Here is a 57,671-nt window from a genome sequence, read left to right as displayed (position 1 = left end):
CAAATCCGCGGACATCCAGCGTGTCACGCACAATCTCGATATGTCGTGCAGAAGTATCAATTACGGAGACGTCATTTTCTTCGGCCGCGAGCCGCTCAGCTATGCCGTAGCCGACCTGCCCTGCTCCGCACACAATAACGCGCATATCAATCCGCCTGCCCTAAACTAACTAAAACTGTTATACGCCTAGCGATTTCAGTTTGCGATGCAAAGCCGAGCGTTCCATGCCGACAAATTCGGCAGTACGCGAGATATTGCCACCAAAGCGGTTGATCTGTGCAATCAGATATTCTTTCTCGAAACGCTCACGTGCTTCGCGCAAAGGCAACGCCATGATGTGCTGATCGGATTCCGTTGGTGCACGCGGCAGCGTGTCACCAATTTCGGCCGGCAAAAGATCTGCTGTTACTGGCGCTTCTGGATCGTCGCCACGCGCCAGAATCATCACGCGTTCCACATTATTGCGCAGCTGGCGAATATTGCCCGGCCAACTGTGCGACTGCAAAACCGCCATCGCATCGGAACCGATTTTGCGCGGTTTGATACCGGCCTGTTCGGCAATCTGCGTCATGAAATATTCGACCAGCGCCGGTATATCTTCGCGGCGCGCTGCAAGGGCTGGCACGTGCACCGGCACCACCGAAAGACGATGGAACAGGTCTTCGCGGAAAGTGCCTTCGGCAATCATGCCTTCGAGGTTCTGTGCGGTCGAAGAAATGATGCGGACATCCACCTTCACACGCTTTGTTCCACCCACACGCTCAAATTGCTGATCAACCAGAACACGCAAAATCTTGTTCTGCGTCTCGCGCGGCATATCGGCAACTTCATCGAGATAGAGAATGCCGCCATGCGCTTCTTCAAGCGCACCGACTTTACGCTCTCCGCCATCCATTTCTGTGCCAAACAGCTCGATTTCCATACGCTCTGGCGTAATGGTCGCAGCATTGACTGTCACAAACGGTCCATTGGCGCGGGTTGATTGCGCATGAATGGCGCGTGCGGCCAATTCCTTGCCAGCGCCCGAAGGACCAGTGATCATGATGCGACTATTGGTTGGTGCCACGCGCTCAATTGTCTGACGGAGCTGATTGATAGCCAACGAAGCACCGATCAAATCCATACTGTTGCCACTGCGCTTACGCAGGTTGGAAACTTCACGCTTGAGCTTGGATGTCTCCAAAGCGCGTTCCGCAACCAGAATAAGACGGTCGGCCTTGAATGGTTTCTCGATAAAATCATACGCACCGCGACGGATCGCGGACACCGCTGTTTCAATATTACCGTGACCGGAAATCATAACAACGGGCAGCTCCGGATGTTGCTTCTTGATCTCGTCAAGCAATGCAAGCCCATCAAGACGGCTGCCTTGTAACCAGATATCGAGGAACACCAGACGCGGCACACGATCGTCGATGGCTGCAAGCGCGCTGTCAGCGTCAAAAGCGGTACGTGTTTCATAGCCTTCGTCGCTCAGAATACCTGCAACGAGTTCCCGAATGTCCGCTTCGTCGTCAACTACAAGAATATCGGCTGCCATATCAATTCACCTGTCCAATTATCTTGTTTCCGTGACTTCCCTCTTCCGTACCGGTTGCACCGGTGGAAACCTCAGGAAAGATCATACGTATCATTGCGCCACGTCCTCCGTGGAAATCTGCTGGCGCATCATGCAATTCCAAATGTCCGCCATGCTCCTCAACAATCTTGCGAACGATGGCGAGACCGAGCCCCGTGCCCTTTTCACGTGTGGTCATGTAGGGCTCGAGGAGTTTCTGACGGTCATCACCCGGCAAGCCTTTACCGTTGTCGATAACATCCACCACCAGCTGCCCGTCGAGTTTTTGCGAACGAACGAGAATATAACCATCCCCGCGCTCTTCCTTGGAAACCGCATCAATCGCCTCACTGGCGTTCTTGATGACATTACCAAAGGCCTGCCCAAGCAACCGGCTATCGAATGAACCGATAAGCTTTTCAGAACCATATTCATGGTTGAAATGAATGTCCTGTCGGCTGACTTCGATAAGGAAAGATGCTTCCCGAAGCGCCTCGCGCAAGTCCATTGCGCGCATTTCCGGCTTCGGCATCCGTGCGAAAGCTGAAAACTCGTCAACCATGCGACCGATATCACCGACCTGCCGGATGATCGTTTCCGTGCATTGATCAAAGACTTCGCGGTCTTCCGTAATTACCTTGCCGTAGCGACGACGAATACGTTCTGCAGAAAGTTGAATCGGGGTCAGTGGGTTCTTGATTTCATGTGCGATACGGCGCGCAACATCGGCCCATGCCGAAGAACGCTGCGCCTGCACAAGATCGGTAATATCATCGACAGTCACGACATAGGAATAATCGTCAGATTCTGCATCTTCCACCGTAACCTGCACATTGAAGTTACGTGCCGCACCTCCGCGCGTCATGCTGACCTGTTCGCGATGCACCGTGCGTTCTGTCGTACGTGCAACCTCAAAGGCCTGCCCGATTTCCGGCGCGATACTGCTAAGGCTTTTGCCGATTGCATCCTGTGAACTCACCCCGAACATATGTTCAGCGGAGCGATTGAGGATCGAAATGGAACCATCAGATTCAATACCGATAACACCTGCGGTTACGCCTGAAAGCACCGCTTCCGAGAACCGGCGGCGCTCATCGATCTGATCTTTTGCAGAAAGAAGCTCGTTACGCTGGCTCTTCAGCTCCGCAACCATGTTGTTGAACGTACCCGAAAGCGCGCCGACGTCTCCGTCCGACGAACGGACTGGCACCGAAATATCGAGGTTGCCCGCCGCCACATCATCAGCCGCTCCAATCAACAGGCGGATTGGGCGCACAAGGCGGTCAGCGACAGCAATACCAGTCCATATAGCCGATAGCAAAACAATCAGCGTCAAACCGAAGTAGAGCAGCGCGAAAGCTATCTGGGTCGGAATACGGTTGGCATCCATCTCCTGATAACGAGCTGTATTGGCTTCCATCAGGCGCATGGCTTCCAGAATCTGCTGATCGACGGCACGGACCGTGTAGAGATAGAGATCCGGTATTTCGCGCATCTTGATGACCGCACCGACGAAATTACTGTTGCCGGGTGGAATAATCACAGGCTTACCATCAACAGCAGTCTTCAACGCATCCTCGGTGGGCGGCGGAAGGCGTGTCTCGACACCAGTTTCGCTTTTTACAACGACATCGCCGCCTTCACGCACCAGAAATGCGCCCAGCAAGCCACGACCACCCGCTTGGAGAGTCATGTAGCGAATGAACCCGCCCCGATCGAGGCTGTAAAGCGTGCGCTGGGCATCCAGCTCCTGCAACATCGAGAACGACGTGCTTTGCAGATTGAGTGCCGTTTCGCGAATATACGCAGTGGTCAGACTTTGCGATGAACTTACGATGTCGCGCGTGTTGGTATCAAACCAGCGATCAAGACCGAGATTGAGCGTTACCGAGGCAACAATTGCCACCACGATAGCGGGAACAGCTGCGATCAATGAAAACAGCGCGACGATGCGGACATGCAGCCGGGAAGCTGCCTTCCCCGATCTACGAGCCGAGACGATGCGGAAAATCTCGCGGCAAATCAGCAGAATCAAGAAAACAATCAACGCAACATTGACGATAACCAACGCAATCGTCACATTGCGGTCAGGCGTGATTGGCGTGATACCAATAAGAATGGCAAAAGAAATCGACGCCGTGATCAGCGCTGAAACAACGGTGATAATACCAGGCAACGCAAGAAGCCTGCGCCCCTCACCCGCGCGTGATGATCGCTCTTCACCGTCTATATCCGTCGTCAGATTCGCTGTGTTCATGTTAACCATGTTACCCAATAGCGTTGCATCTATGCAACGCATTGTGGCGAAAATGCAACGATTGTTTACAGCTAAAATAAGAGTGTCGAAAGGGTGAGCGGATTTCGGGCCGTTTCGGCGTGTAATGATGGTTTAGCTTTGTTTAGCGCCGCGATAGATGTTGACGCCAAGTTCCCTGATCTTCTTCCGCAACGTGTTGCGGTTCAACCCAAGAATCTCCGCCGCCTTGATTTGATTGCCACGCGTAGCGGTGAGACAAGCGAGGATGAGCGGATATTCCAATTCTGCCAGAACGCGATGATAGAGACCTGGTGGTGGCAGATCAGAGCCAAAGGATGCGAAATAGCGCTGCATATTGTGCTCCACCACCTGTGAAATGGTGATGTTTTCGATATCGCCAGATGTGGCAACCGGAACATCGGGCTTTGAAAGCTCCGCCTTCAGTTCGGCTTCGATTATCTCTGGAGAAATTTCTTCCTGCGGGTAAAGCGCTGCCAACCGGCGCACAAGGTTTTCCAGCTCGCGCACGTTGCCCGGCCATGGATAGCGACGCATCATGTCGAAACCCGCAGCGGTAATGCGTTTCTCCGGCAGCCCCTCTTCAGCGGCTCGCTTGAAGAAATGGCGCACCAGATCTGGCACGTCCTCACTGCGCTCACGCAATGGCGGCAAGCGCAGCGGCACAACATTCAGACGGTAATAAAGGTCTTCGCGGAACAGACCCTGTGCGATGAGCTGGCGCAAATCCTTGTTGGTCGCGGCCACGATACGCACATCGGTCTTGATCGGCGTGCGGCCACCGACCGTCATATATTCGCCCTGCTGCAACACGCGCAGCAAACGCGTCTGCGCCTCCATTGGCATATCGCCGATTTCATCGAGAAAAAGTGTTCCGCCATTGGCCTGTTCAAAACGTCCGCTTGAACGGTTCTGCGCGCCGGTAAAGGCACCTTTTTCATGGCCAAACAATTCAGATTCAATCAGATCACGCGGAATAGCCGCCATATTGATGGCAACAAACGGTCCTTTGCGACGGCGGCCATATTCATGCAGTGCGCGCGCAACCAATTCCTTGCCTGTGCCCGACTCACCTGTGACCATCATGGTCAGGTCGGTCTGCATCATACGAGCCAAGACGCGATAGATTTCCTGCATTGCAGGTGAACGCCCCACCAGCGGCATGTTTTCGGCTTGCTCATCAGGCATAGCGGCTGCAGGCTTATGCTTTGGCTCAGAAAGCGCACGACCAACAATATTGATGAGCTCAGTTAGATCGAAGGGCTTGGGCAGATATTCATAGGCACCGGCCTCAGAGGCACGGATTGCGGTCATGAAAGTATTCTGCGCGCTCATCACCACGATTGGCAGATCAGGGCGCATCTTCTTGATGCGCGGGAGCAGATCAAACGCGTTCTCGTCCGGCATATTGACGTCGGTAATGACCAGATCACCATCACCAGCAGCCACCCAGCGCCAGAGTGATGTTGCATTGGACGTCACCCGAACATCATAACCTGCACGGGACAGCGCCTGATTAAGCACTGTGCGAATTGCAGCATCGTCATCCGCGACGAGAATCGTACCTGTCGGACGTCCGGCAATCATGCGTTATCTCCTGTCTTTGCAGACATCTTCGGGCTTTTTGAACCCACATTATCGGCAGAACTCTTCCACGCAGGCATCAGTATGCGGAATGTCGTGCGGGATGGATGGCTGTCGCACTCAATCACACCGCCATGATCACCGATGATCTTGGCAACAAGCGCCAGCCCCAGGCCTGAACCATTGGTCTTTGTGGTCACAAAGGGATCAAACAGATGCGGCAGCATATCGTCAGGCACACCCGGGCCGTTATCGTGCACGCAGAATTCGAGTGGCAAAGCTACGCGGTCGCTCGCACCCGGAACTTGTAGCCGAATGCCCGGACGATAAGCCGTTGATAGCGTGATCTCCGCCCCTTCGCGGCTTCCGAGAGCCTCAGCTGCATTCTTCACCAGATTGAGAAACACCTGGACCAACTGATCCCGATTGGCAAAGACCGGTGGCAATGACGGATCATATTCCTCAACAAAGCGAATGTGCCGCGCAAATCCGTTGCGTGCGATTGCCTTCACATGATCAAGCACCGAGTAAATATTCACTGCAGTGCGCTCGATAGGTCGTTCATCGGAAAACACTTCCATACGATCTACGAGCTTCACGATGCGATCAGTTTCATCGGTAATGAGCCGCGCAAGCGCGCGATCCTCATCTGTGACTACCTGTTCAAGCAATTGTGCTGCACCGCGGATACCTGAAAGCGGGTTTTTGATCTCATGCGCCAGCATGGAAGCAAGCCCTGTGACCGAACGCGCAGCACCACGATGCGTCATCTGGCGATCGATCTTCTCCGCCATGGTCTTTTCCTTGAACAGGATCACCACAGCGCCCGGCGTCTCGATCACCGGAGCCACATAAAGATCAACAATGCGCTCGGCACCCAGCTTGGGAGACGAGATATCGACGCGGTACTCGTTAACCGGTACCTGGCTGGTGCGAACCTGATCGACCAAAGCCAATAGCGGGCTTCCGAAAGGAAGAAAGGACTCCAGCCGGTTACGTGCCAGAATGGAGGAGCCTGAGCGAAAAAACTGCTCCGCATCCATATTAGCGTAAACGATGTGATTGTCAGTGCTGACCATGATAACAGGTTGGTTGATCGCATCCAGAATTATGCCCGGGATGCCACCGGCTTCGGCTCTTCCGACCATCATGCGACCTTTCTGATTGCGTCTGCATGATTTGCATCACGCAGAAAAACGCGGGCGAGCGCTGCGATAACCGCTTCAGGGTCGGTGAGCGTCATGATTTCAGCCTTAGCTTTTTTGGATTTTTCTGGCGACGAGAATGCCTTGTCCACGTGGCGATCCAGATACCAGCCGAGATGCTTTCTCGCATGACGGATACCAGTTTTGCTGCCATAATGGTCGAGCATATCTTCGTAATGTCTTATAACATAAGAAAGAATTTGTTCTGGAGAACGCGGAGCGAAATCGCTGCCTGCAATAGCGCCCGCAAGCCACGGTTGACCATAGGAAGCGCGCCCAACCATCACGGCGTCCGCGCCCGAACGGCGCAACAATTCTCTTGCATCGTCACGCGATAACACATCACCGTTGGCAACCAGTGGAATCTTCACCACATCGCGTACAGCATGAATGGCATCCCAATCAGCACTACCTTCGTAAAACTGGCATCTGGTGCGGCCATGCACCGTCACCATCGCAATGCCCGCATCTTCGGCGCGCTTTGCCAATTCCGGCGCATTGATACTGTTTTCATCCCAGCCAAGACGCATTTTGAGTGTAACCGGAACTTTGACGGCATTAACTGTGGCTTCAACCAATGTCATCGCGTGGTCGAGATCGCGCATCAGCGCTGAACCGGAATAGCCGCCCGTCACCTTCTTGGCGGGGCAGCCCATATTGATATCGATGATATCCGCACCCTCGCCTTCGGCAATCTTGGCGGCTTCACCCATCCAGTGCGCTTCACGTCCTGCGAGTTGCACAACATGCGTACCCAGCCCTTCACCGGAAAGGCGCAGCATGCTTTCTTTATGCCGATTGCAGAGCTCTGCACTCGCAACCATCTCCGAAACGACCATGCCAGCCCCAGCCTCGGCAGCGCGTTTTCGGAATGGGAGGTCGGAAACACCCGACATGGGCGCGAGAAAAACGCGGTTTTGAAGGGCCACGCCACGTATGTTTAGAGGTTGTTCGAGGAGAGTCACCAAGAAATGCCCATTTGATGTGCATGATGCAATTAGCACACACTTTAATCATTCAATGCGTTGAACGCAAGGAAAAGCACATGCCTGCGATGATAAATCGATTGCCGTCTGGCAATTATTTGCGCAAGGCATTATTCGGCTTGCAGACGATTGTTTGAATAGATGAATCTTTTGGCAAAGGCGACCGACATTTCACGGGCAGCAGCAGTCATCGTAGCCGCAGGGCGTGGCGAACGGGCGGGACAGAGCACCGAAGGGCCGAAACAATATCGGCGCATCGGTCGCGAAGCTGTGCTTGCGCGTACGCTGCGTGTTTTCGCTCGATGCACTGAGATTGACCAGATTGTCGTGGTCATTCATGCGGACGATGCAACGCTTTATGAGAACGCCATAGCAGATCATTATTCAAATGTGCGCGTTGTAACCGGTGGCCCCACGCGTCAGGAATCGACACGGCTCGGGCTACTGGCGCTTACCGCAGATGCGCCGCAATATGTGCTCATTCATGATGGCGTGCGCCCCTTCATTGAGCAGGACCTTCTCGCGCGGATTTTTGACAATCTGACGCCAGAAGAAGGTGTACTGCCCGCGCTTGCCGTATCAGATACATTGAAGCAATCGGCCAGCGATGGAACGGTCAAGACAACTGTTCCGCGTGCCGGTCTTTTCTCTGCGCAGACGCCGCAGGCCTTTCCCTTTGCGCCGATCCTCGACGCGCACGAAAAAGCATTCATCAGCGGGCGCTCAGACTTTACTGACGATGCATCCATTGCAGAATCTTTTGGGCTTTCAGTCCGCATCATTGAAGGTTCCGCAGACAATACGAAATTAACGTGGGCCAAAGATATCGAAATGGCCGACAAACGCTTGAGGCATGGCATGACTTCATTTCCAGATATCCGCACCGGCAATGGCTATGACGTTCACAGCTTTGAACCCGGCGACCATGTCACGCTCTGCGGCGTTGCCATTCCACACAACAAGAAGCTGAACGGCCATTCCGACGCAGATGTCGCTCTGCACGCCTTGACCGACGCATTGCTTGCAACCCGTGGCGCGGGCGATATCGGTACGCATTTCCCGCCCTCCGATCCGCAATGGAAAGGTGCCGCATCCCATATTTTCGTTGAACATGCAGTGAAAATCGTCCGCGAAGCTGGTGGGCGCATTGCCAATGCCGATGTGACGATCATTGCTGAAGAGCCAAAGATTGGACCGCACCGTCCCGCTATGACGGAAGCCATGGCAAATATGCTCGGAATTTCGCACGACCGTGTGTCCGTCAAAGCGACTACCAACGAGAAAATGGGCTTTGTTGGCCGTGGCGAAGGTATTGCTGCTATTGTAACAGCAACAGTGATCTATCCCGGGGAGGTTCCGGAATGACATTCATTGCGGAAGCTCAGGCCATTGACGTTCTCAATGCATGCCGCAAGTACGGCACCATGATTGCAACGGCAGAATCCTGCACAGGTGGACTTATCGCAGGCGCGCTGACAGACATTGCCGGTTCGTCTGATGTGGTGGATCGGGGTTTCGTCACCTATTCCAACGAAGCCAAGAACGAAATGATCGGCGTTCCGCTTGTGTTGATCCATCGGATCGGCGCTGTCTCAAAGGAAGTGGCCATTGCCATGGCAGAGGGCGCGCTCGCTCATTCTCGCGCAGGCATCAGTATCGCTGTGACAGGTATTGCAGGTCCCGGCGGCGGGTCAGCTGAAAAGCCCGTTGGCCTTGTGCATATCGCGAGCGCTCGTAAAGGCTTTGCAACACTGCACAAAGAATGCCGCTTTGGTGAAAAATCACGCGAAGATATTCGCCACGAAACCGTGATTGCTGCACTGGCGCTGGTTCTTGAAGCGCTTAAATCGTCAGAACTGGCTTAGACTTAGGCAAGCCCGTAAATCGCGTCAGCACGCTTCTCGAATGCTTCTGAGAATTTGCGGAAAGCCAGATCGAACATCGACCCCATCAGGAGTCCAAGCGTCCTGCTCTTAAATTCATAGTCGATGAAAAATTCGACATCGCATTCATAGCCATCACCAACCGGCTTGAACGTCCAGCGATTATCAAGATAGCGGAACGGACCATCGACATATTTCACGTCGATGACGTTCTCTTCAGGCTTCAAAAACACCTGACTGGTAAAAGTCTCGCGGATCAGCTTATAGCCCACCGTCATATCAGCAATGAGAAACGTCTTACCGTCTTTCTCCTTGCGTGATCGGATCGACAAAGCTTCACACATGGGCAAAAACTGCGGATATTTTTCAACATCCGAAACCAGGGCAAACATCTGGTCTGCCCTGTGGTGAACGCGTCTGACATTCGTAAATTGCGGCATGCGATGTTAAGCCTGTGCTGCGACCTGCGCTTCACGTGCAGCCTTTAGCTTCGCAAAATCATCGCCAGCATGGTGCGATGAACGTGTCAGCGGGCTGGACGCAACAAGCAGGAAGCCCTTGGTACGACCAATCGTCTCGAAGGACTTGAATTCGTCCGGCGTCACAAAACGGATAACCGGATGGTGCTTACGGGTTGGCTGGAGATACTGGCCAATCGTCATGAAATCCACGTCGGCGGAGCGAAGATCGTCCATCAACTGCAGAATTTCATTCCGCTCTTCGCCAAGGCCAACCATGATGCCGGATTTGGTGAAGATCGTCGGGTCGAGTTCCTTCACACGCTGCAACAAGCGGATCGAATGGAAATAGCGCGCACCGGGACGAACCTTGAGATACTTCGAAGGCACCGTTTCCAGATTGTGATTAAACACGTCCGGGCGTGCCTTGACCACGACCTCAAGCGCGCCTTCCTTACGCAGGAAGTCTGGCGTCAGAATTTCGATCGTCGTCTTTGGCGCGGCTTCACGGATCGCAAGAATGACATCGGCAAAATGCTGCGCACCTCCATCGGCCAGATCGTCACGATCGACTGACGTGATTACAACATGCGTCAGCCCCATCTGTTTGACGGCGCGACCCACATTTTCAGGCTCATTCGGGTCGAGAGCCTTCGGAATACCAGTGGAAACGTTACAGAACGCACAAGCGCGGGTGCAGATCTCACCCATGATCATAAAGGTTGCGTGCTTCTTTTCCCAGCACTCACCAATGTTCGGGCAACCAGCTTCTTCGCAAACAGTGACAAGCTTGTTGGAGCGGACGATCTCACGCGTTTCATTATAGCCACGCGAAACGGGGGCCTTGACTCGGATCCAGTCGGGCTTCTTCAAAACTTCATTGTCTGGACGGTGAGCCTTTTCAGGGTGCCGTTGACGTCTCTGGTTCACTGTATCGAGAACTGTAACCATGCTGTTTCCTGCCTATCTGGAACAAAACGCCTGCAGGCCTTGTGCTCCAACAATGGGTAGACCCCTGAATATGGCATGCCCTAACAATTTGAAGCACTGCTACGCAATGCCCATAACTGCGGCTTACCGTCTCGCTGCAATCCCAATCGCTCTGAAAACCAAAGCCCATATGAGACCGAATATAAGGCCGCCGAAGCCAAGTGCCAAGGTCAGTGTCCAGACACCGTACCAGCCGACAATCGCCATTCCGTTGATCGATATAGTGTTTCCGCCGATCAAGCTAAAGCTTCCGGCAAGAAAACCCAGTGCAAGACCGCCTGCGGTACACCATTTTATCATGGGCCAGGCGGCACGCCGCCAAGGCCCTCCATTATCGATCAGTGGAATGTGCTTACTCCTATGTAAGAGCCTTCTAAATTACATATTCAGCGCGCGGCCATAAGCATCCAGCACACTTTCCTTCATTGTCTCGGAAATGGTTGGATGCGGGAAGACCGAATGCATCAGCTCTTCTTCAGTGGTTTCAAGGTTCATCGCGACAACGAAACCCTGAATAAGCTCTGTTACTTCTGCGCCGACGAGATGTGCGCCCAGCAGCTGTCCGGTTTTCTTGTCGAAAATGGTCTTAACCAGACCCTGATCTTCACCAAGTGCGATTGCCTTGCCGTTGGCGACAAATGGGAAACGACCAACGCGAATGTCACGTCCCAGCTCTTTCGCTTTGGCTTCAGTGAGGCCAACGGAGGCGACCTGCGGGTTACAATAGGTGCAGCCGGGGACCATGTTGCGGTCGAGCGGATGAACATTCGGCAAACCGGCAATCTTTTCGACGCAGATAACGGCTTCATGCTCAGCCTTGTGAGCCAGCATTGGTGGACCAGCAACGTCACCGATAGCATAGATGCCATCAACGTTCGTCTTGCAATAAGCATCAATGGCAATGCAACCGCGATCTGTCTTGATGCCGAGTGCTTCAAGGCCGATATTCTCGATGTTGCCCTGAACGCCAACAGCCGAGATCATGCGATCAACGGTCAGCGTCTGAACCTTGCCGTCTTTGGTTTCGATATGAGCGGTCACATTGTTTGTGCCCTTCTCAACCTTCGAAACTTTGGCGTCCGTAATGATCTTGAGGCCACGCTTTTCGAGCTGCTTGCGCGCGAAAGTCGAGATCTCCGCGTCTTCAACCGGCATAATATTCGACATCAGCTCAACGACAGTAACGTCAACGCCCATGTCATTGTAGAACGAAGCGAACTCGATACCGATTGCGCCAGAACCCATGACCAGCATGGTTTTTGGCAGTTCTTGTGGAACCATGGCTTCAAAATAAGTCCAGATCAGCTTGCCATCTGGCTCGATACCTGGAAGCGCACGCGGACGCGCACCAGTCGCAACGATGATGTGCTTCGCTTTGTAAGTGCCCTCGCCCAGCGTGTTCTTTGGCTGTGGCGCCTGTGGTAGCATCGGTGCCTTGGAGGTCTTGGAAACAACGATTTCACCCGGCTTGGAAAGCTTTGCTTCACCCCAGATCACGTCGATCTTGTTCTTCTTCATGAGGAAGCCAACGCCGCCATTCATGCGCTCGGCGATACCGCGCGAGCGGGAAACAACAGCCTTGATGTCTGCAGTGATCGAACCTTCAAGCTTGAGGCCATAATTCTTTGCATGATCAGCGAGGTGCTTCACTTCTGCTGAACGCAGCAGCGCCTTGGTAGGGATACAACCCCAGTTGGAGCAGATACCAGCAAGATGTTCGCGCTCTACAACAGCCGTCTTGAGCCCAAGCTGTGCTGCACGAATAGCGGCGACATAGCCTCCAGGACCCGATCCGATAACAATAACATCGTAACTGTTGGACACGCTCATTCTCCTCGAGTGGTCTTTATGCCGGCTCACCGGCATATCTTTCACTGTTCAAAAAGCCGATATCATCGGCCCAATAATTCACAAACCGAGCACTGCACGAACAACAGGCTCCAGCCCTTGTCCGATTACCCGGGTATTTTCTCTATCCAGATGCACACCATCAAGCGAAGTCGTCTTCGCGACAGTCGAAGCATCAAAAAACGCGCATTTCATTTCATCGGCAAGTCCGGCAAGCAACGGACCTAACTTGGCGGTTTCAACAATACCGCCCGCAAACATCGAAGCAAAAGCCGGATCAGCGCTCTCGCTGATATGTGGTGGCGCTACGATAAGGATTTCAGGAACGGTCGAACCTTCACCATACGGGTGCGAACGAATGATCTGTATCAATCTGCGCATGCCAGAATGGCTTGAAAAAGCGTCACCCACGACCTGTGGCTTCATATCATTGCTACCAAGCAAGATAATAACCAGATCAAGTGGGGAGTGTGTGCCGAGCAATGTTGGCAGAATACGAGCGCCATTGCGGTCTTCTGCTGCCGTATAGTCATCGAAGGCAGTCGTGCGGCCGTTCAGCCCTTCGGCAATGACGTTGGCCTGCGAACCGAGCGCGTTCTGTAAAACTGAAGGCCAGCGATCTTCCAATGGAAGACGCGCGCCATTGGGAGCCTGATAGCCCCACGTCAATGAGTCACCAAAGCATAAAATAGACTTCATGCGTTACGGCTCCGTGGAATATGGATTTGATCAATAAATTGGAAAATAAAACAAAAAAAAGCAAATCCAAGCCACGCAAGCAACTTGCGCATCAATGCATGTTTCTTGACAGCAGAGACGCCGCCAAGGCTTTTCCCGATAGTAGAGGCAACGAAAAGCCTTGGCGTTAATGTCATATTACACCAGCATACCCATTGGGTTTTCGATGTGACGCTTGAAGGCCTGTGCCAGTTCAGCAGCAAGAGCACCATCGACTGCACGATGATCGGTCGAAAGAGTTACGGACATAACTGTCGCAACCTTGATTTCACCGTTCTTGACCACTGCCCGCTGTTCGCCCGCACCGATTGCGAAAATCGTCGCATGCGGTGGGTTGATGATCGCGGCAAAGTCCTTGACGCCAAACATGCCAAGGTTGGACACAGAGGTCGAACCACCCTGATATTCGTCAGGCTTGAGCTTGCGGTCACGCGCACGCTTGGCAAGGTCCTTCATCTCATTGGAAATGGCGGACAATGTCTTCGATTCCGACTGACGCACGATTGGCGTAATCAGACCGCCCGGGATCGACACAGCAACGCCGACATCCGCACGCTTGTGCTTGATCATGCCGCCTTCCGTCCAGGAGACGTTGGCCTCAGGAATATCACGCAGCGCAAGAGCCACAGCCTTGATCACCAGATCGTTGACAGAAAGCTTGTAGGCCGGAACCTCACCTTTCTCTGTCTTGATCAGCGGTGCAGCTGAATTGATCTGCGAACGCAGAGCCAGAAGTGCATCCAGTTCGCAATCGATCGTCAGATAGAAATGCGGAACAGTCTGCTTCGATTCCACCAGACGGCGGGCAATCGTCTTGCGCATGCCGTCGTGAGGAACGATTTCGTATGTGCCTTCTTCAAAGAGCTTGAGGATGGCATCATCCGACTGAGGCTTCGAAGCCGATGCAGTGGCCTGCGGTGCAGCAGATGCAGCCTTCGCGCCACCAGACTTAATAGCAGCTTCAACGTCACGCTGAACGACGCGACCATATGGACCAGAGCCTTTTACAGCCGCAACGTCGACGCCTGCATCCTTAGCGATGCGGCGAGCAAGTGGTGATGCAAAGACGCGTTCACCCTTGTTCTCAGCGCCTTTGCTTGCAGCAGAAGCGGCCGCAGGAGCTTCAGCCTTCGCAGGAGCCGGGGCGGCTGCAGGTGCAGCTTCTTTCTTAGGCTCGTCCTTCGGTGCTTCAGCCTGTGGTGCAGGAGCAGCATCACCGCCCCCTGCTGCATTTTTGGCAGCTTCAGCAACATCCTCGCCGTCTTCGGCGAGAATTGCGATCAACGCGTTGACCTTGACGCCCTCGGTTCCGGCAGGAACCACCAGCTTGGCAACAACGCCTTCGTCGACAGCTTCGACTTCCATCGTCGCCTTATCGGTTTCGATCTCGGCAATCACATCGCCGGACGTTACCTTGTCGCCTTCCTTGACCAGCCACTTGGAAAGATTGCCTTCTTCCATCGTTGGCGAAAGCGCTGGCATGGTGATTTTAATCGGCATGTCCAGTACCTCCTCAGGCGGTGTAGGTCACGGCTTTCACCGCTTCTACCACTTCTGCAACAGTTGGCAGAGCCAACTTTTCAAGATTTGCCGCATATGGCATCGGCACATCCTTGCCAGCGATCGTCAGGATCGGCGCATCGAGGTAATCGAAAGCCTGCTGCATGACGCGGGTGGCAATCTCAGTACCAACGGACGACTGTGGATAGCCTTCTTCCACAGTCACGAGGCGGCCAGTTTTCTTGACCGATTCGACAACTGTCGGAATGTCCATTGGACGGATGGTGCGCAGATCGATGATTTCCACATCGATACCGAGACCGGCCAGCTCTTCTGCAGCCTTGATCGCATAGGTCATGCCGATACCGAACGAAACGATGGTCGCGTCCTTGCCCTGCTTATGAATGCGGGCCTTGCCAATTGGCAAAACGAAATCATCAAGCTTCGGCACATCAAAATGATGACCGTAAAGGATTTCGTTTTCGAGGAAGACTACCGGATTTGGATCACGGATAGCAGCCTTGAGCAGGCCCTTCGCGTCAGCTGCCGTATAAGGCATGACGACCTTGAGGCCCGGAATCTGGCTGTACCATGCAGCATAGCACTGAGAGTGCTGAGCTGCGACGCGGGCAGCTGCACCCGAAGGGCCGCGGAACACCATTGGTGCGCCCATCTGACCACCGGACATATAAAGCGTCTTGGCTGCCGAATTAATGATCTGGTCAATCGCCTGCATGGCGAAGTTGAACGTCATGAATTCAACGACCGGCTTCAGGCCAGCCATTGCGGCACCAACGCCAACACCGGCAAAACCGTGTTCGGTGATCGGGGTATCAACGACGCGGCGCGGGCCGAATTCGTCGAGAAGACCCTGCGTGATCTTGTAAGCACCCTGATATTCGGCAACTTCTTCACCCATGATGAAGACATTTTCGTCACGGCGCATTTCTTCGGCCATGGCATCGCGCAGTGCTTCACGCACAGTTGTCGAAACCATTTCTGTACCGGCTGGAATATCCGGATCAGCAGCAACTTCAACCTTTGGAGTAGCTGGAACGCTATCGGCTTTCTTTTCTTCAGCCTTTGGCGCTTCTTTTGCTTCTTCCTTCGGTGCTTCAGCCTTGGCCGCCGGAGCAGAGCCAATATCAGAGGCGCTTTCACCATCGCCGAGCAGAACTGCGATCGGCGTATTGACCTTCACGCCTTCCGTACCTTCTTCGATGAGAATTTTACCGATTGTGCCTTCATCAACGGCTTCAACTTCCATCGTCGCCTTATCGGTTTCGATTTCCGCGATCACGTCACCAGACGTAACCTTGTCGCCTTCTTTTTTAAGCCACTTGGAAAGTTTGCCCTCTTCCATCGTAGGAGAAAGGGCAGGCATGAGAATTTCTACGGGCATGACAACACCTTTCTCGAATTAGAGCAGAATATCCGTGTAGAGCTCGGAAGCATCCGGCTCTGGATCGTTTTGAGCGAAATCGGCGGAATCAGCGACGATGTCGCGAACTTCCTTGTCGATTTCCTTCAGCTCTTCTTCAGTGGCCCAGCCCTTTTCGATCAGGCGCTGTTTTACCTGTTCGATAGGATCGTGTTCGGAACGCATCTTCTGCACTTCGTCCTTCGAGCGATATTTCGCAGGATCGGACATCGAGTGACCGCGATAACGATAGGTTTCCATTTCAAGGATCAATGGACCCTTGCCGGAACGTGCCCAATCAACAGCGAACTCGGCAGCAGCGGCAACGGCGCGAACGTCCATGCCGTCAACCTTGATGCCCGGAACGTTGAACGAAACACCGCGCTTGGAGAAGTCTGTTTCAGCAGAAGAACGCGAAACTGACGTACCCATCGCATAACGGTTGTTTTCAATCACATAGATCACAGGGAGCTTCCACAGCGAAGCCATGTTGAAGCTTTCATAGACCTGACCCTGATTGGCAGCGCCGTCACCGAAATAGGTCACGGAAACATTGTCATTGCCGCGATACTTGTTCGCGAAGGCAAGACCAGTTCCAAGCGGAACCTGAGCGCCAACGATACCATGGCCGCCGTAAAAGCCTTTCTCTTTCGAGAACATGTGCATGGAGCCGCCCTTGCCCTTGGAGTAACCTCCACGGCGTCCGGTCAACTCGGCCATGACACCACGTGCTTCCATGCCGGTAGCAAGCATGTGACCATGGTCACGGTAGGAAGTGATAATTTGATCGCCTTCCTTCAGCGCTGTCTGCATGCCAACAACAACGGCTTCCTGACCGATGTAAAGATGGCAGAAACCGCCGATGAAGCCCATACCGTAAAGCTGACCGGCCTTTTCTTCGAAACGGCGGATCAACAACATCTCACGATAAGCGGCCAGTTCCTGCTTCTTGTCGAAGTTTGCAGGCGCAGGTGCCTTGGGGGTTGTAACAGAAGACGCCTGCATTTTGCCGGCAGGCGCCCTTTTAGCCCTCGGTGCCATATCTCGCTCCCTTAAGCATCCCCCCGAAAATCGGGATCGATTTTCGGAAGACATGATGCGTCGATTCAAATTACCAGAGCGACCCTTACGCACCCGTAGGGCAAACGGCGCTCTAAGATTGTTGTTCTATTGTGACGTTATACGGGCAATTTACAAGATACAATATGCACCCAGAGCATAGCTGCTATGCCGCCAAGCCTTTAAAAACATATCACAAAAAGACAATTAACTGGATTTGAGTTAATTCGACTTGTCTTCCTTTGAAATGATTATCGTCATTTCGTCGGGATGGGAGAGATTAAGCGCCCTGCGCGCTTGCTCGTCAAGCATATCCTTTTCGATCGACCCATCGCGCAAAAGCGTGACGCGCTTCTCAAGTGCGGCCCTGTCGGCAGTCACTTTCTCAAGCTGCTGGCTAAGCAGGCTTTTCTGTTCTTCAAGCTGAATACGGGAATAAAGACCAAACTCGCCATGATAGGCGTGAAAACCGAAATAGCTAAGAAACGCAGCCGTCAAAATAGGGAGCACAAAGCGCCCGCGGATAGATTTACGTTTCTGCTTGGTCCACATTTCGGCTTCCTTCCCGGATACTCAAAACGGCTTTGATTCTCGTCAAAAAGCCGTCAATCCGATTTCCACCATGAAGCATTATTTTGCTTAACAGAGATTTACCGCAGCCCTATGACGCAAGCTTATCGAGCATATTTCTTTGAAAAGAGGCTTTATTTCAGCGATTGGGCACACAGAATCACAAATGGCAGATAGTGACCTGTTTCCGACATTTGCATCCCTCAGTGACAGGCATCAAAAAAATGTCGGAATCAAAAGACCACTTGCAACTTTATGAATCCAGTGGATTTTTCGAATTTGACGTTTGAAACAGCAACGATGTCATCCGAATTCAAACGTCAAATTCAATCCACTATAGCCGCCATTTGATCATTAATAATTGTGGAAATCACACATCGAGAATGGTCGAGAAGCCACCCATGATCATGCGTTTGCCGTCAAAAGGCATCGTATCGCCCATTTCCTTCATGCGCGGGTCGCTCATCATCTTCTCGTTCGCGGCATCTCTTGTGGCTTTGTCTGGATATTCAAACCACGAGAAGACCACATCCTCATCGGCTGTCGCCTGCACTGCACGGCGAAAATCGGTGACTTTGCCATCGGGTACATCGTCACCCCAGGCTTCGACCATCCGCGTCACGCCAAATTCCTTAAACAGCGCCGACGCTTTGGCGGCATGTTTCTGATATGTGTCCTTGTTCGCCTTAGGAACAGCGACAACAAATCCTTCGATATAAGCCATTTCTCTCTCCCATTTTTTCCGCCCGTTTCATTGACTGCGTTTGCCCTCGGTTCACTTTCCTCTGAAATAGGTCACTAAACTTAACTGGCAACAGCATTTACATTGATATCAATGTAAATTGATTTGTCAAATAAGGCATGACTACCTGCTCAGCGTAAAAAGAAGAGGCTCTGAGCCTCAACGTGTAGGTTGGATGAAGGGCTCGCGTAAAAGGAAATGGTCGAAAAAAGAATCGTTGGGCAGTCACCGCTGCGCTGTTACCGAATGCCATAAGGTAGGAGCGAGATCATAACCACTTCCCTCCCAGCTTTCTGAAGAAACTGCATTCCACGATGCATTGCTGTTCCAAAAGCTGACGATCTCATCGGCGCTCATATAGTTATAGTATCGCCCAAGTGCGTCATAACCTTCTCCTGGGCCATCCTTAAAACTCGCCCATAACCAACCGCCGGGCTTTAGTGCACGGTGCATACGCCGCACAATATCGGGTAGGTCTGCACGATTTGCATGGAGAAGCGAAGCAGATGCATAGATGGCGTCATAACGCTCGACCGCCTCAAGTTCATGGAACAGCATCTGTTTAACGGGGCGCTTCAAAAGCAATGCAGCTTCTGCAGCGAGTTCTCCTGAACCATCGGTCGGATCGACGTCAAAGCCTTGTTCGAGCATAGCTTTAGCATCCTGGCCGCTCCCTGTGCCAAGCTCAAGAACAAGACCTGTAGGCCGCACGAGTATGAGAAAACTCTCCAGTCTTGGATTAACGCTGGAACGGGCTGCATAGGCGGCTGCATTATTCGCATAAAAACCCAGCGTATCGCTCGACATAACTCTGCTCCCCAATTGCGCCCAGCGCGCTCCTTTAAAAACCAACCAAATATGTCGACACAAAGTCGCAAAGAAAAAGGCGGGCCAAAGCCCGCCTTTTCAACTTATAAAATACTAAAGCTTAGATGAACTTCAGCGCGCTGCGGCCTGCATAGCGAGCCTGCTTGCCAAGTTCTTCTTCGATACGGATGAGCTGGTTGTACTTCGCCGTACGGTCAGAACGAGCCAGCGAACCAGTCTTGATCTGACCGCAGTTGGTTGCAACGGCGAGATCGGCAATGGTCGAATCTTCCGTTTCGCCCGAACGATGGGACATGACAGCGGTGTAACCGGCCTTGTGAGCGGTTTCGACAGCATCCAGCGTTTCGCTGAGCGAACCGATCTGGTTGACCTTGACGAGGATTGAGTTGGCAACACCCATCTTGATACCATCGCGCAGACGAGCCGAGTTGGTGACGAAAAGATCGTCGCCAACGAGCTGACACTTATCGCCGATCAGATCGGTCAGGTATTTCCAGCCTTCCCAATCGTCTTCTGCCATACCGTCTTCAATCGAAACGATTGGGTAATCAGCAGCAAGCTTGGCAAGATACTTGGCCTGAGCCTTTGGATCACGGGTCTTGCGCTCACCTTCGTAGACGTAGTTACCGTCCTTGAAGAATTCAGTCGCAGCGCAATCGAGACCAATTGCAATGTCTTCACCTGGCTTGAATCCAGCCTGTTCAATCGATTCCAGTACGAAATCGAGAGCAGCCTGTGCGCTCTTGAGGTTTGGAGCAAAGCCGCCTTCGTCACCAACATTGGTGTTGTGACCGGCATCCTTCAGGCGCTTTTTGAGCGTGTGGAACACTTCCGAACCATAACGGACAGCTTCGCGGATCGACGAAGCGCCAACTGGCAGGATCATGAATTCCTGGAAGTCGATTGGATTGTCAGCATGCGCGCCACCATTGATGATGTTCATCATTGGAACTGGCAGAACATGGGCGTTGACGCCGCCAACATAGCGGTAGAGTGGAAGGCCGGTTGCCTGTGCGGCAGCCTTGGCGACAGCAAGCGAAACGCCGAGAATTGCATTAGCGCCGAGATTGCCCTTGTTTGGCGTACCATCGAGATCAATCAGTGTCTGATCGATCAGCAGCTGGCTTTCAGCATCGATACCGGCGATTGCGTCGAAGATTTTGCCATTGACCGCTTCAACAGCCTTTTCAACGCCCTTACCGAGATAACGGCTGCCGCCGTCGCGCAGTTCGACAGCTTCGTGTGCGCCAGTCGATGCGCCCGATGGCACAGCAGCGCGGCCAAAAGAGCCGTCTTCAAGCACTACGTCAACTTCGACGGTCGGGTTTCCGCGGCTATCGAGAATCTCGCGGCCAACGATGTCGATGATTGCAGTCATAGGAGCAGGTCCTTCCCAGTAGATTGCCTCGCTCTTTGTCGAGACACATTGAAGAAATCCGATTTCACATCTTCATTATAGAAATAAGAGGCAGAGGAAAATCCCCCGCCTGTGAATTCCTGATGAAATTTTAAATCGATTTAGCAATCCGGTCGAAGGCCATCAGCTTTTCGAGAAGTGCGGCCATTTTATCGATTGGCACCATGTTTGGCCCGTCAGACGGTGCATTGTCCGGGTCCTGATGCGTTTCAATGAAAACACCGGCAACACCAACAGCCACGGCTGCACTTGCAAGTGTCTGGACAAATTCACGTTGACCGCCTGAAGATCCACCCTGCCCGCCGGGTTGCTGCACCGAATGGGTCGCGTCAAAAATCACAGGCGAACCAAAGCCAGCCATGATCGGCAGCGAGCGCATGTCGGAAACAAGTGTGTTGTAACCGAAAGATGCACCACGTTCTGTTGCCAGAACATTCGGATTGCCATTCTCGGTGATCTTGGCAAGCACGTTCTTCATGTCCCAAGGCGCCAGAAACTGGCCCTTCTTAACATTGACCGCACGGCCCGTCTTTGCAGCCGCAACCAGAAGGTCAGTCTGACGGCAAAGAAATGCTGGGATCTGCAGAACATCGACGACCCCAGCGACGGTCGCACACTGTTCTTCGGTATGAATGTCAGTCAGGACGGGGAAGCCGAATTCCTTCTTAAGGTCAGCAAAAACTTCGAGTGCCTTTTCAAGGCCAATACCGCGCTGCGCGCTGAGCGAAGTGCGGTTCGCCTTGTCAAAGCTCGACTTATAAACAAGCCCCATACCAAGCTTATTGGTGATCTCAACCAGTCGGCCAGCCATGTCGAACGCGTGTTCACGGCTTTCCATCTGGCAAGGCCCAGCGATCAGAGCCAGCGGCGCACTATTGGAGAACGTAACATTGCCGATTTTCACGGCAGAATTAGCGGTCGTCATGATTGTGAACCTTCAAATACAAACAATGTCCCCTGACCTGCGGCAGGATAGACGAGAACACGACCATCGCTCTTTGTAAAAGCGATTCCGTTACGAGTGAGGAGTTGCTCAACCGCATAAAGCGAAGCAACCGAGAAAACCAGTCCTGATAGACGTAAGCCACGGCCATGCAGTTCCGGCGACCAACCAAAACAGCGATTAAACTGTGTCGGCGTCATGGCCTCTATATTGGAATTTTTAGCCGTGATTGCCAGGGAACTATCTTCACGTCTCCGAGCAGCGGCATGAAATACGCCCTGCAAGAGATCGGAGAAGTCTTGCGGCTGTTCTTCACACAGCAATATCTCGCGTAAGCCTGTTACGCCATTTTCATGCGTGATCAGGTGCGAACGGTCAGTCTTGGGATATGCCAAACGCTGACAGGTGAAGAAGAATGCATCCGGCGCGCGCAAATCCGCTGCAAAAGCCAGCCGGAAGCTGCCCTTCTCACGTTTCCCTTCCGATGAGATGAAGCTGCGTGAAAACTCGACCATGCGACCGCCGGAAATGCCGCGGCGCTTGAATTCCGCATGATCACCACGCGAATCATCGGTCTTGAAAGCTATCCCGGAAAAGCCGTCATCGCCGTTGCGAAAGCGGTAAGACAAATCACGCTGGATAAAGCTGTTGTTGCGCTGCGCAGCGGCTTCATAAAGCGGTGCGCGGTCCACAGCCAACATTTCGACATAGGTATCGTCTGCAAAGAAACTGCAGACATTGGCAGTACCGAATGGATGTTGCGCAGCCGGCGCCACTGTAAATCCTAAGAGAGAAAGCCTCTTGCGCGCCTCCTTAAGCTGAGCCACCGGCAAAACGAGATGGTCAACTGAACGAGCATTGCGCGCAAGAAGGTTATTCATGCATCAAACCAGTCTACCCTGATCCATCGCAGCAGCGATGAAGGAAGCGAACAGCGGATGCGGCTCGAACGGACGAGATTTCAGTTCCGGATGGTACTGAACGCCGATGAACCATGGATGATCGGCATATTCGACCGTCTCTGGCAGAACGCCATCAGGTGACATGCCAGAGAACACCAAACCGCATTCTTCCAGACGATCCTTATAGTCAACATTCACCTCATAGCGGTGACGATGACGTTCGGAAATATCGGTTGAACCGTAAATCTCAGCAATACGCGTTCCAGCCTTAAGCGTGGATTCGTATGCTCCCAGACGCATGGTGCCACCCAGATCACCTGACTTCGTGCGCTTTTCGAGCATATTGCCCTTGAGCCACTCAGTCATCAGACCGACAACAGGTTCCTTGGTCGGACCGAACTCGGTCGATGAAGCATTTTCGATACCGGCAAGGTTACGCGCGGCTTCGAGACATGCCATCTGCATACCGAAACAGATACCGAAATAAGGCACCTTGCGTTCACGAGCGAACTTTGCGGCAAGAATCTTGCCTTCCGCACCGCGTTCACCAAAGCCACCGGGCACCAGAATGCCGTGTACCTTTTCCAGATGCGGAGCCGGGTCTTCGCTTTCAAAGACTTCAGCTTCGATCCAGTCGAGATTGACCTTGACCTTGTTGGCAATGCCACCATGCTGAAGCGCTTCGATCAGCGACTTATAAGCATCCTTGAGCTCAGTATATTTGCCTACAACGGCAATGGTCACTTCGCCTTCAGGATTATGGATGAGATGGGAAATTTCTTCCCAGCGCTCCATACGAGGCTTCGGAGCAGGCTCGATACCGAAAGCTGCGAGAACTTCGTTATCGAGACCTTCTTTATGATACGCAATCGGCACATCATAAATGGACGAAACATCAAGCGCCTGAATGACTGCGCTTTCACGCACATTACAGAACAGCGACAGCTTGCGACGTTCGGAAGCTGGAATCTCACGATCCGCACGCACCAGAAGAATATCCGGCGCAATACCAATCGAACGCAGTTCCTTGACCGAATGCTGCGTTGGCTTGGTCTTGAGTTCGCCCGCAGCAGGAATGTACGGCATCAGTGTGAGATGGATATAGACCGCGCTGTTGCGTGGCAGTTCATTACCGAGCTGACGAATGGCTTCAAGGAACGGCATGGCTTCGATATCGCCAACCGTACCGCCGATTTCGCACAGGACGAAGTCATAATCGTCATTGCCTTCAAGGATGAAGTTTTTGATTTCATCAGTGACGTGTGGAATGACCTGAACTGTCGCGCCGAGATAATCGCCACGGCGTTCTTTTTCGATGATATTACGGTAAATGCGACCGGTGGTGATATTGTCCCGCTGATTTGCAGGACGACCGGTGAACCGCTCGTAATGGCCCAGATCAAGGTCTGTTTCAGCACCATCGTCAGTGACGAACACCTCACCATGCTGGTAAGGCGACATCGTGCCAGGGTCGACATTGAGATAAGGGTCGAGTTTACGGATACGCACGCGGTAACCACGTGCCTGAAGGAGTGCAGCTAGAGCTGCTGCGGCAATGCCTTTTCCAAGGGAAGAAACCACGCCGCCTGTGATGAATACATATCGCGCCATGGGCTTATGTCGTTAGACCCTTCTGATTGATTCCGCCACTAAAAAAATGTGCGGTTGGCGTTTTTTCCAGCATCTTCACATCTGATTACGCGCATAAAGCGAAAGGTCAGACGTAAATAACGAAATACGTGTGCGTGAAATTTGACACTTCAGTTTTATACGCGCACAAAAAAAGCCGGGAAGAATCCCGGCCTTTCGGGTATTTTTAAGCAAGATCAGAGAACGACGACTTTTGCGCCCATGCCGACGCGATCATAGAGATCAAGAATGTCGTCATTGGTCATACGGAAGCAACCGTTCGAAGCCGGGCTACCGATTGTCCATGGCTGAGTGGTGCCGTGAATACGGATATACGTATCCTTGTTGCCCTGGAACAGATACATGGCACGTGAACCAAGCGGATTGCCCGGACCACCATCCATGCCGTTCTTGTAACGGCCATACTGCGCAGGATTGCGTTCGATCATTTCCTTGGTAGGAATCCAGCGCGGCCATTCGCGCTTCGCGCTGACGGTCGCGGTTCCCTTGAATTCAAGACCGACTTTGCCAACAGCAATGCCGTAACGGCGAGCAGTGGTCGAGCTTTCAACGAGATAAAGGAAATACTTCGACGGATCGATTACGATCGTACCTGCTTCGTAGCCAGTGAAGGTAACGGACTGCGCCTGATAACGCGGGTCGATGTTGTAGCGGTTAAGGCCGACCTTCTTCGCAGCACCTGCGTTCGAAGCGCTCTTCTTTTTCTTCTTGGCAGGCTTTTCCTTGGTGTCGCTAGCCACAGCGACCTGCTGAACACCTGTTGCCGCAGCGGTAAGCTCGGCTTCAGCACCGGCCACACCTGCAGCAAAACTTGGGCCCGTAAGTCCAATGCAAAGGCTTGCAATGCCAGCCATCAAAATAAAACGTGAAGACATGATCTTTTCCCGAAAACCCAAGCAATGCGGAAAACACCTGTCGCAGTATCGCGTTCAGGCTTTCGCTCTCCATACTGTAAACAGTCGCACTACTCAATTATCCACAATGGCTATCCCGCACGATTCGAGTGGGGCTATTGCCAGCGTGCAACACTTTGCGAACTCAAGTTTAACAAAAAGAAAACCGGCCCTTTCGAGTCGGTTTTCAAATTTCTGAGATTATAAAGCTCGTTACTGGGAGCTTGGAACCTGTGGAGCCTGCGGCTGCGTGCTGTCAGGCTGCGTTGGTGCAGTCGTTGGAGCCGAGCCAGAAGCAGGCGTTTCCGTCTCATTGGTACGCGAAGACTCGCCACCAAGCTGATTGAGAATGCCGCCGCCAGTACCAGTTCCACCGGCTGGAGGATTCTGTGTGCTGCCAGCAGCCGGAATACGGTTCAGAATGTCCGTAGGCTTTTCGCCGTAACGGGCCATGATACCGAGAACAAGCGAAGTGGCAAAAAAGCCAATCGCGAGAATAGCTGTCGTACGGGTCAGCGCATTAGCTGCGCCGCGTGCCGTCATAAAGCCCGAACCACCGCCGATACCAAGGCCACCGCCTTCGGAACGCTGGATGAGCACAACGCCAACAAGCGCCAGAACGATCAACAAATGAATGACGATGACTATGGTCTGCATAGGTTACGGTCTTTATATCTCTGGACTAATGCGTAACCGGGAAAAACCACAAGATTTCCGCCCCGGATAGCGATGATACAAATAGATAGAGCGGCTCTTTACACGCTATTGTGTGATAATCCAAGCCCTCTGCCCCAGATAGATTGGCCCCAGATAAACTGAGGACGCAGATACTTCTCACAGATTGCGATAGGTTTCGCATATGGCGAGGAAGTCCGTTGCTTTCAAGCTGGCTCCGCCCACCAATGCGCCATCAACATCGGGCACGCTCAGCAATTCAATGGCGTTGGCCGGTTTAACCGAACCGCCATACAGAAGACGCAAGTGCGCACCACTGGCACCGAAGCGCTCGGTCAGCTTCTCACGTATAAAAGCGTGAGCGGCGCGAACGTCTTGCACAGTTGGCGTCAAGCCTGTGCCAATTGCCCAAACTGGTTCATAGGCAACAATAGTCTTTTCGGCTTTCACACCTTCTGGAAGTGAAGCGGCAAGCTGATCGCCGATCACGTCAAGCGTGCGGTCTGCCTTGCGCTCGTCAGCCGTTTCGCCAACACAGACAATCGCTATAAGACCAGCTGCCCATGCAGCTTCGGTTTTGCTGCGAACAAGATCATTGGCTTCGCGGTGATCTGTGCGGCGCTCGGAGTGGCCAAGAATGACATGGCTTGCACCAGCTTCTTTAAGCATCTGCGCTGAAACATCGCCGGTATGCGCGCCCGACACCTTTGGATGACAATCCTGTCCACCCAATGCAACGGTTTCACCTTCAAGCGTTTCAGCCGCTCGTGAGAGCAATGTAGCAGGAACGCAGATGACAGCGTCAAGCTTACGACCCAGATCGGAACTCAGGCCCGCAGCAATCGCGCGCAGTTCCGTTAGGGATTCTCCCGTGCCATTCATTTTCCAGTTGCCAGCAACCAGCGGACGGATTCCCGGAGTCATATCATTCTCCTCGCCTTGAACGGCGCCAACCTGCTAAAACAGGTATGCGGCGCCAAATTTTGCCACTGACTAAGCGTATTCGTCACGCAATGCAACGTTCTTGGTGGTCTATACTCAATGAGAACTTGCATCGGGGCCTAGCTTAAGGTTATCCCCTCACACGGCTTATCTTTATCGATGGCCGGGCTATGTTTTGTTCTTAAAGGGTTTCCAATGCTCGACAGTATGCGTGATGCCGCCAGATCCTGGGTTGCTAAGCTTCTTCTCGGCCTCCTCGTTCTGAGTTTTGCAGTCTGGGGCATCGCAGATGCATTCCGGGGCGACACGTCTGGCAGTGCAGCGCTCAGCGCTGGCAAGTCGGAAGTGAGCGCAACAGATTATCGCTTTGCCTATGAGCAACAGCTGATGCGTTTGTCGCAGCAGTTCCGTCAGCGACTGACCCGTGAACAGGCTCAACAGCTCGGCGTTGAAAATCAGGTTCTGGCACAGCTCGCAGCTGGCGTCGTCCTGGATGAACAGGCTCGCAACATGCAGCTTGGTCTTTCCAAAGATGGTATCGCGCGTCTAACTGGTGAAGATCCATCATTTCAGGATGCAAGTGGCAATTTTAGCCGTGCCCAGTTTGATGCGGTTTTGCGTCAGTCCAACATTCGTGCGCAGGACTATCTCGACAATCGTGCAAAAGTTGCTCGTCGCCAGCAGGTTGTTGAAGCCGCTACCGATGGCTTGAAAATGCCGAATACTATGTTGAAAGCGCTTGCTCTTTATCAGGGTGAAAGCCGCAGCGCCGATTACATCACCATTCCTGCCGAAAAAGCCGATGCAGTTCCTGCCCCATCTGATGAAGCTCTCAAGGCTTACTTTGATGAGCACAAGGATGAATACAAGGCTCCAGAATATCGCAAGATCACCTATGTGAAGCTTGAGCCTTCGGACATTGCCGATGCAGCTGCAGTCACGCAGGACGAAATCAACGAGTATTATGAAAAGAATAAGAGCCGCTTCAGCACCACTGAAACGCGCACCATCGAACAGTTGAACTTTGCAGACGAAGCTGCAGCTCAAGCCGCGCAGCAGAAAATTACAGCTGGTACGAGCTTTGTTGATATCGGCAAAGAACAAGGCAAGAGCGAAGCCGATCTGGTTCTCGGAACCTTTGAAAAGTCTGCTCTTCCTGATGCGACTATCGCTGAGGCAGCATTTGCACTCAACGAAGGCGGTGTAAGCGACGTGGTCAAGGGTGCATTCGGCCCGGTTATCCTCCGTGTCACCAAGGTGAATGCAGCGAACGTCAAGTCGCTATCGGACGTTGAAGGCGAAATTCGCGATACCGTTGCAACCAACATTGCAATCAGCAGCATCAACGGCATTCACGATTCCTACGAACAGCAGCGTTCAGACGGCGCAAGCATGGTCGAAGTTGCCAAGGGTTTGAGCCTCAAGACTGTCACTATCGAATCCGTTGATGCCGAAGGCAACGATCCTGCCGGCAACGCTGTTGAACTACCAAACTCCGAAGCGCTTCTCGCTGCTGCATTCCAAGCTGAACAAGGCTTTGACAACGACGCTCTGACAATGGGCAATACCGGCTACCTTTGGTATCAAATCGATGGCACCACCCCTGCTCGCGACCGCACGCTTGACGAAGTCAAGGACAAGGTCGTAGCAGCATGGAAGGGTGACGAGGCTGTGAAGCGCCTGAACCAGCGCATGGAAAATCTGAAGAAGCGCCTCGACGGCGGTGAAACGCTTGACGCGATTGCCGCAGAAGCGGGTGTTGAAAAGCAGACCAAGCGCGGCATCACTCGGAACACCAACGATGCTGATTTCAGCTCTGCTGCGACCGCACAGGTCTTCCGTGGGCCAAACGATCACACAGGTACGGCTGCAGCTGCATCTGACGATGCACAGATTCTGTTCAAGGTTATCGAAGTCACAGAACCAACTGCTGCGGGTCCGGAAGCAATTCCTGAACAGCAGCAGACCTATCTGTCGACCACGCTTACCGATGACGTTCTCGAACAGCTGGTTGGCGAATTGCAGAAGCAATATCCGGTGCGGATCAACCAGACCGTCATCAACAACGCATTGGCCTTCTGATCAGCGGCGGACATGAAATAATGGCTGACTTAAAACCCTATATCGCCAAGGCTGCCTCCGGTAATCCATTGTCGTTTGAGGATTCCAAAGCAGCCTTTGACATCATGATGTCCGGACAGGCCACCCCATCGCAGATCGGTGGTTTCCTGATGGCTCTCCGCGTTCGTGGTGAAACAGTGCCGGAGATTGCCGGGGCTGTTGCGTCCATGCGTTCGCGCATGTTGCCGGTATCCGCACCAATTAACGCTGTTGATATCGTTGGCACCGGCGGCGATCAGTCCGGCTCCTACAATGTATCGAGCTGCTCGGCTTTCGTCGTCGCAGGTGCAGGCATTCCCGTTGCCAAACACGGCAATCGCGCCCTCTCCTCCCGTTCGGGTGCCGCCGATGCGCTCGCAGCCCTTGGGGTCAACATAGAAGCCGATGCAGATACGATTGGCCGCAGCATCAATGAAGCTGGTCTTGGCTTCATGTTCGCACCGACTCACCATTCCGCTATGCGGCATGTAGGTCCATCGCGTGTTGAACTCGGCACCCGCACGATTTTCAACCTGCTTGGACCGCTATCAAACCCGGCAAGCGTCAAGCGTCAGCTGGTCGGCGTATTTTCGGCAGAATGGGTCGAGCCTTTGGCGCAGGTCCTCAAAGAACTTGGTTCTGAAACCGCATGGGTTGTCTATGGCGATGGTCTAGATGAGATGACTACGGCAGGCACCACGAAAATCGCAGCGCTTGAACACGGTACGATTCGCACATTCGAGATTGAGCCTGAAGATGTGGGCTTGCGCCGTGTCGATATGTTGGAACTCAAGGGCGGCGAAGCCGAAGTAAACGCCAGAGCTCTGCTTGGCGTTCTCGAAGGAGATCAAAACGCCTATCGCGATATCGTGTTGCTGAATTCTGCGGCAGCACTCGTCATTTCAGGTAAGGCAAAAGACTTGAAGGACGGCATTGCTCTTGCCGCGCAATCTATCGACAGCGGTTCAGCACTTGCAGTCCTGCAAAAAGTTATCGCCGTCTCCAACGACAAACCGCTCTGACGGAGAGGATCAAACCATGTCCACCGACATTCTGCGGAAAATCGAAGCTTATAAGCGCGAAGAGATCGCTGTCGCCAAGGCTCGCCTTCCACTTGAAGAAGTAAAAGCGCAGGCTAAGGATCAGCCTGCGACACGCGGCTTCTTGAAGGCACTTGAAGCAAAGCGCGCTGCAAACAAGTTTGCGCTTATCGCCGAGATTAAAAAGGCAAGCCCGTCGAAGGGCCTTATTCGCCCGGATTTCAATCCACCGGCACTGGCCAAGGCCTATGAAGAAGGCGGTGCTGCCTGTCTTTCCGTGCTGACCGATAAGCCATCCTTTCAGGGGGCACCAGAGTTTCTGACGGCTGCACGCGATGCCTGCTCTCTGCCAGCTCTGCGCAAGGATTTCCTTTTCGATACCTATCAGGTCTATGAAGCGCGCAGCTGGGGTGCAGACTGTATTCTGATCATTCTCGCAAGCGTCGATGACAATCTCGCCAAGGCGCTTGAAGAAACCGCATTTGAACTCGGCATGGATGCATTGATTGAAGTGCACGACGAAGAGGAAACAGAACGCGCGCTCAAGCTCTCTTCGCGCCTCGTCGGCGTCAACAATCGCAACCTGCGCACATTTGAAGTCGACCTCGCGGTTTCCGAACGTCTCGCAAAGATGGTTCCTTCCGATCGCCTGCTGGTCGGCGAAAGCGGCATCTTCACCCATGATGATTGCCTGCGTCTCGAAAAATCGAATATCGGCACCTTCCTCATCGGCGAAAGCCTGATGCGCAAAGATGATGTTGCGACCGCAACCCGCGAACTTCTGACCGGCAAGGCCTGAGATATGGCGACCAAGCTCACCCATATCGACCAGACAGGCGCTGCCCATATGGTCGATGTTGGGGACAAGTTTGAGACTGAACGTCAGGCCACGGCAGAAGGCGCAGTCAGGATGAAGCCGGAAACGCTGGCGCTTATTCTGGAAGGCAATGCAGCCAAGGGTGACGTTATCGGCGCCGCACGGTTCGCTGGTATTATGGCCGCAAAGAAAACGGCAGATCTTATTCCGCTTTGCCACCCTCTGATGTTGACAAAAGTATCGGTTGATATCGAGCCTGATCTGACACTTCCTGGTCTGCGTATTCGTGCTACTGCAAAGCTTAAAGGCCGCACTGGTGTAGAGATGGAAGCCTTGACTGCCGTTTCCGTCACCTGCCTGACCATTTACGACATGGCCAAAGCAGTTGATCGCCATATGGAGATCACCGACATCCGTGTTTCGGCAAAAAGCGGCGGCAAGTCAGGCGACTGGAAAGCCTGAACATTCAGACGAGAGGAAACCCTATGTCCCTTCTCCCGGTCGATGAAGCACTTGCCCGCATCCTAAGCGCGGCTGAGCCGCATGGTTTTGAGCAGATACCACTTGCTTCAGCCGGAGGCCGTGTTGTTACCGAGCAGGTCACTGCGAAACTGCTCCAGCCGCCATTTGATTGTTCCGCCATGGATGGCTATGCGCTCATCGCGCCTCAGAATGTTGAATATCCGATTGAACTTACAGTGATCGGCGAATCGGCCGCTGGAAAAAGATTTGAAGGCAAGCTTGCCGCCGGTGAAGCTGTGCGTATTTTCACCGGCGCACCTATGCCAGTTGGCGCTGACTGCATCGTCATTCAAGAAGACACCGAGCGTTCTGGTGACAAACTGACGATCCAACAAGGGCTTGATAAAGGCCGCCACATTCGGCGTGCGGGCCTCGACTTTGCACCCGGCGACACTGTTCTTCCAGTTGGATGCGAACTTGACGCCCCGGCGCTATCTCTTGCTGCAGCGAGCGGCAATGCAACGATTTCTGTTTTCAAGCAGCCGCGAATTGCCATTCTCGCCACAGGCGACGAGCTCGTCCCACCCGGAACAATTCCCGGACCTGATCAAATTGTGGCCTCCAATAGCGTGGGAATAGCCGAGATCGTGCGTCGCGCAGGTGGCAAGCCTGAAGACATGGGCATCATCGTTGACGACCCCGCCAAAATCGAATCAGCGATAAGCCAAGTGCTCGACGATGGCATCGATATCCTTGTCACTATCGGTGGCGCATCAGTAGGTGATCGTGATTACGTGCATGGCGCGTTGAAAAACAGCGGTGTTGATCTCGATTTCTGGAAAATTGCCATGCGACCCGGCAAACCGCTGATGTATGGCCGCAAGACAGTTTCAGGCAAAACAGTGCACGTCATCGGCCTGCCGGGAAACCCTGTTTCTAGCCTCGTTTGCGGCCTCGTATTTCTACGTCCATTGGTAGCCAAGCTATCCGGCACGGATTTGACCGCAGATATTCGTCCCGCAAAGCTTGGTCAGGCGATGAATTCTAATGATCACCGGCGCGATTTTGTTCGGGCAACAGTCGAACAGGACACTGATGGAACATTGATCGCAACACCTTTTCCTCTCCAGGATTCGTCGATGCTTTCTGCCTTAGTCCGCTCCAATGCGCTGCTAATCAGAGATGAAAATGCACCAGCTGCAGCGACCGGTGAATCGTGCTTGATATTGATGCTGTAACGAACCTATCCAATTCCGCCAGTCCGTTAATCATTTTAAAACCATTGCAGAACAAGACTGGAACATATAGTGTTCGTTCTGGTTTTGTTTTTATTTGATTCTGGTCTGGAGGGTGTAGCGCATGTTGACCCGTAAACAGCACGAGCTTCTGCTGTTCATTCATGAACGTCTAAAAGAGACGGGCATTCCTCCGTCTTTCGACGAGATGAAAGAGGCTCTCGATTTAGCCTCGAAATCGGGCATTCATCGGCTCATCACAGCGCTGGAAGAACGCGGTTTCATTCGCAGACTCCCAAATCGGGCGCGTGCACTGGAAGTGCTCCGTCTGCCAGATTCCATTGCTCCCGGACTGAATTCGCAAAAGAAATTTGCGCCAAGTGTGATCGAAGGCAGTCTGGGCAAGATGCCACCTGCCCCCGTGCCTGCGCGCCCTGCTCCGACAACAGCCAATGACGACGTATCGACCATGGTTTCCATCCCTGTGATGGGTCGTATCGCTGCTGGCGTACCAATCTCGGCGATCCAGAATCAGACCCATTCGCTCAGCCTTCCGCCAGAAATGATTGGTGCAGGTGAACACTACGCGCTTGAGGTCAAGGGCGACTCGATGATCGAAGCCGGAATTTTCGATGGTGATACTGTCATCATCAAGCGCGGCGACACAGCCAATCCAGGCGAAATCATCGTTGCACTGGTGGATGACGAAGAAGCGACGCTGAAACGTTTCCGCCGCAAAGGTGCATCCATTGCGCTCGAAGCTGCAAACCCTGCCTATGAGACGCGGATATTCGGTCCTGACCGTGTTCGTGTGCAGGGCAAGCTGATCGGTCTGATCCGACGCTACTAGAGCGCCGTGCGCCCTCTTGGGCGCACGAAGAACGCTCTCAACTATTGAATCTACCCATCCTGAAATGTGTAAAGCATTTTTCGGACAAGATGCGCACTAGAGCATATCTCCCAAAAGTTGGAACCGGTTTTGGTATAAAGATATGCGTAAAAACAAACAGTTAGACGCATTTCTAACGATTCATCTTAAACAGGAAATGCGCTAGGATAAAAACTTAGAGCGTTTTTGTTAAATCAAAGAAACGCTCCGGAGTTATTGCGGAAGATCAGAGCCGATTGCATTTTCTGTTCCAGCTTTCTTCCGATACTCACGATCAGGCAAGCCGCGCGCCGCTCGTGAATAAAGTCGATAGAGATGCCAAGGTCTTGTAGGTGCATCGACTGAAAAACTCAGTTTGTCCGCATAGTCGCTGATATTCCGAGGTACAGCAGGCGCGAAACGATAAGCCTCACCCTCACTGACTGGTTCTTGCCCCAAAAACTTTGCCTGAGCCACTTTGTCTGCGTTTAATTTTTGTCCAAATCTTATTTCAAGAGTTCCTTTGAGGGCTAATTCTTGCCTGCCGATCACGAGCGCGTTGGACCGCTCACAGCTTAGTTTTTTTCCGGCAATAGCAAGAATAACAATATCCCCCACATTACAGGCGACCTCGCGCATGTCTTCCTGGGTGGTATAGGCTAGCATTCGACCGTCCCGAAGGGGAATGGTACAGAGGCCGTCCTCACAAAGGAAAGCGTTCTCATCAACGGGAACGGGCTGTTTTTTCATTATGTGCGGAGAAACAAACGTTTCAACCAGATAGGCTGTCTGCCAGTTCTGTGCTGTGAATTGCGGTGGCCTGCTGCGATTAACAGCAAAATTCCCATCCGACAGTCGCACCGCCACAAACTTCGCATCTTCACTGACAAGAACATCAGGCATCGGCGTCCGAATGAATGCGATCAGTCCCAACACAACGAATGGAAGCGCCAGTAACCGCAGCCGAGTTGTGAAAACAACAGCAATCAAAAGCGCAACTGTCCAGAGAATGAGCGTGATGACTGGCATGACACCGGGATTGCCATCGGGCGATAGGCTGGCGACGAATTCTGCAATATGTCGCACAAGTAGAACGCCAAACCCCATGACCTGTAATGGCAGCCAATCGAGTTGCAGGGGCATCAACAATAGACTCAAGACTGCAAATGGCATCACCAGTATCGAAATAACCGGCAAGGCTAGTACATTGCCAACAAGCCCCAAAGGGGCGGTATTGTTGAAATGGTAAGCGGCAAATATCCCGCTGGCCACACCCGCTACAATTGATGTCGCAGCTGTGGCGATTGTCGGCGCTAGTATTCTTGACAGAATCCCGCGCGGCGATGCCGTGCGGTTTTCCATACCTGACTGTTTGCGGGCCTTCCTTTCACTCCACCAAGCGAACGCCGCAATCAGTCCCGCCGTTGCTGAAAATGACATCTGAAAACTTGGACCCAATATTTCGTGCGGCGAGATCGCGATCATCGCTATCGCTGAAATCGCCAGATTGCGCATACTGATAGCCGCTCTGTCAGCCAGAAGCGCGCAAAGCATCACAGCAATCATCACGTAGCTGCGCTGTGCCGCCACATCGGCTCCGGACATGGCGAGATAGAACGTACAACTCAGCAGCGAAAGAAAAGCAGCATATTTCTTGACGGAGTATCGCGCGCTGAAGGCCGGAAACAGGGCAAACAGGGACCGCAACGACATCATGACGACTCCTGCAGCCAACACCATATGCAAGCCAGAAATCGATAGGATGTGCGCAAGCCCAGCCTTGCGCAGATGCTCATTTGTCTCCTCACTGATCCCTGCCCGCTCGCCGGCGATCAGCGCTGCCGCAACGCTGCCATCTTCACCGGACAACACCTCTGCAATCCGCTCTGAAACATGTACGCGTAACTGTGCTATAGAACCGGAAATTTTTGCGGCCATATTACTTGGGCCGGGTACATCTACAATTTTCGGCGTCCCCAGAAAAAAGCCGTTTGCGCCGATCCCACCGAAATAAGCGTGAAAGCCAAAATCGTAATTTCCAGGCCGTACCGGACCGGACGCCACGCGCAGGCGTGCAAAACCGTTCAAGCCGCTTCCGATTGTCGTTGAAGCCGGAATATCGCGCGCAGTAATCCGGATGCGTTGCGGCGAATAACGCAACTTGGGCCTTTGCGTTTCAATCAAGTCAAGCGTGACACGCCAGCTGCCATTGTCCCTATATTCGAGAGCAACTACCCTCCCCGTCACGCGGGTCGCCACTTCGGAACCGAGCATCTGGGTTCCGCGTCTCTCTGTTTCGATCTTTCCCGCAATTATTCCCAGCTGGAGTGCCATCACGAGCGTCAGAAGCTGTGATACGAGGAAGTGTTTGCGAGAAAGAAGACGAATAAGAACAGACGCTGTGAGAACCGAAACAAGTGGCAGCCATGCAGGTTCGAACGAAACTGAAAAATAGATAACCGCTCCAACGCCCATGAAAACCGGAAACAGTAGGAAAAACATCCCTCTGCCGATTTCCCGCGTCATGGCTGCAGAAAAATTCTGCCGGACAATGGATGCCAGCGCCGTTAGCCGTTCAGACGGTGTTTGTTGTCTTGACGGCTGAACTGGCGGTGTTTGTTCAGTTGGTTTATAAGGTAGCCATGGTTCGGGCAATAAGGAACGCGCAAGACCGTCGGGCATGTCTTTGACAAACACCCGTTCATTAATCTCCTGCGTTTCGCTTATGCTCGTCATGCCCCCGCCTGACTGCAAAAGTGTTCCCCGATTTCTCAAGAAGAATACCGGATTAGCGCGAAAGAAACTTCAAGCCCTTGCGCGCTGTGCTGCCTATGGTACATGAACGCCAGCCAAAATCGAGAGGGTTCCCGCATCGAGAATCCTTGACGCCCGTAGACTGAGTGCAATCGGGCGCTACATATTCAAAATTCCGCCTCGCACTGCGCATCCGCTGCAGCCCAACGAGGCCTGTTATAGTGGAGCTGTCATGTCGAAACCGGTCGTAACCCGTTTTGCCCCTTCGCCCACGGGTTTCCTACATATTGGCGGAGCCCGGACCGCCCTGTTCAACTGGCTTTATGCCAAGCATAGCGGCGGTAAGATGCTGCTACGCATCGAAGATACAGATCGTGAGCGCTCCACGGATGCTGCAACGTCAGCGATCCTCGATGGCCTCACATGGCTAGGTCTTGATTGGGATGGCGATGCCATCTCACAGTTTGAACGCGCCCCACGCCATCGCGAAGTAGCCGAAGAACTGGTCGCTAAAGGCAAAGCTTATTATTGCTATGCGACACCAGCCGAACTGGAAGACATGCGCGAGAAGGCACGTGCCGAAGGCCGCCCACCGCGTTATGATGGTCGCTGGCGTGATCGCGATCCATCCGAAGCACCAGAAGGTGTAAAGCCGGTCATCCGAATCAAGGCACCGCAGGAAGGTGAAACCCTTGTTCGCGATGCGGTTCAGGGTGATGTTCGTTTCCCAAACAAGGACTTAGATGATTTCATCATCCTTCGTTCCGACGGTACGCCAACCTATATGCACGCCGTTGTCGTCGATGATAATGATATGGGCGTCACCCACATTATCCGCGGCGATGATCATCTGACCAATGCTGCGCGTCAGACGGTGATTTATGATGCGATGGGCTGGGAAGTTCCTCAGATGTCGCATATTCCGCTCATTCATGGTGCGGATGGCGCGAAGCTCTCCAAGCGTCACGGCGCACTTGGCGTCGATGCATATCGCGCCATGGGTTATCTGCCGGAAGCTCTGCGCAACTATCTGGTTCGCCTTGGCTGGAGCCATGGCGACGATGAAATCATGTCGACCGAACAGATGATCGAGTGGTTTGACGTGAAGGATATAAACAAAGGTGCTGCGCGCTTTGACTTCCAGAAGCTGGAAGCAATCAATGGCCTCTATATGCGCAACAGCGACGACAAGGCACTGTTTGATGCTCTGATCGCTGTCTTGCCTGAGATCGAAGGCGGCAAAGAACTTGAAGCCTCTCTGGACGACAAAGGCCGTGAACAGCTTCTCACAGCAATGCCCGGTCTAAAAGATCGTGCAAAGACACTCGTCGAACTCGCAGACGGTGCTAAGTTCATCTTCGCCAAGCGCCCACTTGAATTTGATGAAAAGGCCGCATCCCTGCTTAATGACGAAGGCCGAGCAGTGCTGGCGGCTGCCCTTCCGCATCTGGAATCAGTCAAAGAATGGACTGTGGAAGCACTTGATGCGGCGGTTCGCGCCCATGCTGAAGCCACAGGCTTGAAGCTTGGAAAGGTGGCACAACCACTGCGCGCTGCCCTTACGGGTCGCGCTACATCTCCGGGTGTATTCGATGTACTGTTTGTGCTCGGTCGTGAAGAGTCACTTGCACGCATAAAAGATCAAATCGTTTGAACTGTTAGCATTCACGCTGACGTGACAAAACGGGCTTAATTAGTCCAAATTACGCATTGCATCGCAAAATCATTGGGATAGTTTGGCGGTCGAAATCGTTTGGATAATACGTTCAAAACTAGTGGTCTGATTCCGACATTTGCGCCCTTCGGTTACAAGCATCGGAATAAAAAAGACCACTAGCAAGTTTCCCGCGCAAGCGGGAAACATTCGGAATTTGCGAAAGACAAGTTATAACGACGATTAAAATTCAGCCGTCGCAAAGACGGCAAAGTGGACACGAAAGGAAACACGATGTCAGATAAGACAGCTAGCTTTACCCTCGACGGCAAAACGTTCGACCTGCCTGTACGACAAGGCACTGTCGGGCCGGACGTCGTTGACATCGGTCCACTTTACAAGAATGCGAATGCCTTCACTTACGATCCAGGTTTCACGTCGACTGCTTCGTGCGAATCCAAGATCACCTACATCGATGGCGATGAAGGCGTATTGCTCTATCGTGGCTATCCGATTGATCAGCTTGCTGAACACGGCGACTTCCTCGAAACATGCTACCTGCTGCTTTACGGCGAACTGCCAACGGCAACTCAGAAAGCTGATTTCGATTATCGCGTGACCCGTCACACGATGATCCATGAGCAGATGACGAAGTTCTTCACAGGCTTCCGTCGTGATGCGCATCCGATGGCCGTGATCGTAGGCTGCGTTGGTGCAATGTCTGCTTTCTACCACGACTCGACCGATATCACCGATCCACATCAGCGCATGGTCGCTTCGATCCGCTTGATCGCCAAGGTGCCAACGCTGGCTGCGATGGCCTATAAGTATCACATCGGCCAGCCCTTCATGTATCCGAAGAACGACCTCGATTTCGCGTCGAACTTCCTACACATGTGCTTCGGCGTTCCTTGCGAAGAATATAAGGTCAATCCGGTTCTAGCCCGCGCTATGGATCGTATCTTCATCCTGCATGCAGATCACGAGCAGAACGCTTCGACGTCGACTGTCCGTCTGGCCGGTTCATCAGGCGCAAACCCGTTCGCGTGTATCGCAGCTGGCGTTGCCTGCCTCTGGGGCCCTGCTCATGGTGGCGCAAACGAAGCCGCGCTTAACATGCTTGCTGAAATCGGCTCGGTTGACCGCATTCCAGAATTCATCGCCCGTGCCAAGGACAAGAACGATCCATTCCGTCTGATGGGCTTTGGTCACCGCGTTTACAAGAACTACGATCCACGCGCCAAGATCATGCAGAAGACCTGTCATGAGGTTCTCGGTGAACTCGGCATCAAGGACGATCCGCTTCTCGACGTCGCTCTGGAACTGGAAAAGATCGCTCTGACCGATGAATACTTCATCGAAAAGAAGCTCTATCCAAACATCGACTTCTATTCCGGCATTACACTGAAGGCGCTCGGCTTCCCGACCGAAATGTTCACGGTTCTGTTCGCGCTCGCCCGTACAGTTGGCTGGGTCGCACAGTGGAAAGAAATGATCGAAGATCCACAACAGAAGATCGGTCGTCCGCGTCAGCTCTACACCGGCGCTGCAGAACGCGATTACGTACCAGTCGCAAAGCGTAAGTAATCCATACACAATAAAAAAACCCCGGCAAATTGCCGGGGTTTTTGTTTGTAACGATTTTAAAGGTCAGCGCTTTCTGCCGTTTTCAGCAAGATCAAGTAGAACGCGCGCACCGATCTCACCTGATGGCCGCTTGGTAGCCATGATCGACGTCACCTTATCGAAGCCATCAAGCTGAGCTTGCCGAAAAGCACCTTTCTGCATCAATTGCTCGATGTAGCGCGCCAGGTTGCCGGGCCTCACGGATTCATTGAAAAATTCCGGTACAACAGGCGCATCTGCGATAATGTTAGGCAGTGCTGCACTCCAGATCGTAATTTTGGAGATCAGAAACTGACGCGCAAACCAATCCGCTTTATAAGAAAGAACGGTTGGAATATGCGACAGCGCCAATTCCAATGAGACTGTGCCCGATGCAGCCAATGCCGCGTCTGCGCGAGCAAAAGCCTGCCATTTTGCCTCGTCTCCCGTCACGATCAACGGCTTAACTGCCCAGTCCTTGGACATCTCACGCACTGTTTCCTCAATACGAGGCAACGTCGGCAGGATGACTTCCAGCTTTTCCACACGTGTCGCCAATTCGGCAACCGCTTTGCCGAACGGCTCCATAAGCATCTGGAGTTCCCCGCGACGCGAGCCAGGAAGCAGCAGCAGGCAACGAGTGTCATCAGGCCAGCGTTTCTGCTCGGCAGCCTTTTGCGCTGCCTGCACCCGCAAGATGGGTGCATAACTGCTGAGACGATGCCCGACATAAGTTGATTGCGGCCCGTTGAGCCGTTTCATCACATCAACCTCGAACGGCAACACCGTCAGAACATGATCAACATAGGCCCGCATCTCTTTCGCGCGTTGTGGACGCCAGGCCCAAACACTCGGTGCGATATATTTCACAATTGGGATCGAAGAATCCGTCGCCCTTATTTTCTTTGCAACCCGATGCGTAAACTCAGGGCTATCAATCAGCAGAACGCAATCAGGCTTCTCGGCAACGATACGCTTCGCCGTCTGTCGGATACGCAGAATAAGACCGGGAAGATTCTTGAGGATCGCACCAAGGCCCATCAGAGCAATTTCATGCGGATCGAAAAAGCTTTTCAATCCGCGCTGGGTCAAATGCTCGCCGCCAACGCCAACGATGTCGACCAGCCTGTCAGTCTGGCTGCGAAGCGCATCAATCAGGTCGGCACCAAGTAGATCGCCGGATTCCTCTCCGGCCACGATTGCGATTTTCAATGGCCGGCTGGTTTTGCTCACCCTGTCGTGTCCTTTGTGCTTCGACTGATCGTTTCGATAAACAGGCCTTTTTCGTTTGCCGCAGCCAAGGTTTCTCCCAGCCCAAGAATGAAGGTGCGTCCCGCTTCAATCGCGATGCCGGAAAGCCCTGCGCGTGCAGCGTTTTCCACTGTCGACACGCCAATGGCTGGCAAATCGGCGCGTTCATCCTGTCTTGGCTTGGCCATTTTTACAAGTACGCCGCCACGCTTGGGAATTCTGCCTTCCTGACGTAGGGCAAAAACGCGCTCAATCATCAGGTCAGTGCCTTCAGCACCTTCAAGAGCGACAACCCGTCCGCCGGCTGCGATTGCACCCTGCCCGACATCAAGTTCCCCCAACCGAAGAGCTGCTTCCATCGCAAGCGTAATATTACGGCGCTCGCGCGAATCCGGTGTCAATCGTGTGAGACAGCGTGCAGGCTCTGGCGATAACAGGTCTGGCACGACTTCGTGCGCTCCTACCATTTTGAAGCCGTATCGCTCCAGCAGGCGCATAAAAGCCCGCAACAACGCATCGTCGCCCTGACTGAGAGCAACGAGAACATACCGCATCGCTCGGATTGTGGGCAAGTTAAGCTTCAAATCGCTCAGGTGCGGCCGATTGCGAAGGCCACCAGCAAGAACCACCTGCGAAACGCCAGCGGAACGCATGGCACGCATCAACATGCCAAAATCGACAGCCGAGATTTCCTGATGATCATATTCGTAGAGCGAAGCATCAGCTTCACCACGCAGCGGAAGCACAAAAGGCGGATTTCCATCCGCCTTTAAAGCCTCGGCCACCTTAATCGGCAATAGGCCATTGCCAGCTATAATAGCAGTGCGGGGGCGCTTGTTCACGCTCTGCCCGCTATCAAGCGTCGTCACCGTCATCCATCGCTCCGCCAACGGATGAACCGAGCGGTGGAGTGCAATAGGCGCGTTTATTATCCACCATAATGAAGGAGATAAGATCAGCCACACCGTCCGAGTCAGGAAATGCCTTCAGAACGTCCTGCGCGCGTTCACGAACAGGCTTAGAACGATCAAACAGCATATGCACTGCATGGCGCAGATTGTGAATATCTTTGCGCTGCATGCCCGAACGCTTCATGCCGATAATGTTCAAACCACCCAGATAGGCGTGGTTGCCGATAGCACTGCCGTAGGGAATGAGATCATGGGCGAGTGCAGCCATACCGCCAACAAACGCATGATGACCAACGCGCGTGAACTGGTGAACAGCAGAACCGCCGCCAAGAATGGCATGATGGCCGATTTCCACATGCCCGCCGATCATCACGTTGTTGGCGAATGTGACGTGATCGCCGACATCGCAGTCGTGAGCGACATGTGCATAAGCAAGAAACTGACAATTGTCGCCAACGCTTGTATATCCGCGACTGCTGTCCGAACCGCGATGCATGGTGACACCTTCGCGGATAAGACAGTTCGTGCCAACGATAAGCTTGGTCGGACCGCCTTTATGCTTTCCATTCTGTGGATCACAACCGAGAACGGCATGCGGATAAACCTTTGCGCCAGCACCAAGCGTTACCGCCTCAGTGACGACAACATGACTCATCAGTTCCGAGCCATCACCAACGACAGCGCCAGACTGAACATGGCAAAATGGACCGACAGATACGCCTTGTCCCAGCTCCACACCCTGCTCGACGAGAGCGGTAGGGTGGATAAAAGTTTCCTTCATTGAGGTACTCACGCCTTTTCTTCGGCTACGCCAACCATCGCGGCAACTTCAGCTTCGGCAACCTTTACGCCATCAACTTCCGCCACGCACTCAAATTTAGAGATGTTTCCGCGCTGTTTTATCTTCTTCACGTGAAGGTGAAGCTGGTCGCCCGGAACCACCGGACGGCGGAACTTGGCTTTGTCGATCGTCATGAAATAAACAAGGCTAGGCGCGTCTGTGCCCTTCTTGAGAACAGTGATCGCACCGGCTGTCTGGGCCATGGCTTCGATAATAAGAACGCCTGGCATAATCGGCTTATCAGGAAAATGGCCGGTAAAGTGCGGCTCATTAAACGTGACATTCTTGATGCCTGTCGCAGATTCATCGCCATCAATATTGATGATACGATCAATCAGCAAAAATGGATATCGATGCGGGAGCGCACGCATAACTGCATGAATATCTGCGGTTTCCAGCTTCTTCTGATTAGCATCACTCATCAGAGGATTGCTCCTTTCTTGGTTTCCCGATGCTCCGGATATTCGCGATATCTCTGAACCATTGTTTAATTGGCCGAGCGGGGACGCCCCCCCAACGCTCACCATCGGGTATGTCATTCATTACGCCGCTTCCCGCAGCAATCTGTACACGCGAACCGATAACCACGTGATCGGCAAGGCCTACACTGCCGCCGATCATGGTTTGGTCACCGATAACAACACTTCCCGAAATACCGCAAAGTGCAGCCACAACGCAAAATCGGCCAAATCGCACATTATGCGCAATCTGCACCAGATTATCGATCTTAGTACCCTCACCGATCACGGTATCGTTTAAAGCACCACGATCAATCGTGGTATTTGCACCGATTTCGACATCGTCCTGCAGGATAACACGTCCAAGCTGAGGCACCTTTTCAAGGCCTCTGGGCCCAGGAACATAGCCAAAGCCGTCCTGCCCGATACGAACACCCGGATGCAGAGACACGCGATTGCCTATCAGGGCAAACTGAACAGCTACACCCGGCGCAATATAACTATCGCGACCGATCTGGCAGCCTTCGCCAACGACAGCTGTTGCAGCAATCAGCGTCCCGGCACCAATACTGACATTCCTGCCAATCATCGCGCCCGCTTCAATTGTCGCACCATCTTCGATCGTTGCAGATGGATGAATAAATGCCGCCGGGGAAATACCAGTTTCACCCAGCCAGCTTTCCGGCCTCACCGATACAGGAAAAAGCATCCGTCCGACGGACGAAAAATCACGCTGAGGATTTCTGGTAACAAGCGCTGCCATACCCGAAGGAACACTATCCGCGACATCTTCGGAACAAAGAACACCTGCGGCCTTCATGCCAGCAAGTGCGGCAGCATTCTTTTTGCCATCAACAAAAACGAGTGCATTTTCACTCGCATCATTCAATGAAGCTAAACGCGCAACAGAACGCGGTGCAAACTTCGGGTTGCGAAGTTTAGCACCGGTAAAATCCGCTATATCGCCGATCGTGAGTTCACGAGAAGGCTTGAAGAAAATGGGATCTGCCATCAAAGCACTTTCTTGCCCGGGGCATGTCTGCCCCGGGAAAAGGCAAATCTATTAGAACTTGGTCGAAACACCAAAGTTGAAATTCTGAACCTTATCGGTATCAGCCTTTGCAATAGGGAATGCGTAGTCAAAGCGCAACGGACCGAATGGCGAAGCCCACATCAAGCTCACACCAGCCGAAGCACGAAGCTTCTTGTCGTCGCCATTAACACCCGTGGTATCATTTCCATACAGGGTTGCAGCGTCTGCAAAGAGAGCACCACGGATACCAAGGCTTTCTGGAACAAGCGGCATCGGGAACTGAACTTCAGCCGTACCGTTGAAATAGGTCGTTCCACCCATCCAGTAGCGGTTGCCGTTGTTCGCATCCTGATAAGGACCAATACCGTTGAACTTGAAGCCGCGGATCATATCCGAATTGTTCTTGAACAGATCGAAGATACGAACGCCGTCATTACCAAATTCGTGGATGTAACCACCACCGACACCCAGCATACCAACGATGTCAGCTTCCTGCATAAGCGTGGTGTAGTAATTACCCTTGAAAGTCGTCTTGACGTACTTCGCGTCACCACCAAGACCCGCAAATTCCTGCGTGAACTTCGCATAAATACCTTCATGCGGGTTCTTCATATCGTCGATGGAGTTGTAAGTGAGCGAGTAGCTAACCGACGAACGCAGCCATGGGCTGAATTCAGCTGCATCGATAAGAGCAGGTGCGTAGTAATCTGGATCAGGGTTACCATCAGGACCGGAAACGTACAGGTCGTACTTTTCCTGAACGAGGTTATAGGCCAGACCAGCAGAGAAGTTATCGGTGATCGGCAAGCCGAAACGGATCGTGCCGCCCGTCTGCTGAACATCATAACGACCGCCGCTATCTACGCGGTACGAGCGACGGAATACGTCGAAACCAGCCGACATGCGATAGCCGAGGAAGTATGGCTCGGTGAACGACAGCGCGTAGTTACGCATTTCGTCCTGACCTGCACCAGCACTGATTCGGATAAACTGGCCACGACCGAGGAAGTTGCGCTCGGTAATAGCAGCTTCAACCTGTGCGCCAGGCGATTCGCCACCGGTCGTGTAACCACCACCGATTGAGAATTCACCGGTCGACTTTTCGACAACGTCAACAACCAGAATCACCTGATCAGGTTCTGCGCCTGGAGCAGTGGAGATATTGACAGTCTGGAAGAAGTCGAGTGCTTCGAGACGACGCTTCGCACGCTGGACCATGACCTGATTGAAGGCATCGCCTTCGTTCATGTCGAACTCACGACGAATGACGTAATCGCGGGTCTTGTCGTTGCCGCGGATTTCGATGCGCTCAACATAAGCGCGCGGACCCTGATCAACACTATAGACGAGCGAGATTGTGTGATTGTCAAAATCACGATCACCGCGCGGCTCGACCTTGGCAAATGCGTAACCGCTACCGGCAACATTTTCCGTGATAGCCGTAACGGAGTCTTCGATTTCTTTAGCGCTGTAAGGCTTGCCTTCGCGCGTCTTGACCAGACCACCAAGAGCCTGCGTATCAACACCTTCAACGGTGCTTTCAACGCCGACATTACCGAAGGTATAGCGCTGACCTTCGTCAACGGTAACCGTAATCGTGTATTCGTTGGTCGATGGATCAAGCGTAGCATTCGATGAAAGTACGCGGAAATCCGCATAACCACGGTTGTAGTAGAAACGACGCAGCGTTTCTTCATCAGCCTGCAGACGACCTTCATCATAAACGTCGTTACGGGTCAGCCACGAAAGCGGGTTCGAGCGCTTGGTGGAGATCACGTCACGCAGACGACGCGAGCCGTATGCACTATTACCAACGAAATTGATGTTAGCGATCTTGGTGCGCGAACCTTCCGTGATTTCATAAACCACGTTGACGCGACCCTGACCGAGATCAACGGTACGAGCATTTACAACCGCATCGCTGCGGCCGATATGCGCGTAAGCACCCTTGATGGCTTCCTTGTCAGCTTCCATGGTTGCTGCGTCATACGGCGAACGGGCCTTGAGCTGAACGGCGCGAGCCAGATCAGGATCCTTGACCTTTTTGTTCCCCTGGAAAAGGACGTTGTTCACAACAGAACGTTCGCTCACCTGAACGATCAGCGATCCACCAGACTGGTTGATGCGAACATCAGAGAACAAACCCATTGCGAAAAGGCGCTTAACAGCAGCATCAATATCATTGCTGTTGAAAGCCTTGCCCGGGCGAATGTCGATATTGTCACGGATTGTCTGCGCATCGACGCGCGTATTGCCGCGCACTTCAATACGATTGACGACCGCGGCCTCAGCAGCATTTACCGATGCCAGAGAGAGCGCAGCAGTACCCGAAGCTACAAGAGCCACCGACATGGCGAGCGCTGAAGCGGCGCCAAAGAATTTAGAACTTGCCGTCATAGGCTTTCCGAACCTTCGTTTCTTTCTGTCCCCGGGGCGAATTTCCCAGAAATGCACGTATAGATACAACCGTAATAGCCGGTTTTTCTATACAAGCAAGCGTCGCGGTTAAAATCTGTTTACTTAAGCAACCAGCGTGACATCCGTGCCACGCGATTTAACGGTTATGGTAAACAAATCACTACGCTTTTCCAGTCCTCACTCCCAACGTTCATTTCTGATTAACGCCTCTACACAGCTTTCACTGTGAGTAGCGCTTCTTGTGGTAGAGAGTCTCGCCATATTGACAGCGCGACCCAGTTCCCCGTCAACCAGCCGGACAGTGATCTAGCAGGCAAACAGGTCGTTGAAAAGTACGAACCCCATGAATCCCATCACAACGAGGAATCCAACACGATAAAAAATTTCCTGCGCCCAAACAGACACAGGGCTGCCCTTGATTGCTTCCACGGCGTAGAAAACCAGATGCCCACCATCCAGCGGCGGCAAGGGAAACAGGTTCAAAAGCCCGATGCCAATGGACAGCATCGCAGTCAGCTGGATAAGCCAATCAAATCCCTGACTTGCAGCCTTGCCCGCCATATTGGCAATCTTCACGGGTCCGCCGAGCTGACATTTATCTTCACGACCAACGGCAAAGCGCTGAAAAAACTCTCCAGTGCGACTGATGATATGTCCGGTTTCGACAATCGCCTGCCCCACTGATTCGAGCGGACCATATTCAATACGGCGGAAATTTCCGACCGCCTGCGTGGTTTCCACGCCAATCGCCCCCATCTTGACCTTATTGCCCAGAGGGTCTGTACGTTCAACGAGTGCAGGTGTGGCCTTAAGATCGACCATCTTGCCATCGCGCTCGACAGTGAAGTCCAGCACATCGCCCGAGCGCCCGGAAACGATCCGCTGCACATCGGAGAAAGTTGTAATCTTCTCCCCATTCACACTAACAAAGCGATCACCCGGCTCAAAACCGGCTGCGGCAGCCGGACTGTCCGGCTGAACGCCAGCAACAAGCGGGTCAGCAATCTGCCGTCCATACAACGCAAAGAACACGCTGAAGATGACAACCGTAAGAATGATGTTGAATGCAGGGCCAGCAAAAACCGTTGCAGCGCGCTTCCAGACCGGCTGCGTATGGAATGCCCTACTCTGTTCTTCTGCGCTGAGATTGGAGTTATCCACACCCACAGGCGAACTCGTAGCACTTTCATCGCCCAGAAACTTCACATAGCCGCCAAGAGGAATTGCTGAAAGCTTCCAGCGCGTCCCGTGCTTATCGGTGAAGCCGATTAGTTCAGGTCCGAAACCAATAGAAAAAGCGCTTGCGCCAATACCGCACCAGCGTCCTACGAGGTAATGCCCCATTTCGTGCACGAAAACGACAACCGTCAGCACAAAAAGAAATGGAATTATGGTTCCGACAAGCAGACTTTCACTGCCGATAAAAAAGGCCAGAGCCTCCTGCAAATTACCACTCCTACGAATTCATACGCGCTCAGAAACTAAAAAAGATTGCAGATGGTACATCTGGCTCGGCGATAATAGCACCAAAGAGGTACAGAAGCGCTGCCGCCGCCACAAGCCCATCCACTCGATCCAGAACACCACCATGTCCTGGCAAAAGACGACCGGAATCCTTTGCACCGAACTGCCGCTTAACCCATGATTCAGCCAGATCGCCAATCTGCGAGACGATAGAGAGAAGAAGAGCGAGTAGCGGCACGATCCAACTACCGGGTGCTGCCACCAGTGACGCAACCAGAATGCCGCCAGCAACGGCTGCCGCAGCACCACCCAACGCCCCTGACCATGTCTTGTTAGGCGAAAAGCGCGGCGCAAGCTTGGGTCCACCCAACGCACGCCCATTGAAATAGGCTGCGATATCGGTCGACCATACGACTGCAAAAAGGAAACATATAGCTGTGAAGCCAAACGGCTCATCGCCACGCAACAGCGAAAGCGAGATAGCTGAAAAGCCAGCGTAAAAAAGACCAGCAGCAGGCCATCCGCGCCCTGTCTTCCACTGCGTTGCCAATAGAATGATGCAACCGGCAAGCAGCACGCCAATTGTCAGCAAAGCACCCCGGTCGACAATTAGAAGAATGAAGGTCGCAAGCAGCCAGACCCAACCGAAAATGCGAGAAAATGAAGTCTGCTTTATCGCACTGAGTTCAGTCCACTCGTAAAACATCGCCAGACCAATGGCGATAGAGAACAGAGTGAAACCCAACCCGCCTACCCAGGTCAGCCAGAGGGCCGCAGCGCCGAGAACTATGGCGGTCAGAATACGAGTTTGCAGATTTGACATTGATACCTTTCGGCTAACTTACAGCGGTTCCAGTTAAGATCGAATCGTTGAAACCGCTGTAACTATTTGTTTTTACGCATTTCCGAACGCCAGACCGGTTCCCACTTTTGCTGGAAATGCTTTAAACTGTTAGAACGATCTTTACGCATCCCACCGGGCGCGCGGCGCTCTATGCTGACAGGCCGCATCAAACCGCTGCACCTTTTGCCGAAGTGCATTCGATTGCGGTTGAACACTCTTCGAGCTTGTCGCGCGCTTCTACGCCACCGAAACGGCGCTCGCGCTGACGGAAAACTTCATAAGCTGCATCAAGATCAGCAGGCTTGAAATCAGGCCAGTGCCCCGGCACAAACAGAAACTCGGAATAAGCCGCCTGCCAGAGCAGAAAATTCGACAGACGCATTTCGCCGCTCGTGCGAATGATCAGATCTGGATCAGGAATACCTGCAGTATCCAGGTTTGCAGAGATCAAATCAGCGGAAATCGATGACGGATCAAGAAGGCCGGCCGCGACATCGCGCGCCAGACTTTTAACGGCACGTGCAATTTCATCGCGCGAACCGTAATTGAAGGCAATGATCAGATTAAGGCCCGCGTTGCGTCGGGTTAGTGTCTCTGCTTCGCTGAGTAATCCGCAAATATCGGAGGCCAACCCTTCGCGCTCGCCAATAATCCGCACCCGGACATTATTGCGATGCAGTTCGGCAAGATCACGCCGGATAAACAGCTTCAGCAACCCCATAAGATCGCCGACTTCGCCGCTCGGGCGTGACCAGTTTTCGGAAGAAAACGCAAAAAGGGTGAGATAGCCAAGACCGCGATCACCTGCGCCCCTCACCGTCTCACGCAAAGCTTCAACTCCGGCTCTGTGGCCGGCGCTGCGCGGCAAACCGCGCGCCTTCGCCCAACGGCCATTGCCATCCATAATAATGGCTATGTGGCGCGGATCGGACATTGCGAAGCTCTCCTCATTGGTAAATCATGCAAATCCAGTGCCTAACGTCATAAATCTGTAGCGTTTGAACAAACACAATCAGAATTTCACAACTTGCCAGACACTGGCAACGAATTGTTTCTAATTTCGTTTGGTTTCAAAGTCCGGCTCCAATCATGATATGAAATCGCACGAACTTTGAAATCAAGAAACTAGACCTGCATGATCTCGCCTTCTTTGACCGAAACGATCTTATCCATTTCGGCGATCGTATCGTCAGTGAGCTTCTGAACCTTTTCAGAAAGGCCGCGGCTGTCATCCTGACTGATGTCGCCGTCTTTCTCGAGCTTCTTAAGCGTATCCATACCATCACGGCGAACGTGACGCGCTGCAATACGGCCCTGTTCGGCATATTGATGCGCAATCTTGACCAGCTCTTTACGGCGCTGTTCATTGAGTTCGGGCAGTGGAATGCGAAGCGTCATGCCATCGGTGATTGGATTGAGACCAAGACCGGATTCACGAATCGCGCGTTCAACCGCGCCCACCATGCTCTTGTCCCATACGGAAACCGAAAGCATGCGCGATTCAGGCACAGTGATATTGGCGACCTGATTGATCGGCATTTCAGCGCCATAAGCTGTAATCGTAATTGGTTCGAGCAAGCTTGCAGAAGCGCGGCCCGTACGCAGACCACCAAGGTCATGCTTCAGGGCGCTGACTGCGCCTTCCATGCGTCGCTTGAGGTCGTTGATGTCAAAAACATCGCTCATACATGTTCTCCTTCAGTGCGCGACAAGACAAACGATCAATAGCCGATTATTTATCGGAAACGATCGTGCAGCGTCCTTTGCCTTGCAGAATATCGGCCAAGCCGCCGTTTTCATGGATGGAATAAACTATTATCGGAATGTTGTTCTCACGCGCAAGGGCGACAGCAGCCGTATCCATCACCGCGAGCCCGCGATCAAGAACTTCCTTGTGTGTGAGCTTGTCAAACCGCGTTGCAGTTGGGTCTTTTTTCGGGTCAGCCGAATAAATACCATCGACCTGCGTGCCCTTCAAAAGTGCATCCGCACCAATTTCGGCTGCGCGCAATGCTGCGGCCGAGTCTGTTGTGAAGAAAGGATTGCCAGTACCACCTGCAAAAATCACAACCTTTCCTTCGTCCATATAGGCAGTTGCCTTGCGCTGAGAGAAGCTCTCGCAGATTTCAGGCATTGCTATGGCGGAAAGGACAACGGCATCCACGCCGATTTTGTGAAGCGAAGTACGCAGGGCCAGCGAATTGATCACCGTTGCAAGCATACCCATGTGATCACCCGTCACGCGGTCGCCACCCTTGGACGCTACTGCAACGCCTCGGAAAATATTGCCGCCACCGATCACGACACCCACTTCAACGCCCAGTTCACGCGCCTGAGCAATGTCACTGGCAATGCGATCGGCAACCGAGACATCGATGCCAAAGCCCTGACTGCCCATCAATGCTTCGCCTGAGGCTTTGAGGACAACGCGTTTATAGGCGGACTTAACGGACATGGAGTGTTCTCCGCAGATCATGATCAACTGTTACTATTGGGGTTCCGATACACGAAGGGCACCGCGTTGTCACGCGATGCCCTTCACAATCAAAAGCCTTTTAACCCATTTCCAGCAAAACTGCATAAGCCTTTTGCGTAGGATAATGTGGTAAGACAAATATTGAAGCGCATTCGAAAACCGGATGCACCTCCAAAAGGCTGTTTAGCCCTTGGCAGCAGCAGCAACTTCAGCAGCGAAGTCGCTTTCTTCCTTCTCGATGCCTTCACCGAGAGCGATGCGTGCAAAGCCGATGATCTTCGCAGGAGCGCCGATCGACTTTTCAGCTTCCTTAAGCGCTGCTTCAACAGTCAGGTCCGGATTGATAACGAAAGCCTGCGAAAGAAGAACAACTTCTTCGTAGAACTTGCGCATACGGCCTTCGATCATCTTTTCGATGATGTTGTCTGGCTTGCCGGATTCACGAGCCTGCTCGATGAAAATAGCCTTTTCACGCTCAGCAGCAGCTGGATCAACGTCAGCAGCAGTCAGTGCAAGCGGGTTGATTGCAGCAACGTGCATTGCGACCTGGCGGCCAAATGCGTTTGCAGCTTCTACGTCGCCAGCAGTTTCGATTGCAACGAGAACGCCGAGCTTGCCGAGGCCGTCTGCAACGCCGTTGTGAATGTAGGTAGCAACTGCACCCTGCGAAACTTCAAGAGCCGCCGAGCGACGGAAGCTGATGTTTTCACCAATGGTTGCAACTGCATCTTTCGCAGCCTGCGTTACCGACTTGCCGTCGATGTCTGCTGCAGCAACAGCTGCCGACGAACCATCGGTCGACAGAGCAGCCTGAGCGATCTTGCGAACGAGATCCTGGAAAGCGTCGTTACGAGCAACGAAGTCGGTCTCGGAATTGACTTCAACAACAACGGCCTTGTTGCCGGAAGCTGCAACACCAACCAGACCTTCAGCAGCCGTACGGCCAGCCTTCTTGTCAGCCTTTGCCATGCCCTTGGCGCGCAGGTAATCAACAGCGGCTTCGATGTCGCCATTGGTTTCAGCAAGCGCTGCCTTGCAGTCCATCATGCCTGCGCCAGTCAGTTCGCGGAGTTCTTTAACCTGTGATGCGGAAATGCTCATTGTGTCGCCTTTCACGAAAGCGAAGGCACACCGAATGGGTGTGCCAACTTTTAACCAACGCTCATTGCGTCGGAACGAATGAAGTTATCCACCCGTCATGTGACGGATGGATGAAATTCATAAGCGCTGATTATGCGCCTGCAGCTGGAGCTTCGAGAGCTGGCTCAACAGGAGCTTCAGCCTGTGCACCAACGTCGATGCCAAGCGCGCCCTGCTGACGTGCAATGCCGTCAAGAGCAGCACGGGCAATCAGATCGCAATAAAGCGAAATAGCGCGTGCAGCATCGTCGTTCCCTGGGATCGGGAAGTCGATCTGGTCTGGGTTGCAGTTCGAATCGATAACAGCAACAACCGGAATGCCAAGACGCTTTGCTTCCTGGATAGCAATTGCTTCCTTGTTGGTGTCAACGATGAACATCAGATCAGGAACCGAACCCATGTCCTTGATGCCGCCAAGTGCGCGGTCGAGTTTTTCACGCTCGCGCTCGAGGTTCAGGCGTTCCTTCTTGGTGAAGCCGTGTGCTTCGCCCGAGAGAATTTCGTCGAGCTTGCGCAGACGCTGGATCGAGTTCGAAATCGTCTTCCAGTTGGTCATCATGCCGCCCAGCCAGCGTGCATTAACGTAGTACTGAGCCGAACGGGCTGCTGCATCAGCAATGATGTCCGAAGCCTGGCGCTTGGTACCAACGAACAGAACGCGGCCACCACGAGCAACAGTGTCCGAAACGACCTTCAGCGCATTGTGCAGCAGAGGAACAGTCTGGGACAGGTCGAGAATGTGGATGTTGTTACGGTCGCCATAGATGTATGGGGCCATCTTCGGATTCCAGCGGTGTGTCTGGTGACCGAAGTGAACGCCAGCTTCCAGAAGCTGACGCATGCTGAATTCAGGCAATGCCATCTGTATTTTCCTTTTCCGGTTGAACCTCCACGGGCTGAGGCGATTGCTCGCCACCGGAGGCTGAAGCAGGATTTCTCCCTGCAAAAGCCCAATCCCGTGTGTGGAATAGGCGCGCTGTTAACTTATCGCGCCAATAAATGCAAGCCTTGTGACCATTATACCGCCAAAGACTGCATTAAAGCATCTCCAGAGAAGCGGGAACCGGCTTTCTGGAGATGCGGAGAACAAATAATTGGAGCGTCTCCAACCAATCTATCTTAACTGAATCCGCTCTAATAAACTTATTTGCAGCTCGCGCTTGGCTGCTTGTCATCATATACATCAAGCTTGACCAGTTTTCCGCGCATGGAAAAATCACCATAATCCATGGTTAGGTCGCGCGTAATGCCATTCCGGTATAGCTTGAAATTAATGCGATAAATCGGTAGCCCGTCCTGCTTTTCCTTGTCATCGAAATAGGAAATCGTCACCGGCCAGACATTGTCCTTCGTGAACTTGCCCATGGCTTTGGTTTCGTCGCTTTTGGCTTCCTGCTCCTTGCCGACAACAACGGTTGTTGCGACAACACGATCAGCATCTTCCGACGCATCGTATAATGACGTCTGGTAAAATCGTTCGCCAGCTTCCGCCTTGCCGATCAGCTCTTCCATATGAGTCGTCGGAAATTGTGTCGCCTTCAGATCAATATTGTCTTCTTTAGGTTTGGACAGGGCGACAACCGTTTTGCCGTCTTCAACCTTGGCATCGCCGCGCACTTCCTTGACCAGTTCCTTATCGACAAAAGTCTTGTTGACGAAACGGAAGTCCTTGCCGTTGCCGCTTTCAAAGGTTGTCGTCTGCTGATCGGTCACACGCTGCGGCTGCTCATCCATGTCGATGCGCGTCACGAAACGAAAATTCGTCGTATAGCCTTCGCAGGCTGAACCATTGAACTCATAGACCATACGGCCGGTCAGCCCACTGATCCCGGATTTCTCATCGGCACGATCCAACGTGAGATCATACACTGCGCGATGCGGAACCAACGTTACCGTCGAAGCAGCGGCGGCAATACCGACCGAGCTACCCCAAACGCAAGCCGCTGCTCCGCTTGCTGCAAATGCCATACTCAAAAAACGCATACATGAATCTCCCGATCTGTTGAGGAGCATGATAAAAAAACTCATGGCGGAAGCGAGGCAAAAAACGCACCCTCCCCAAAAGCTTCACCGATTCTATCCAATATATCGGGTGCGAAAGGCATTAAGTTAGTAAGGATTAATAGAATGACCGACACAATCGACAGCCGTCTTAAAAATCTGGGTATATCTTTGCCAGAAGCTGCAGCACCAGCTGCAAACTACGTGCCTTTCGCACAAACGGGCTCTCTGCTGCTTACATCGGGCCAGCTTCCGCTGGAAAATGGCAAACTCGTTCATACCGGCCAGATTGGCGATGTGCTCACAGTAGCACACGGTCAGGCCGCAGCGCGCGCATGTGCCGTCAATATATTGGCGCAAGCAAAGGCTGCACTTGGCGACCTGAACAACATCAAGCGGATCGTGAAAATCACCGTATTCGTTTCGTCGACCGCCGATTTTGTCGAACAACATCTTGTTGCCAATGGCGCATCCGATCTGCTCGTCGCGGTCCTTGGCGACGCGGGCAAGCATGCGCGCTCGGCTGTCGGTGTTGCGAGCCTGCCGCTCAATGCTCCCGTTGAAATCGAAGCAATCATTGAGGTTGCCTAAATGTCTTCACCAGAATGGCTCAAAAAGCAGCCGATTGCGCATCGCGGACTGCACGATCTGAACAAAGTGCGCTGGGAAAACACCCTATCGGCCTTTGATGCTGCTGCAAAAGCGGGCTTTGCAATCGAATGCGACGTACATCTCACCAAAGATGGCAGCGTCATCGTATTCCATGATGACGATCTCAAGCGCCTCACCGGACGAGATGGTCGCATCAGTGACCTGACACTCGCGGATGCCACCGAGCTGCGTATTGGTGGCACTGGCGATCATGCACCGACACTACGCCAAATGCTTGATCTGGTCGCTGGTCGTGTGCCGCTTGTCATCGAGCTTAAAGGCATTGAAGGCCGTGACGATGGTCTGGTCGCCGCTGTCGCAAAGGAGCTCGCTTCCTATAAGGGAGAAGCTGCGATCATGTCCTTCGACCATCATCTGGTCCGTCTGTTTGCAAGCGACGCTCCGGGAATTCCCGGCGGACTGACTGCTGAAGGCACGCGAATCAAGGATTTTGAAGCACACTTCTCGATGCTCGCGCATCAGATTTCGTTCGTGTCTTACAATGTGCATCACCTGCCAAACCCGTTTGTCAGCTTTGTTCGCGAAAAGCTCAACCTTCCGGTCATCAGCTGGACGGTCCGCGACGCCGAGATGAAAAAGCACAGCGATCTCAACGTGGATCAGATTACCTTTGAAGGTTTCGATCCCCGGTCTTTGGTTGCCTGATAGGAAAATCCGGCGATGAGCGACGACGAAAGGCAGACAGAGCAAAGCTTCGTTCTTCGTGTCGTCGAAGGCATCGGCGATTTTTCGGAAGACGAATGGAACCACCTTGCCGGAACCTTCCGGCAAGGCGGAAACTACAATCCCTTTATTTCGCGCGCCTTTTTGAATGCGCTCGAACAATCCGGGTCCGTTTCACAGCAAGCGGGCTGGTTGCCACGATACCTGCGCCTTGAAGATGACAAGGGCTACCTAATAGGCGTTGTACCGAACTACCTCAAAGGGCATAGCCAGGGCGAATATGTCTTCGACCATGGCTGGGCCGATGCTTTTGAACGCGCTGGTGGACGCTACTACCCCAAGTTTCAGGCCTCAATTCCCTTCACACCCGCAACTGGGCCACGCTTACTCCATCACGCAGAGTTCGAACCCGATGCGGTTCAACTTGCTCTCGCAAACGGGCTACGCCAATTGACGGACCAGACCGGCGCTTCGTCTGCCCATGTGACCTTCGCGCCGAAAAGCGAAATTTCATCACTTGAAAGATCTGGCTTTCTGCATCGAACAGATCAGCAATTCCATTTTATAAACAACGGCTTTTCAAAATATGATGACTTTCTAAATGAGCTTGTTTCGCGAAAACGGAAAGCACTCAAAAAAGAACGTCGCGATGCCTTGTCTGAAGGTATCGAAATCGACTGGTTGACCGGCAGCGATCTGACGGAATCGGTCTGGGACGATTTTTATGCGTTCTATGTCGATACGGGTAGCCGCAAGTGGGGGCGCCCTTATCTCAACCGTAAGTTTTTCTCACTGATTGGCGAGACGATGGCCGACGACATATTGCTCGTCATGGCCCGCCGCGACAGCCGCTATATTGCAGGCGCGATCAACTTTATTGGCAGCGGCACACTTTATGGTCGCCACTGGGGGTGTATCGAGGATCACCCATATCTCCATTTTGAGGTCTGCTACCATCAGGCAATCGACTTTGCAATCGACAGGAAACTTCGTGTCGTTGAAGCCGGAGCGCAAGGTGAACATAAACTCGCCCGCGGGTATGTTCCGGTTACAACCCATTCCGCGCATTATATTGCGCATGAGGGTTTCCGCAGAGCAGTTAGCGATTATCTGGAGCACGAGCGCCGCGAGGTCGAACAGATACATGTAGCACTGGAAGAGCATTCGCCTTTCAAACACACATGAATGCCAACATAGATAGAATATTGAACTGGAGAGAATCGCATGTCCGCCACCTATGATGACAACAACATCTTCGCCAAAATCCTGCGCGGCGAAATTCCGTCAACACGCGTCTACGAAACAGATCATGTTGTGGCCTTCATGGATGTCATGCCACAGGGAACGGGCCACACGCTCGTTGTTCCCAAAGCGCCATCGCGTAATCTGCTGGATGCGGAGCCTGAAACGTTGGCTGAAGCGATACAGGCCGTGCAGAAGATCGCCAATGCGGTCAAGAAGGCGTTCAGCGCCGATGGTGTCACTGTCATTCAGTTCAATGAACCTGCAGCAGGCCAAACGGTTTACCATCTGCATTTTCACGTGATCCCACGTTTTGAAGGCGTAGAACTCAAGCCACATACCGGGAAAATGGAAGACGCAGCGACACTTTCAGCAAATGCTGAGAAAATCCGCACAGCACTTTGATAAGAAACGGCTTTATAAGCTTAAAAGTCCAGTTATCAGCAGCACTTCGGCAACCAAGATACCCACAAGCAGGCGCTTTCCTGCAATGAGATAGGCTGCAAAGCCAGCCGCAGCTGATCCAACCCGCAACCACATCGGGGAGTTTGCAAGCTCCCCGTTCGGGTACAGAATAAGTTGCGCGATCACGCCTGCGACAAGTGCTGTGGCGACACAGCGAACAAACACCAGCACTTCCGAATCTTCGCGTACTC

The 57,671-nt window shown here is 53.0% G+C and carries 53 protein-coding genes and 1 pseudogene (2 of these 54 cut by a window edge); 14 read left to right on the top strand and 40 right to left on the bottom strand.

Going from position 1 to position 57,671, the window contains the following annotated elements; all coding sequences use genetic code 11:
• The 6 genes from trkA to dusB form a co-directional block, all read right to left on the bottom strand.
• Positions 1-145 carry the 5' portion of a Trk system potassium transporter TrkA gene (gene trkA / locus QBD00_RS03310; RefSeq protein WP_095446719.1) on the bottom strand. It extends 1,232 nt beyond the left edge of the window, so the window shows 145 of its 1,377 coding nt (coding positions 1-145); the start codon lies at positions 143-145; its stop codon lies off the left edge, out of view.
• A 33-nt stretch (positions 146-178) separates the two neighbouring features.
• Positions 179-1,540 carry a sigma-54-dependent transcriptional regulator gene (locus tag QBD00_RS03305; RefSeq protein WP_151093688.1) on the bottom strand — a complete coding sequence of 454 codons (1,362 nt, stop codon included), beginning with the start codon at positions 1,538-1,540 and terminating at the stop codon, positions 179-181.
• A 1-nt stretch (position 1,541) separates the two neighbouring features.
• The gene (locus QBD00_RS03300; protein ID WP_318578632.1) at positions 1,542-3,857 is read right to left on the bottom strand and encodes a PAS domain-containing sensor histidine kinase; all 2,316 of its coding nucleotides are present in this window, start codon (positions 3,855-3,857) and stop codon (positions 1,542-1,544) included.
• 90 nt (positions 3,858-3,947) lie between these two features.
• The gene (gene ntrC, locus QBD00_RS03295) at positions 3,948-5,420 is read right to left on the bottom strand and encodes a nitrogen regulation protein NR(I) (protein ID WP_095446722.1); all 1,473 of its coding nucleotides are present in this window, start codon (positions 5,418-5,420) and stop codon (positions 3,948-3,950) included.
• A complete protein-coding gene (locus QBD00_RS03290) occupies positions 5,417-6,565 on the bottom strand; it encodes a two-component system sensor histidine kinase NtrB (RefSeq protein ID WP_095447909.1) in 1,149 nt (382 codons plus the stop codon). Before QBD00_RS03290 ends, ntrC begins: the two co-directional genes overlap by 4 nt.
• On the bottom strand, positions 6,565-7,587 hold the full coding sequence (dusB, locus tag QBD00_RS03285; protein WP_318578631.1) for a tRNA dihydrouridine synthase DusB: 1,023 nt from the start codon (positions 7,585-7,587) through the stop codon (positions 6,565-6,567). The genes QBD00_RS03290 and dusB overlap by 1 nt, the downstream gene beginning before the upstream one ends.
• Before the next feature lie 162 nt (positions 7,588-7,749).
• Between dusB and QBD00_RS03280 the strand changes: the two genes are divergently transcribed.
• Together QBD00_RS03280 and QBD00_RS03275 are read left to right on the top strand one after the other, a co-directional pair.
• On the top strand, positions 7,750-8,973 hold the full coding sequence (locus tag QBD00_RS03280) for a bifunctional 2-C-methyl-D-erythritol 4-phosphate cytidylyltransferase/2-C-methyl-D-erythritol 2,4-cyclodiphosphate synthase (RefSeq protein ID WP_235901858.1): 1,224 nt from the start codon (positions 7,750-7,752) through the stop codon (positions 8,971-8,973).
• Positions 8,970-9,473 (top strand): CinA family protein, encoded by a 504-nt coding sequence (locus QBD00_RS03275; protein ID WP_095446724.1) that lies wholly within the window; start codon positions 8,970-8,972, stop codon positions 9,471-9,473. Before QBD00_RS03280 ends, QBD00_RS03275 begins: the two co-directional genes overlap by 4 nt.
• Positions 9,474-9,475: 2 nt before the next feature.
• Here the strand turns inward: QBD00_RS03275 and QBD00_RS03270 are convergent, their stop codons facing one another.
• The 18 genes from QBD00_RS03270 to tpiA all read right to left on the bottom strand — a co-directional run bounded on the left by QBD00_RS03270 (position 9,476) and on the right by tpiA (position 27,048).
• Positions 9,476-9,931, bottom strand: a complete 456-nt coding sequence (locus QBD00_RS03270) for a type II toxin-antitoxin system RatA family toxin (RefSeq protein ID WP_095446725.1) — start codon at positions 9,929-9,931, stop codon at positions 9,476-9,478.
• A gap of 6 nt (positions 9,932-9,937) precedes the next feature.
• Entirely contained in the window at positions 9,938-10,900 is a 963-nt protein-coding gene (gene lipA / locus QBD00_RS03265; protein WP_318578630.1) for a lipoyl synthase, read from the bottom strand.
• Positions 10,901-11,023: 123 nt separating this feature from the next.
• Positions 11,024-11,239 (bottom strand): hypothetical protein, encoded by a 216-nt coding sequence (locus tag QBD00_RS03260; protein ID WP_095446727.1) that lies wholly within the window; start codon positions 11,237-11,239, stop codon positions 11,024-11,026.
• A gap of 78 nt (positions 11,240-11,317) precedes the next feature.
• A complete protein-coding gene (gene lpdA, locus QBD00_RS03255; RefSeq protein WP_151093674.1) occupies positions 11,318-12,763 on the bottom strand; it encodes a dihydrolipoyl dehydrogenase in 1,446 nt (481 codons plus the stop codon).
• Between the two features lie 84 nt (positions 12,764-12,847).
• Complete coding sequence (locus QBD00_RS03250; protein WP_151093672.1) at positions 12,848-13,486, bottom strand: SGNH/GDSL hydrolase family protein; 639 nt, start codon at positions 13,484-13,486, stop codon at positions 12,848-12,850.
• A 177-nt stretch (positions 13,487-13,663) separates the two neighbouring features.
• Positions 13,664-15,025, bottom strand: a complete 1,362-nt coding sequence (locus tag QBD00_RS03245; RefSeq protein WP_318578629.1) for a pyruvate dehydrogenase complex dihydrolipoamide acetyltransferase — start codon at positions 15,023-15,025, stop codon at positions 13,664-13,666.
• 13 nt (positions 15,026-15,038) lie between these two features.
• Positions 15,039-16,427, bottom strand: coding sequence for a pyruvate dehydrogenase complex E1 component subunit beta (locus QBD00_RS03240; RefSeq protein ID WP_095446732.1), 1,389 nt, complete (start codon positions 16,425-16,427; stop codon positions 15,039-15,041).
• A gap of 18 nt (positions 16,428-16,445) precedes the next feature.
• Positions 16,446-17,486, bottom strand: coding sequence for a pyruvate dehydrogenase (acetyl-transferring) E1 component subunit alpha (gene pdhA, locus QBD00_RS03235; protein WP_095446733.1), 1,041 nt, complete (start codon positions 17,484-17,486; stop codon positions 16,446-16,448).
• 240 nt (positions 17,487-17,726) lie between these two features.
• Positions 17,727-18,056 (bottom strand): FtsB family cell division protein, encoded by a 330-nt coding sequence (locus tag QBD00_RS03230; protein WP_095446734.1) that lies wholly within the window; start codon positions 18,054-18,056, stop codon positions 17,727-17,729.
• A gap of 388 nt (positions 18,057-18,444) precedes the next feature.
• Positions 18,445-18,798, bottom strand: a complete 354-nt coding sequence (locus QBD00_RS03225; RefSeq protein WP_095446735.1) for a DUF1428 domain-containing protein — start codon at positions 18,796-18,798, stop codon at positions 18,445-18,447.
• 243 nt (positions 18,799-19,041) lie between these two features.
• The gene (locus QBD00_RS03220) at positions 19,042-19,623 is read right to left on the bottom strand and encodes a class I SAM-dependent methyltransferase (RefSeq protein ID WP_318578628.1); all 582 of its coding nucleotides are present in this window, start codon (positions 19,621-19,623) and stop codon (positions 19,042-19,044) included.
• Between the two features lie 121 nt (positions 19,624-19,744).
• Complete coding sequence (eno, locus tag QBD00_RS03215; RefSeq protein ID WP_095446737.1) at positions 19,745-21,022, bottom strand: phosphopyruvate hydratase; 1,278 nt, start codon at positions 21,020-21,022, stop codon at positions 19,745-19,747.
• Between the two features lie 130 nt (positions 21,023-21,152).
• On the bottom strand, positions 21,153-21,986 hold the full coding sequence (gene kdsA / locus QBD00_RS03210; protein WP_318578627.1) for a 3-deoxy-8-phosphooctulonate synthase: 834 nt from the start codon (positions 21,984-21,986) through the stop codon (positions 21,153-21,155).
• The gene (locus QBD00_RS03205; protein WP_318578626.1) at positions 21,983-22,885 is read right to left on the bottom strand and encodes a VOC family protein; all 903 of its coding nucleotides are present in this window, start codon (positions 22,883-22,885) and stop codon (positions 21,983-21,985) included. The genes kdsA and QBD00_RS03205 overlap by 4 nt, the downstream gene beginning before the upstream one ends.
• A 3-nt stretch (positions 22,886-22,888) precedes the next feature.
• Positions 22,889-24,517, bottom strand: a complete 1,629-nt coding sequence (locus QBD00_RS03200) for a CTP synthase (protein WP_095446740.1) — start codon at positions 24,515-24,517, stop codon at positions 22,889-22,891.
• Positions 24,518-24,732: 215 nt separating this feature from the next.
• Positions 24,733-25,431: a L,D-transpeptidase gene (locus tag QBD00_RS03195; protein ID WP_318578625.1), complete on the bottom strand. Its 699-nt coding sequence runs from the start codon at positions 25,429-25,431 to the stop codon at positions 24,733-24,735.
• Positions 25,432-25,662: 231 nt separating this feature from the next.
• Positions 25,663-26,106 (bottom strand): preprotein translocase subunit SecG, encoded by a 444-nt coding sequence (gene secG / locus QBD00_RS03190; protein WP_095446742.1) that lies wholly within the window; start codon positions 26,104-26,106, stop codon positions 25,663-25,665.
• 177 nt (positions 26,107-26,283) lie between these two features.
• Positions 26,284-27,048, bottom strand: coding sequence for a triose-phosphate isomerase (gene tpiA, locus QBD00_RS03185; RefSeq protein ID WP_318578624.1), 765 nt, complete (start codon positions 27,046-27,048; stop codon positions 26,284-26,286).
• 213 nt (positions 27,049-27,261) lie between these two features.
• Here tpiA and QBD00_RS03180 point away from each other — a divergent pair, with 213 nt between their 5' ends.
• The 6 genes from QBD00_RS03180 (at position 27,262) to lexA (ending at position 33,570) form a co-directional block, all read left to right on the top strand.
• The gene (locus QBD00_RS03180) at positions 27,262-29,148 is read left to right on the top strand and encodes a peptidyl-prolyl cis-trans isomerase (protein WP_318578623.1); all 1,887 of its coding nucleotides are present in this window, start codon (positions 27,262-27,264) and stop codon (positions 29,146-29,148) included.
• A gap of 20 nt (positions 29,149-29,168) precedes the next feature.
• Complete coding sequence (trpD, locus tag QBD00_RS03175; RefSeq protein WP_318578622.1) at positions 29,169-30,188, top strand: anthranilate phosphoribosyltransferase; 1,020 nt, start codon at positions 29,169-29,171, stop codon at positions 30,186-30,188.
• Positions 30,189-30,204: 16 nt separating this feature from the next.
• A complete protein-coding gene (gene trpC, locus QBD00_RS03170) occupies positions 30,205-31,005 on the top strand; it encodes an indole-3-glycerol phosphate synthase TrpC (protein ID WP_151093656.1) in 801 nt (266 codons plus the stop codon).
• A gap of 3 nt (positions 31,006-31,008) precedes the next feature.
• Positions 31,009-31,485 carry a cyclic pyranopterin monophosphate synthase MoaC gene (gene moaC, locus QBD00_RS03165; protein WP_318578621.1) on the top strand — a complete coding sequence of 159 codons (477 nt, stop codon included), beginning with the start codon at positions 31,009-31,011 and terminating at the stop codon, positions 31,483-31,485.
• A 23-nt stretch (positions 31,486-31,508) separates the two neighbouring features.
• On the top strand, positions 31,509-32,723 hold the full coding sequence (gene glp, locus QBD00_RS03160) for a gephyrin-like molybdotransferase Glp (protein ID WP_318578620.1): 1,215 nt from the start codon (positions 31,509-31,511) through the stop codon (positions 32,721-32,723).
• Positions 32,724-32,844: 121 nt separating this feature from the next.
• Positions 32,845-33,570: a transcriptional repressor LexA gene (gene lexA / locus QBD00_RS03155; RefSeq protein ID WP_151093652.1), complete on the top strand. Its 726-nt coding sequence runs from the start codon at positions 32,845-32,847 to the stop codon at positions 33,568-33,570.
• Positions 33,571-33,822: 252 nt separating this feature from the next.
• Here the strand turns inward: lexA and QBD00_RS03150 are convergent, their stop codons facing one another.
• Positions 33,823-36,324, bottom strand: a complete 2,502-nt coding sequence (locus tag QBD00_RS03150) for a ComEC/Rec2 family competence protein (protein ID WP_318578619.1) — start codon at positions 36,322-36,324, stop codon at positions 33,823-33,825.
• 250 nt (positions 36,325-36,574) lie between these two features.
• Here QBD00_RS03150 and gltX point away from each other — a divergent pair, with 250 nt between their 5' ends.
• Both gltX and gltA read left to right on the top strand, forming a co-directional pair.
• Positions 36,575-37,996, top strand: a complete 1,422-nt coding sequence (gene gltX / locus QBD00_RS03145) for a glutamate--tRNA ligase (protein ID WP_318578618.1) — start codon at positions 36,575-36,577, stop codon at positions 37,994-37,996.
• Positions 37,997-38,290: 294 nt separating this feature from the next.
• The gene (gene gltA / locus QBD00_RS03140; RefSeq protein ID WP_095446751.1) at positions 38,291-39,583 is read left to right on the top strand and encodes a citrate synthase; all 1,293 of its coding nucleotides are present in this window, start codon (positions 38,291-38,293) and stop codon (positions 39,581-39,583) included.
• A 63-nt stretch (positions 39,584-39,646) separates the two neighbouring features.
• Here gltA and lpxB read toward each other — a convergent pair whose 3' ends face one another.
• The 14 genes and pseudogenes from lpxB to eipB all read right to left on the bottom strand — a co-directional run bounded on the left by lpxB (position 39,647) and on the right by eipB (position 54,420).
• Positions 39,647-40,834 carry a lipid-A-disaccharide synthase gene (gene lpxB / locus QBD00_RS03135; protein ID WP_318578617.1) on the bottom strand — a complete coding sequence of 396 codons (1,188 nt, stop codon included), beginning with the start codon at positions 40,832-40,834 and terminating at the stop codon, positions 39,647-39,649.
• Positions 40,831-41,727: an LpxI family protein gene (locus tag QBD00_RS03130; RefSeq protein ID WP_095446753.1), complete on the bottom strand. Its 897-nt coding sequence runs from the start codon at positions 41,725-41,727 to the stop codon at positions 40,831-40,833. Before QBD00_RS03130 ends, lpxB begins: the two co-directional genes overlap by 4 nt.
• Complete coding sequence (lpxA, locus tag QBD00_RS03125) at positions 41,708-42,544, bottom strand: acyl-ACP--UDP-N-acetylglucosamine O-acyltransferase (RefSeq protein WP_318578616.1); 837 nt, start codon at positions 42,542-42,544, stop codon at positions 41,708-41,710. Before lpxA ends, QBD00_RS03130 begins: the two co-directional genes overlap by 20 nt.
• 8 nt (positions 42,545-42,552) lie before the next feature.
• Positions 42,553-43,026, bottom strand: a complete 474-nt coding sequence (gene fabZ, locus QBD00_RS03120; protein ID WP_095446755.1) for a 3-hydroxyacyl-ACP dehydratase FabZ — start codon at positions 43,024-43,026, stop codon at positions 42,553-42,555.
• Positions 43,019-44,074, bottom strand: coding sequence for a UDP-3-O-(3-hydroxymyristoyl)glucosamine N-acyltransferase (lpxD, locus tag QBD00_RS03115; RefSeq protein ID WP_318578615.1), 1,056 nt, complete (start codon positions 44,072-44,074; stop codon positions 43,019-43,021). The genes fabZ and lpxD overlap by 8 nt, the downstream gene beginning before the upstream one ends.
• Before the next feature lie 51 nt (positions 44,075-44,125).
• Positions 44,126-46,492 (bottom strand): outer membrane protein assembly factor BamA, encoded by a 2,367-nt coding sequence (gene bamA, locus QBD00_RS03110; protein ID WP_095446757.1) that lies wholly within the window; start codon positions 46,490-46,492, stop codon positions 44,126-44,128.
• A gap of 327 nt (positions 46,493-46,819) precedes the next feature.
• Positions 46,820-47,959, bottom strand: coding sequence for an RIP metalloprotease RseP (gene rseP, locus QBD00_RS03105; RefSeq protein WP_095446758.1), 1,140 nt, complete (start codon positions 47,957-47,959; stop codon positions 46,820-46,822).
• Between the two features lie 28 nt (positions 47,960-47,987).
• On the bottom strand, positions 47,988-48,800 hold the full coding sequence (locus QBD00_RS03100; protein WP_151093642.1) for a phosphatidate cytidylyltransferase: 813 nt from the start codon (positions 48,798-48,800) through the stop codon (positions 47,988-47,990).
• Positions 48,801-48,987: 187 nt separating this feature from the next.
• A pseudogene (locus QBD00_RS03095) lies at positions 48,988-49,767 on the bottom strand (isoprenyl transferase); the annotation flags it as partial.
• Positions 49,768-49,946: 179 nt separating this feature from the next.
• Positions 49,947-50,507 carry a ribosome recycling factor gene (gene frr, locus QBD00_RS03090; RefSeq protein WP_095446761.1) on the bottom strand — a complete coding sequence of 187 codons (561 nt, stop codon included), beginning with the start codon at positions 50,505-50,507 and terminating at the stop codon, positions 49,947-49,949.
• A gap of 46 nt (positions 50,508-50,553) precedes the next feature.
• Positions 50,554-51,276: a UMP kinase gene (gene pyrH / locus QBD00_RS03085; RefSeq protein ID WP_095446762.1), complete on the bottom strand. Its 723-nt coding sequence runs from the start codon at positions 51,274-51,276 to the stop codon at positions 50,554-50,556.
• 204 nt (positions 51,277-51,480) lie between these two features.
• Positions 51,481-52,398, bottom strand: a complete 918-nt coding sequence (tsf, locus tag QBD00_RS03080; protein ID WP_318578614.1) for a translation elongation factor Ts — start codon at positions 52,396-52,398, stop codon at positions 51,481-51,483.
• 130 nt (positions 52,399-52,528) lie between these two features.
• Entirely contained in the window at positions 52,529-53,299 is a 771-nt protein-coding gene (gene rpsB / locus QBD00_RS03075; protein WP_095446764.1) for a 30S ribosomal protein S2, read from the bottom strand.
• A gap of 281 nt (positions 53,300-53,580) precedes the next feature.
• Positions 53,581-54,420: a cell envelope integrity protein EipB gene (gene eipB, locus QBD00_RS03070; RefSeq protein ID WP_095446765.1), complete on the bottom strand. Its 840-nt coding sequence runs from the start codon at positions 54,418-54,420 to the stop codon at positions 53,581-53,583.
• A 144-nt stretch (positions 54,421-54,564) separates the two neighbouring features.
• Between eipB and QBD00_RS03065 the strand changes: the two genes are divergently transcribed.
• From QBD00_RS03065 to QBD00_RS03050, 4 genes are read left to right on the top strand one after another with little or no spacing between them, the layout of a single operon-like run.
• Complete coding sequence (locus QBD00_RS03065) at positions 54,565-55,029, top strand: RidA family protein (RefSeq protein ID WP_095446766.1); 465 nt, start codon at positions 54,565-54,567, stop codon at positions 55,027-55,029.
• Complete coding sequence (locus QBD00_RS03060; RefSeq protein ID WP_264231073.1) at positions 55,030-55,755, top strand: glycerophosphodiester phosphodiesterase; 726 nt, start codon at positions 55,030-55,032, stop codon at positions 55,753-55,755.
• Between the two features lie 15 nt (positions 55,756-55,770).
• Positions 55,771-56,958: a GNAT family N-acetyltransferase gene (locus tag QBD00_RS03055; RefSeq protein ID WP_318578613.1), complete on the top strand. Its 1,188-nt coding sequence runs from the start codon at positions 55,771-55,773 to the stop codon at positions 56,956-56,958.
• Positions 56,959-56,997: 39 nt separating this feature from the next.
• Positions 56,998-57,420 carry an HIT family protein gene (locus tag QBD00_RS03050; protein WP_318578612.1) on the top strand — a complete coding sequence of 141 codons (423 nt, stop codon included), beginning with the start codon at positions 56,998-57,000 and terminating at the stop codon, positions 57,418-57,420.
• Between the two features lie 12 nt (positions 57,421-57,432).
• Here QBD00_RS03050 and QBD00_RS03045 read toward each other — a convergent pair whose 3' ends face one another.
• Positions 57,433-57,671: the 3' portion of an AzlD domain-containing protein gene (locus QBD00_RS03045; RefSeq protein WP_095446770.1), read on the bottom strand. It continues 109 nt past the right edge of the window; 239 of the gene's 348 nt are visible here — the last part of the coding sequence; its start codon lies off the right edge, out of view — the gene reads right to left on this strand; it ends in the stop codon at positions 57,433-57,435.

The sequence above is a fragment of the Ochrobactrum sp. AN78 genome, assembly GCF_029909885.1.
GTDB classification, from domain to species: Bacteria; Pseudomonadota; Alphaproteobacteria; order Rhizobiales; family Rhizobiaceae; genus Brucella; species Brucella quorumnocens.
This window is presented reverse-complemented; position numbering and strand designations above follow the sequence as displayed.

What these genes read in the sequence shown, in the direction of transcription:
- QBD00_RS03050 (WP_318578612.1), top strand. Translation starts at nt 56,998, where the DNA reads ATGTCCGCCACCTATGATGACAACAACATCTTCGCCAAAATCCTGCGC.
- QBD00_RS03245 (WP_318578629.1), bottom strand. Translation starts at nt 15,025, where the DNA reads ATGCCGATTAAAATCACCATGCCAGCGCTTTCGCCAACGATGGAAGAA.
- moaC (WP_318578621.1), top strand. Translation starts at nt 31,009, where the DNA reads ATGGCGACCAAGCTCACCCATATCGACCAGACAGGCGCTGCCCATATG.
- QBD00_RS03290 (WP_095447909.1), bottom strand. Translation starts at nt 6,565, where the DNA reads ATGGTCGGAAGAGCCGAAGCCGGTGGCATCCCGGGCATAATTCTGGAT.
- QBD00_RS03280 (WP_235901858.1), top strand. Translation starts at nt 7,750, where the DNA reads ATGAATCTTTTGGCAAAGGCGACCGACATTTCACGGGCAGCAGCAGTC.
- pdhA (WP_095446733.1), bottom strand. Translation starts at nt 17,486, where the DNA reads ATGGCACCGAGGGCTAAAAGGGCGCCTGCCGGCAAAATGCAGGCGTCT.
- gltA (WP_095446751.1), top strand. Translation starts at nt 38,291, where the DNA reads ATGTCAGATAAGACAGCTAGCTTTACCCTCGACGGCAAAACGTTCGAC.
- eno (WP_095446737.1), bottom strand. Translation starts at nt 21,022, where the DNA reads ATGACTGCAATCATCGACATCGTTGGCCGCGAGATTCTCGATAGCCGC.
- eipB (WP_095446765.1), bottom strand. Translation starts at nt 54,420, where the DNA reads ATGCGTTTTTTGAGTATGGCATTTGCAGCAAGCGGAGCAGCGGCTTGC.
- fabZ (WP_095446755.1), bottom strand. Translation starts at nt 43,026, where the DNA reads ATGAGTGATGCTAATCAGAAGAAGCTGGAAACCGCAGATATTCATGCA.
- QBD00_RS03205 (WP_318578626.1), bottom strand. Translation starts at nt 22,885, where the DNA reads ATGAATAACCTTCTTGCGCGCAATGCTCGTTCAGTTGACCATCTCGTT.
- QBD00_RS03300 (WP_318578632.1), bottom strand. Translation starts at nt 3,857, where the DNA reads ATGCGTTGCATAGATGCAACGCTATTGGGTAACATGGTTAACATGAAC.
- trpC (WP_151093656.1), top strand. Translation starts at nt 30,205, where the DNA reads ATGTCCACCGACATTCTGCGGAAAATCGAAGCTTATAAGCGCGAAGAG.
- lpxD (WP_318578615.1), bottom strand. Translation starts at nt 44,074, where the DNA reads ATGGCAGATCCCATTTTCTTCAAGCCTTCTCGTGAACTCACGATCGGC.
- lipA (WP_318578630.1), bottom strand. Translation starts at nt 10,900, where the DNA reads ATGGTTACAGTTCTCGATACAGTGAACCAGAGACGTCAACGGCACCCT.
- trpD (WP_318578622.1), top strand. Translation starts at nt 29,169, where the DNA reads ATGGCTGACTTAAAACCCTATATCGCCAAGGCTGCCTCCGGTAATCCA.
- rpsB (WP_095446764.1), bottom strand. Translation starts at nt 53,299, where the DNA reads ATGGCATTGCCTGAATTCAGCATGCGTCAGCTTCTGGAAGCTGGCGTT.
- QBD00_RS03150 (WP_318578619.1), bottom strand. Translation starts at nt 36,324, where the DNA reads ATGACGAGCATAAGCGAAACGCAGGAGATTAATGAACGGGTGTTTGTC.
- bamA (WP_095446757.1), bottom strand. Translation starts at nt 46,492, where the DNA reads ATGACGGCAAGTTCTAAATTCTTTGGCGCCGCTTCAGCGCTCGCCATG.
- QBD00_RS03260 (WP_095446727.1), bottom strand. Translation starts at nt 11,239, where the DNA reads ATGATAAAATGGTGTACCGCAGGCGGTCTTGCACTGGGTTTTCTTGCC.
- QBD00_RS03065 (WP_095446766.1), top strand. Translation starts at nt 54,565, where the DNA reads ATGACCGACACAATCGACAGCCGTCTTAAAAATCTGGGTATATCTTTG.
- QBD00_RS03130 (WP_095446753.1), bottom strand. Translation starts at nt 41,727, where the DNA reads ATGACGGTGACGACGCTTGATAGCGGGCAGAGCGTGAACAAGCGCCCC.
- QBD00_RS03275 (WP_095446724.1), top strand. Translation starts at nt 8,970, where the DNA reads ATGACATTCATTGCGGAAGCTCAGGCCATTGACGTTCTCAATGCATGC.
- lpxA (WP_318578616.1), bottom strand. Translation starts at nt 42,544, where the DNA reads ATGAAGGAAACTTTTATCCACCCTACCGCTCTCGTCGAGCAGGGTGTG.
- QBD00_RS03055 (WP_318578613.1), top strand. Translation starts at nt 55,771, where the DNA reads ATGAGCGACGACGAAAGGCAGACAGAGCAAAGCTTCGTTCTTCGTGTC.
- QBD00_RS03270 (WP_095446725.1), bottom strand. Translation starts at nt 9,931, where the DNA reads ATGCCGCAATTTACGAATGTCAGACGCGTTCACCACAGGGCAGACCAG.
- QBD00_RS03195 (WP_318578625.1), bottom strand. Translation starts at nt 25,431, where the DNA reads ATGTCTTCACGTTTTATTTTGATGGCTGGCATTGCAAGCCTTTGCATT.
- ntrC (WP_095446722.1), bottom strand. Translation starts at nt 5,420, where the DNA reads ATGATTGCCGGACGTCCGACAGGTACGATTCTCGTCGCGGATGACGAT.
- kdsA (WP_318578627.1), bottom strand. Translation starts at nt 21,986, where the DNA reads ATGACGACCGCTAATTCTGCCGTGAAAATCGGCAATGTTACGTTCTCC.
- QBD00_RS03240 (WP_095446732.1), bottom strand. Translation starts at nt 16,427, where the DNA reads ATGCCCGTAGAAATTCTCATGCCTGCCCTTTCTCCTACGATGGAAGAG.
- pyrH (WP_095446762.1), bottom strand. Translation starts at nt 51,276, where the DNA reads ATGTCCGTTAAGTCCGCCTATAAACGCGTTGTCCTCAAAGCCTCAGGC.
- QBD00_RS03305 (WP_151093688.1), bottom strand. Translation starts at nt 1,540, where the DNA reads ATGGCAGCCGATATTCTTGTAGTTGACGACGAAGCGGACATTCGGGAA.
- frr (WP_095446761.1), bottom strand. Translation starts at nt 50,507, where the DNA reads ATGAGCGATGTTTTTGACATCAACGACCTCAAGCGACGCATGGAAGGC.
- QBD00_RS03100 (WP_151093642.1), bottom strand. Translation starts at nt 48,800, where the DNA reads ATGTCAAATCTGCAAACTCGTATTCTGACCGCCATAGTTCTCGGCGCT.
- QBD00_RS03180 (WP_318578623.1), top strand. Translation starts at nt 27,262, where the DNA reads ATGCTCGACAGTATGCGTGATGCCGCCAGATCCTGGGTTGCTAAGCTT.
- QBD00_RS03200 (WP_095446740.1), bottom strand. Translation starts at nt 24,517, where the DNA reads ATGGCGCGATATGTATTCATCACAGGCGGCGTGGTTTCTTCCCTTGGA.
- tsf (WP_318578614.1), bottom strand. Translation starts at nt 52,398, where the DNA reads ATGAGCATTTCCGCATCACAGGTTAAAGAACTCCGCGAACTGACTGGC.
- gltX (WP_318578618.1), top strand. Translation starts at nt 36,575, where the DNA reads ATGTCGAAACCGGTCGTAACCCGTTTTGCCCCTTCGCCCACGGGTTTC.
- QBD00_RS03225 (WP_095446735.1), bottom strand. Translation starts at nt 18,798, where the DNA reads ATGGCTTATATCGAAGGATTTGTTGTCGCTGTTCCTAAGGCGAACAAG.
- QBD00_RS03060 (WP_264231073.1), top strand. Translation starts at nt 55,030, where the DNA reads ATGTCTTCACCAGAATGGCTCAAAAAGCAGCCGATTGCGCATCGCGGA.
- QBD00_RS03250 (WP_151093672.1), bottom strand. Translation starts at nt 13,486, where the DNA reads ATGAAGTCTATTTTATGCTTTGGTGACTCATTGACGTGGGGCTATCAG.
- lexA (WP_151093652.1), top strand. Translation starts at nt 32,845, where the DNA reads ATGTTGACCCGTAAACAGCACGAGCTTCTGCTGTTCATTCATGAACGT.
- QBD00_RS03230 (WP_095446734.1), bottom strand. Translation starts at nt 18,056, where the DNA reads ATGTGGACCAAGCAGAAACGTAAATCTATCCGCGGGCGCTTTGTGCTC.
- glp (WP_318578620.1), top strand. Translation starts at nt 31,509, where the DNA reads ATGTCCCTTCTCCCGGTCGATGAAGCACTTGCCCGCATCCTAAGCGCG.
- QBD00_RS03220 (WP_318578628.1), bottom strand. Translation starts at nt 19,623, where the DNA reads ATGTCGAGCGATACGCTGGGTTTTTATGCGAATAATGCAGCCGCCTAT.
- secG (WP_095446742.1), bottom strand. Translation starts at nt 26,106, where the DNA reads ATGCAGACCATAGTCATCGTCATTCATTTGTTGATCGTTCTGGCGCTT.
- tpiA (WP_318578624.1), bottom strand. Translation starts at nt 27,048, where the DNA reads ATGACTCCGGGAATCCGTCCGCTGGTTGCTGGCAACTGGAAAATGAAT.